Below are 57,671 nucleotides of genomic sequence, written 5' to 3' on the forward strand. Positions count from 1 at the left end.
AAATCGATGGTGGCGTTGCGCGTGGCGGCATCGACCCTGATCGCCACCCTGATCTGCGCGCCGTTATCGAGGTCCAGCACATAGGCGCCATCGCGCAAGGTGCCGATCACCCGGCGCACCGCTTCTTCCGCGTTATCCTGCACATGGCCCATATACGCTTGCACGACATCGTGGCCAAAATGGGCCACCATCTTGTGCAATTCCTCGGCGCCCTTCTGGTTGGCCGCCACCTGGGCCCGCAGGTCGGCCAGATTTTGCTGCGGATTGCGCGCCGGATAGCGGGCGCCCGCCAGCAAAGCCAGCGTTTCGCGTTCCAGTAACAGGCCCGTGCCGCCGTCGACCAGCTTGAAATTATCGATCAGGACGCCCTCTTGCTCGATATGCGTGGAATCGGGCGGCATGGAGCCTGGCGTGGTGCCGCCGATATCGGCATGGTGGCCGCGCGAACCCACGTAAAACAGGATGGACTCGCCTGCCGCATCGAACACGGGCGAGATCACCGTCACGTCGGGCAAATGCGTGCCGCCGTGATAAGGGTCGTTCAGCATGAAGACGTCGCCTGGCCGCATGTTGCCACTATTCCTCGTCATGACAGTGCGGATGCTCTCGCCCATGGAACCCAGGTGCACGGGCATATGGGGCGCGTTGGCGATCAGGTTGCCATCGGCGTCGAAGATCGCGCAGCTGAAATCGAGCCTCTCCTTGATGTTGACCGAATGGGCTGTGTTTTGCAGGCGCAGTCCCATCTGCTCGGCAATCGACATGAACAGATTATTGAAAATTTCCAGCATCACCGGGTCGGCATTCGTGCCAATCGCCCGCCGCTCGGGCAGCGCTTGCACTCTGCGCAAGATCAAGTGGCCATGCGGCGTGACCGATGCACGCCAGCCCGGTTCGATCACGGTGGTGGCGTTGGCGTCCGTGACGATGGCCGGACCGTTGATCTGGTCACCGGGCCGCAAGGTGTTAGCTGCATAAAAGCCGCTATCGCGCCACTGGCCCGCGCTATACATGGCCACTATTTCAAGCGGGGCCAGCCCGCCCGCACGGTCGGCATACGATGGCGCCGCGATGTCGGGCGCGTCCGAGGCGCCGATGGCTTCCACGGAAATCGCCTCGACGATCAGCGAGCGCGTCGGCATCAAGAAGGAAAAGCGCTTTTTATAGGCAGCCTCGAACTGAGCCTGCATGCCGGGCTGCGTATCGAACAGCACGATCAACGGTGAATCGGTGCCCTCGTAGCGCAGATGCACGCGCCGTATCAAGGAAATGCGCTCCGCTGTCACGCCCTGCTCCAGCAAGTCTGCTCTCGCCTGTGCGCCCAGAGTTTCGAAATCGCCATGCAAATCCACGCCCAGCCTGACTTCGATGGCGCGCTCGCGCATGGCGCTCTGGTCGGCCAGGCCCATGCCGTAGGCGGACATCACGCCTGCCAGCGCATGGATAAAGACGGTCTTCATGCCCAGCGCATCGGCCACCAGGCAGGCATGCTGGCCACCCGCGCCGCCAAAGCTGGTCAGGGCGTAATCGCTGACATCGTGGCCGCGCTGCACGGAAATCTGCTTGATGGCGTTGGCCATATTGCCCACCGCGATAGCGATATAGCCTTCGGCCACCTGCTCCGGCGTGGACCCCACAGTGCGCGCCAGCGCTTCGAACTGGGTGCGCACGGTAGCCACGTCCAGCGCTTCATTGGCGTCCGGCCCGAATACGCGGGGAAAGTGCGCGGGCTGCAGCTTGCCCAGCATGACGTTACAGTCGGTGACAGCCAGCGGCCCGCCGCGCCGGTAGCTGGCGGGGCCGGGATTGGCGCCCGCGCTGTCCGGCCCCACGCGATAGCGGGCGCCGTCGAAATGCAGAATGGAGCCGCCGCCGGCAGCTACCGTGTGAATGCTCATCATGGGCGCGCGCATGCGCACGCCGGCGATCTGCGTTTCGAACACGCGCTCGAACTCGCCCGCATAATGCGATACGTCCGTCGACGTGCCGCCCATGTCGAAGCCGATCACCCGGTCGAAACCGGCCAACTGGCTGGCGCGCACCATGCCGACGATGCCGCCGGCCGGGCCGGACAAGATGCTGTCCTTGCCCTGGAATGCACGCGCATCGCTCAAGCCGCCATTCGACTGCATGAACTGCAGGTGCACCCCGGGCAATTCCACCGCCAATTGATCCACATAGCGGCGCAGTATCGGTGACAGATAAGCGTCCACCACGGTCGTGTCGCCGCGCGCCACCAGCTTCATCATCGGGCTGACCTCGTGCGACACGGATACCTGCGTAAAGCCGGCCTGGCGCGCCAGTTCCGCCACCGCAGCCTCGTGCGCCGGATAGCGGTAGCCGTGCATGAACACAATCGCGATCGAACGCAAGCCGCGCGCATGCGCCTGTGCCAAAGCCGCCTGCGCGGCCGCTTCGTCGAGCAGCGTCACCACTTCGCCGTGGGCGCCCATGCGTTCATCGATCTCGATCACTTCGCCATACAGCAGCTCGGGCAGCACGATATGGCGGACAAACAGTTGCGGGCGGTTCTGGTAGGCGATGCGCAAGGCGTCGCGGAAACCGCGCGTGATGGCCAGCACGGTCGGTTCGCCCTTGCGCTCCAGCAGCGCATTGGTGGCGACCGTGGTCCCCATCTTGATCGCGCCCAGGCTTTCCACCGGCAGCGGCGCATCGGGCGCCAGCTGCATCAAATGGCGCATGCCAGCCAGCGCCGCATCGCGGTACTGGCCCGGATTTTCCGACAGCAGCTTGTGCGTGGCCAGGCTGCCGTCGGGACGGCGCGCCACGATATCGGTAAACGTACCGCCCCGGTCGATCCAGAATTGCCACTCCATCGCCCTGCCCTCCAGCTAAGTGAGATGCTTATATGTTAGATGGTTATTGTAATGGTGATTCAGCACAGGGTTTAAGCTGGACTTCAGCGGTGCGCCCTTGCCATCGACATGGATAGACCTTATGTTGAATGGATACTGACAAATGGAATACGCCATGACCTTGCCCATCTCCCCTACCGACACCACCGCCCCCTTGTACTCCATCGCCGAGATCCGCGCCGTCGAACTGTCGACCGCTGCCACCCTGCCAGAAGCCGCATTGATGCAGCGCGCGGGCCAGGCAGCGGCCACCGCCGCATTAAAACTGCTCAATGGTGCGCAAGATGACGGCGCCGGCCACAGGCGCGTGCTGGTACTGGCTGGCCCCGGCAACAATGGCGGCGACGCCTTCGAGGTGGCGGCCCACCTGGCTGGCAGCGGCATCGAAGTGCTGGTGTGGACGGCGCCCGAAGCGTTAGCCACCTCGCCTGAACGCGAACAGGCACTGGCCCGCGCCCGCAACAGCGTGGCGCGCTTCATCAGCGCCGACACCGGTATGGCCTCGGTGGCGGTCGGTGCGGCGCCGTGGAACCTGGTGATCGATGGCTTGTTCGGCATCGGTGCTTCCCGCCCCCTGAACGACGCCTGCCGCGACGTGGCGCAACTGGTCAACCAGCTCGATTGCCCCATACTGGCGCTTGACGTGCCCAGCGGCCTGGATGCAGACACGGGCGCCGTTGATGGCGTAGCCATCCGCGCCAGCCACACCATCACCTTCATCGGCGACAAGCCAGGCTTGCACACGGCCGATGGCCTTGATCATGCAGGCAGCGTGGAAGTGGCCGCGCTGGCGATCGATCCGGCGCTGCTGCCGCCAGCGAAAGCACAGTTGAATGGCCTGCATCTGTTCCGCAGGCAGTTGCAGCCGCGCCGCCAGAATACGCACAAGGGCAGCTTTGGCAGCCTGGCCGTGATCGGCGGCGCGCCGGGCATGGCGGGTGCGCCCATCCTGTCGGCACGCACTGCCCTGCACGCAGGCGCGGGAAGGGTCTACGTGGCGTTCGCCGGCACGCCGCCCGCCTACGACAGCGGCCAGCCTGAACTGATGTGCCGGCCCGCGGCAGACCTGGATTTCTCGGGTTTCAATTACTCGGCGCTGGTGGCCGGCCCCGGCCTGGGCGATAGCCTAGACGCCGTGGAATTGCTGCAGCGGGCCATCGATAGCGACAGCCCCTTGCTGCTGGACGCCGACGCGCTCAACCTGATGACGGCCGAACCGGAACTGCAATCGGCGCTGGCCACGCGTGCCGGCGCCACGATATTGACGCCGCATCCGCTGGAAGCGGCCCGTTTGCTCGACATGACGGTGGCGCAGGTGCAGGCTGACCGCCTGGCCGCCGCCCGCCAGCTGGCAGCCCAGCTGGGCGTGATCGTCGTATTGAAAGGCGCAGGTACGGTGGTGGCAAGCCAGGATGGCAAGGTGGTGATCAATACCACGGGCGGCCCGGCCCTGGCCACGGCCGGCACGGGTGATGTATTGTCCGGCCTGTGCGGCAGTCTGCTGGCGCAGGGCTGGCCCGAATGGGAAGCGGCCATCGCCGCCGTCTGGCTGCATGGCGCCGCCGCCGATGCGCTGGTGGCCGCCGGCAGCGGACCGATCGGCTTGACGGCTGGCGAATTGATACCGGCGATCCGCAAGCTGATGAATAGCTTGACGGCCTAGACCAAACGACCCGCCGCAATCGTGATCGTGCGGCCGCAGCGGGCCGCTATCGAGGTATCGTGGGTCACCAGCACCAGGGTCGAACCGCGTTCGCGGTTCAACTCAAACATCAGCTGGATCACGGCTTCGCCGGTGGCCGCATCCAGGCTGCCGGTGGGTTCATCGGCGAACAGCAGCGGTGGTTCGGTCACAAAGGCGCGCGCCAGGGCCACGCGCTGCTGCTCGCCGCCGGACAGGTATTTCGGATAGTGCTTGAGACGGCTGCCCAGGTTGACCCGGCCCAGCATGGCTTGCGCCTTTTCCTTTGCATCGGGGTCGCCGCGCAATTCCAGCGGCAGCATGACGTTTTCCAGTGCCGTCAGATGGGTCAGCAGCTGGAAGGACTGGAACACGAAACCCAGCTTTTCCTTGCGAAAGCCGGCCCGGCCATCTTCATCGAGCGCGAAGATATCGGTGCCGTCGAGGATGACCTTGCCTTCGGTGGGCGTGTCCAGGCCGGCCAGCAAACCGAGCAAGGTGGATTTGCCGGAACCGGATGCGCCGACGATGGCCAGCGTCTCGGCCGTTTGCACGGTAAAATCAACGTGATGCAGGATGGTCAGCTCACCATCGGCATCGGGTACGCGCTTGGCCAGATTACGCACTTCAATCGCGGGCTGGCCGCTTTGGCCAGTCGTGGCTGCCGGCTTGTGGGCCGCTGCCGCTTCGGGAAGAAAATTGATGGAAGTCGCTTTAGGGAATTCGGGCATGCTGATCTATCTTAAAAAAATTCGTGAACACAGTGGTGAAAAGGTCAGCCGCATGCGGCGACGCACCCTGTCCTTGCTTCCTGCGGCAGCCCTGCTGATGGCAGCAGGCATGGCGAACGCCTATTCTGCACCAAAAACGCTGCTGGTGCTCGGCGATAGCCTCTCTGCCGAATATGGTTTGGCACGCGGCACGGGCTGGGTTGCCCTGCTGGAACAGCGTTTAAAAACACAAAACAATAACACGCAGGTCGTCAACGCCAGCATCAGCGGCGAAACCACCAGCGGCGGCCGCGCGCGCCTGCCAGCCCTGCTGTCCAAGCACCACCCTGACGTGGTGCTGATCGAACTGGGCGCCAACGACGGTTTGCGCGGCTTGCCTGTGGCCGCCGCCGAAGCGAATTTGCGCGCCATGGGCGAGGCGGTAAAACAAGCCGGCGCACAGGTGGTGCTGGTCGGCATGCGCATGCCACCCAACTATGGCCGCGACTATGCGGACAAATTCTCTGCCTTGTATGCCAGGCTGGGCAAGGAATGGAAAGCGCCGCTGGTGCCCTTCATGTTCGCCGGCGTGCCCGACCAGCCGCAATTCTTCCAGGCCGACCGCATGCACCCCACTGCCATCGCCCACCCTACCATCCTCAACAATATCTGGCCGCAACTGGCGCCCTTGTTAAAGGCGCACAAGTGAAAGCTTGATTGATATAGTTTAGTGGATATGCCTTAAAACCTGCTCATCGGCAAGGGCTACAGTGACCAGTCCGGTCACGATGAAGGCTTGTCATGAGCGACACGCAAGGCAGCGATCCTGACAACCCATTCGATGCAAAAGTCGCCGTGGTGGTGGGCCAGGCAGACCTTCAATATGCCTGCCTTGCTGGGCGAAACGGGCGCTGGCACGGCGCTGACGAACGTGGCGCTGGCGATCGCCTATGCCAACCACGTAGGTGGTCCCGTACTGGTGGCGGGCACCAGTGAAGCGCAACAGGTGACGGCGCTGGTGGTCGCGCCGCCGGCCGTGATCCGTCCCATCGATCACGACAAAGCCTGGTTTCGCGCCCGTGGCGGCAATACCGTCTTCTTGCCATGGTGGGGCTTGCGCTACGATGCGCGGCCGGGATCGCAGGGTTATTCGAGATAAATTAAGTTTGTACCCAAAAAAAATAGCCGCTCGAAAGCGGCTATTTTTATGGCTAAAAGCAATCTATTACGGTGCTTCCGGTGCCTGGGCTGGGGCGGCGATCGGTTTCACGATCTTGACCTTGGCCTTGGTTTTCAGGTATTCGACGTAATCAAACATTTCCTGTTGCGACAGGATGTTGCCGATCTGGTCTTTCTCTTGCTGGCGGCGTGCCTGGTCGACTTCGGCTGGCTGTTGTACCTTGCCGATGCGGTAGATGCCGTAGCCCATGGCTGGCAGGTCCACTCCCACGTAGGCTGGCAGCTTGCTGGTGTCGGCCTTCATCACTTGCGCGATGGCGGCGCGGTTGATGCCGTCCAGCTTGCTGCGCGATACCCATTGTGCGGCGCCGAAACCGGTCGCGTCACCCGAGGTTTTCAAGGCGGCCAATTTGGTTTCGCCGTCTTTCTTCGCCAGTTTTTCCGCTTCTTCCATGGTCACGCGCTGACGGATCATGGCATCGACTTCAGCCAGTGGACGCTTCGCAGCAGCCTGGAACTCGACGATACGGCCCGATATCAGGGTATTGGGCGCAATTTCCACGGCTTCCGTATTGCGCTTGTCTTTCAGCGAATCGTTCGAGAACAATACTTTCAGAAACTTGGCGTTGTTGTACGGCGCTGCGCCCAGTACCGGCGATGGCGTCATGCCGACATTCGCAACGGTTTCCACTTTCAGTTTCAGCTTGTCAGCCACTGGCTTCAGGCTATCCGATTGGGTGTACACCAGGTCGGTGAATTGCTCGGCCAGGTCCGAGAATTTCTTCGCGGCGAACTGCTTGCGCAAATCCGCGGTAATCTGGCCTTTGACTTCGTCCAGCGTTTGCACGTGTTCCGGCTTGTCGGAAGTCACGGTCAGGATGTGGTAGCCGTAGTCCGAAGCAACAACATCGCTGATCTCGCCTTGCTTGAGCTTGGCAACTGCATCTTGCAGCGGTTTCGGCAAGCCATCCTTGACGACTACGCCCAGGTCACCACCCTGTTCGGCAGAAGCTGGATCTTGCGACTTGGCCTTGGCGATAGCAGCAAACTCGGCTGGCGTCTTGCGCACTTCAGCCAGGATGGTCTCAGCCTTGGCCTTGGCGGCTGCCTTGTCGGCGGCGCTGGCGTCTTTTTTGACAGCGATCAGGATGTGGCTGGCACGACGCTCTTCCGGGCTGGTGAAAGCCTTCTGGTTTTTCGCGTAGTAGCTGGACACATCGGCATCGCTGACATCGACCTGGTCGCTGACGGAAGCGCTGTCCAGGACGGCGTATTCGATCTTCGCGTGGGCCGGGATTTCAAACTGCTTGCCGTTCTTGTCGTAGAACGCCTTGACCATCTCGTCCGTGACCTTGACTTGCGACACGTACTGGGCGATCGGCAACAGCAGTTCCTGCACTTCACGCTCTTCCGAGGTGATGTCCGACAGGCGCTTGCTGACGGCGTTCGGCACGAAGGCGCTGCCTTGTACGGCGCCAGCCAGTTGCTGCAGGGCCAGGTCGCTGCGGCGGCGCGCATCGTACATCTGCGGCGTCATGCCTTGCGCGGCCAGCATCTGCTTGTAGCGTTCCAGGTCGAATTTACCGTCCGGCAAGGTCAAGCCTGGAATTTCCAGCACTTCCTTTTGCAGCACGGCATCGCTGATGACCAGGTGGCTGCGGCCAACTTCGGCAGCCACGGCACGTTCAGCGATCAGGTTATCGAGGATGCCCTTGCGCGCTTCCGGCGTGTCGAACATTTTCTGGTCAAACTGCTCGCCCATCATCTGGCGGTAGCGGTCGATCTGCTGGCGTTGCGCTTCTTCATATTGCTGCTGCGTGATGACCTGATCGCCGACCTTGGCGATGGTGTTCGCGCCGTCGCCGAAGCTTTGGTAGCCACTGATACCGACCAGTGCAAAGGACGGGACGATGATCAACATCAGGAGAAACTGCATCAAGCGTCGATGGGTACGAATAAATTCAAACATGGTCAGCCAATTCGGGATGAGTGGATCACTATAAAAAAAGGCGAACATGCGTTCGCCTTGATTTCTTCGGCGGAATGGACGGGACAGATGTCCACTTCCCCTTTAAATTCAACAACTTGGCGCTGGAACTAAAGCAGGATTCTGACGCCCAAGCTATTACCTCCTGATTCTACAATGCCCATAGCGCTATAGCAAGGGTAAATCAGGGTGCGCGCCCTGTCCCGAGGCGCAGCCTAGACCCCTACAACAGCGCTGGCGATGCATGCCATTGAACATGGACAAACTTAAAGGCGATTTAAAAACTTGCTGATTCTTTATTCAAAATACCGCGCAGAATATTTAAAAGGCAAACACCAAAGATAATCGGCGAGATAAAACAAAAAACCCGCCAGACTTTACAGTCTGGCGGGTTCTCATATTCTGGCGGAGCGGACGGGACTCGAACCCGCGACCCCCGACGTGACAGGCCGGTATTCTAACCAACTGAACTACCACTCCTAAAGAGCGTATTTTTTTTGGCGGAGCGGACGGGACTCGAACCCGCGACCTCCGACGTGACAGGCCGGCATTCTAACCAACTGAACTACCACTCCGTAAAAATACACTTGCTACTGCATTTGTATTCAAGGCCGCGAACTGACTGGCAATTAACAACCTTGAATTTACAGCACCCGAAGATGCTGCCAAACGTTTTCGGTGATTGTCACCTCACCGAAGTCGATTAGTTTACAGCATCCTTCAAAGCTTTACCAGCTTTAAATTTTGGAACTTTAGCAGCTTCGATGGTGATTGCTTCTTTGGTGCGTGGGTTGCGGCCAGTGCGTTCTGCACGTTCGCTTACCGAGAAGGTACCGAAACCAACCAGCGTGACGCTGTCGTTGTTTTTCAAAGTTTCCGTTACGCCGCCGATAACAGCGTCGAGTGCGCGCGCAGCGGCGGCTTTGGAAATGTCAGCTTTTTCAGCAATGTGGTCGATCAATTCAGTCTTGTTCACTAGCATCCCCAATTACAAAGGTATAAAACGTTACCGTATCCTTGCGGCACTTTTGGCACCACAGCTATCCGGCGAAAAAAATGTGCAGCCGTATTAAACAAGCCACACAGTAGGTGTGTCAAGCGCTTTGGGGGCGCAATTCACGTTTGAATATAAAACAAGCGCTCTAAAAGCGCTTGTTTTAGGAAAACAACGGTAAAACGTTAGTGTTTTACCACCTCGCCCGCAGCATCAGGCTTGGCAGCCGCCGCCGTCACCGCTTCCACGGCAGCGACTTCTGCCAGTGGTTCAGGCAAGCGCTCCAGGGCGATTTCCAGCACTTTATCGATCCAGCGCACCGGCACGATCTCGAGCTTGTTCTTGACGTTGTCCGGAATATCGGCCAGGTCTTTCACGTTTTGCTCTGGGATCAAGACCGTCTTGATACCGCCGCGATGGGCTGCCAGCAGCTTTTCTTTCAAGCCGCCGATCGGCAACACTTCGCCGCGCAAGGTGATCTCGCCCGTCATCGCCACGTCGGCGCGCACAGGAATGCCCGTGAAGACCGACACCATCGCCACCGTCATCGCTGCGCCAGCCGATGGACCATCCTTCGGTGTCGCACCTTCCGGCACGTGGATGTGGATATCGCTTTTCTCGAACACGTCCGCCTTGATGCCCAGGCGCTGGGCCCGGCTGCGCACGACGGTACGTGCCGCTTCGATCGATTCCTTCATCACGTCGCCCAGGGTGCCGGTGCGTATCACGCCACCCTTGCCCGGCATCGACACGGCCTCGATGGTCAGCAAGTCCCCGCCCACCTCGGTCCATGCCAGGCCGACCACTTGGCCCACTTGGTTTTCTTTCTCGGCGACACCGAAATCGTAGCGGCGCACACCGAGGAATTTATCCAGGTTTTTCGAGTTGACGATGACTTTCTTGTCCGATTTTTTCAGCAGCAGCATCTTGACGACCTTGCGGCAGATCTTCGACACTTCACGCTCAAGCGAACGCACACCGGCTTCCCGCGTGTAGTAGCGGATGATGTCGCGCAGCGCCGATTCGGCCACCGAAATTTCCTCTTCCTTCAGACCATTGTTCTTGATCTGTTTCGGCAGCAGATAACGTTGCGCGATGCTGGTTTTTTCGTCTTCCGTGTAACCGGACAGGCGAATTACTTCCATGCGGTCGAGCAAGGCTGGCGGAATATTGTACGAGTTCGAGGTCGCCACGAACATCACGTCCGACAAGTCGAAATCGACTTCGATGTAATGGTCGGAGAACGTGTGGTTCTGTTCCGGATCGAGCACTTCCAGCAGCGCCGACGAAGGATCGCCACGGAAATCGGCGCCCATCTTGTCGACTTCATCGAGCAGGAACAGGGGATTGCGCACGCCGACTTTCGACAGCGATTGCAAGATCTTGCCCGGCATCGAGCCGATGTAGGTACGGCGATGGCCGCGGATCTCGGCTTCGTCGCGCACGCCACCCAAGGCCATGCGCACGAACTTGCGGTTCGTGGCGCGGGCAATCGATTGGCCCAGCGAGGTTTTACCCACGCCTGGAGGACCGACGAAGCACAGGATAGGCGCCTTGAGCTTGTCGACGCGCTGTTGCACCGCGAGGTATTCCAGGATGCGTTCTTTCACCTTGTCGAGGCCGTAGTGGTCGCCTTCGAGCACTTTCTCGGCATTCGACAGATCGTTATTGACCTTGGATTTCTTTTTCCACGGCAAGTTGACCAGGGTGTCGATATAGTTGCGCACCACGGTCGCTTCGGCCGACATCGGCGACATCAGCTTGAGCTTTTTCAACTCGTTGGTGGCTTTGTCGAGCGCTTCCTTCGGCATTTTGGCCGAAGCGACTTTTTTCTCCAGCTCGTCGAGATCGGCACCATCTTCGCCCTCGCCCAGTTCTTTCTGGATTGCCTTGACCTGTTCGTTCAGGTAGTACTCGCGCTGCGATTTTTCCATCTGGCGCTTGACACGGCCACGGATGCGTTTTTCCACCTGCAGGATGTCGAGCTCGCCTTCGAGCTGGCCCAGCAGGTGCTCGAGGCGCTTGGCCACACTGAAAATTTCCAGGATGACTTGTTTTTGCTCAAGCTTCAGCGGCAAGTGGGCCGCCACCGTGTCGGCCAGGCGGCCGGCATCATCGATGCCCGACAGCGATGCCAGGATCTCGGGCGGGATTTTTTTGTTCAGTTTGACGTACTGGTCGAACTGCTGCACGATCGCGCGGCGCATCGCTTCGACTTCCGACTCGTCGCCCGGCTCGGATTCGAGCGGCGTCAGGTCGGCGATGAAATGCGTAGGTGCATCGCTGATGTGGTTGATACGGGCACGCTGGGCGCCTTCGACCAGCACCTTGACGGTGCCGTCGGGCAGCTTCAGCATTTGCAGAATATTGGCGACGCAGCCAATTTCATAGATATCCGAAGGCGATGGTTCGTCCTTCGCGGCTGCTTTTTGAGCGGCAAGCATGATGCTCTTGCCCTGCTCCATCGCAGCTTCAAGCGCCTTGATCGACTTTGGACGGCCAACGAACAGCGGTATCACCATATGCGGGAAAACGACGACATCCCGCAACGGCAATAACGGCAGTTGAGTTTGCTCAGTTAATTTGGAAGTTGTCATGGCGTACCTTATAGAAAGCGTGTTTACGATGTTGGCGCTCGCTGCCAAAACACAAGACCGGCGAGAATAAATAATTCTGTGAAAGAAACATCAAACTTGGTATCAAGCCCATGCATCAAGCTTATACATCAAGCTCATTTCACAAGAAACACACCCGCATGACTCTCAGGGTCAGACTTTGTAATAAAAAAGCCACACGCAGCGAAATGCGGCGAGTGGCTTTTCGATTGAAGCCTGCACTGATTGATTTAAATTGTACTGCCATGCTTTAAGGAATCAAAACCCTTTTTATGCATTTAGTGCGGCAAAACTCAATTTTCTCCGGAGGCCTTGGCAGTCTCTTGATAAATCAACAAAGGTTTGGCACCGCTGGTGATGGTATTTTCGTCGATAACGACTTTCACCACATTTTGTTCGCTCGGCAGTTCATACATGACGTCCAGCAAAGCGTGTTCCAGGATGGAGCGCAAACCACGCGCGCCGGTCTTGCGCGCCAGGGCTTTCTTGGCGATCGCATGCAGCGCAGCAGGACGAATCTCCAGTTCCGCGCCTTCCATGTCCAGCAGCTTCGAATACTGCTTGATCAGCGCATTCTTCGGCTCGACCAGGATCTGGATCAGCGCTTCTTCTGTCAATTCCGCCAGGGTGGCGATGACAGGCAGACGGCCGACCAGTTCCGGGATCAGGCCAAACTTGACCAGGTCTTCCGGTTCCGCATCCAGCAGCAGCTCGCTCGACGAACGCTGCGACTTGCTGCGCACGTTGGCCGAGAAGCCGATGCCGCTCTTTTCGGAACGGTTGGCGATCACCTTGGCCAGGCCATCGAAGGCGCCGCCGCAGATGAACATGATGTTGGTGGTGTCGATCTGCACGAAATCCTGGTTAGGATGCTTGCGGCCGCCTTGTGGCGGTACCGAAGCCATGGTGCCTTCGATCAGTTTCAGCAAGGCTTGCTGCACGCCTTCGCCGGAGACGTCGCGCGTGATCGACGGATTGTCGGACTTGCGCGAAATCTTGTCGATTTCATCGATGTAGACGATGCCGCGCTGGGCTTTTTCCACATCGTAGTTGCAGCTTTGCAGCAACTTCTGAATGATGTTTTCCACGTCCTCACCCACATAACCGGCTTCGGTCAGGGTAGTCGCGTCGGCGATCACGAACGGCACGTTGAGCATGCGCGCCAGGGTCTGGGCCAGCAGGGTCTTGCCCGAGCCGGTAGGACCAACCAGCAAGATGTTGCTTTTCGCCAGTTCGATATCGTCTTTTTTGCCCAGGTGCTTGAGGCGTTTGTAATGGTTGTACACGGCCACCGACAGGATGCGCTTGGCAGTCTGTTGGCCGATCACGTACTGATCCAGCAAGGCAGCAATTTCTTGCGGCGTCGGCAGATCGGATTTGGTGCCGCCGGTCACCGTCTCGATGCTCGACGTTTCATCGCGGATGATGTCGTTGCACAGGTCGATGCACTCATCGCAAATGAACACGGACGGGCCGGCGATGAGTTTTTTCACCTCGTGCTGGCTTTTGCCGCAGAACGAGCAATACAGTAATTTTTCGCCGCTAGAGGATTTTTTGTCTGACATAAGGCATTTTGGTTGGAACTGCATTAACAATATTGCAAAATCGCTGGCCGGGTTGCTATGGCACAAGCTGCTTGCATAAGCACCATGCTACCCGAAATAAAAGCGAAACGCCCGAACGTTTGAGCGCCCGGGCGTTTACTTACGTACTTAGCAATACCGGTAGGGGCACATCAAGCGCGGCTGGTCAACACTTTGTCGATCAAGCCATACTCGACAGCCTCGTCGGCGGACATGAAACGGTCGCGGTCGGTGTCCTTGGCGATCTGTTCGATCGACTGGCCCGTGCGCTCGGCCATGATGCCGTTCAAGCGGGTGCGCAAGTACAGGATTTCCCTGGCCTGGATTTCAATGTCCGAAGCCATGCCTTGCGAGCCACCGGAAGGCTGGTGAATCATGATACGCGAGTTAGGCAGCGAGAAACGCTTGCCCTTGGCGCCAGCGGCCAGCAGGAAAGCGCCCATCGAAGCGGCCATGCCCGTGCACAGGGTCGAGACGTCCGGCTTGATGAACTGCATCGTGTCGTAGATGGCCATGCCGGCCGAAACCGAACCACCTGGCGAGTTGATGTAGAGCGAGATTTCCTTTTCCGGATTTTCGCTTTCCAGGAACAGCAGCTGGGCGACCACCAGGTTGGCCATCTGGTCATTGACCGGGCCGACCATGAAAATCAAGCGTTCCTTCAGCAGGCGCGAGTAAATATCATACGAGCGCTCGCCGCGACCGCTTTGTTCCACCACCATCGGCACCAGGCCGAGCATCTCTGTGTCCAGCGCCGGATTACGGTTCATACCTGTCATTTCATTTCCTTGTGAAGCAGTTAGCGGACGCCGCCCCTACCTTGCGGCGGGGCAGCATCCGGAGACCAACTGGTTTACGCTTGTGCGTTGCTTCCCATCAATTCGTCAAAAGCAACTGCTTTCGACGTTACTTTCGACAGGCCCAACACGTAAGTGACGACGTTTTCTTCCAATACAAGGGCTTCGATCTCACCCAGGCGGCGACGGTCGCTGTAGTAGTACTTCAGCACTTCGCGTGGGTCTTCGTAGCTTTGGGCGAAATCTTCGATTTGCGCTTTGACTTGCTCAGGCGTTGCTTGCAGGTTGTTGTCGCCCACCAGTTGCGACAGGATCAGGCCCAGGCGTACGCGACGCTCGGCTTTTTCTGCAAACAGTTCTGCTGGGAAAGGCACATCCTTGACGTTCATGCCGCGTTGCGCCATGTCTTGACGGGTCATTTCAGCCAGACGCTCGGAGTCTTGAGCGATCAGGGTTTTTGGCACTTCCAGCTCAGCAACTTTGATCAGCGCGTCCATGACGGCATCCTTGTTGCGTGCTTTCACACGGCCAGCAACTTCGCGTTGCAGGTTGACTTTGATGTCTTCGCGCATTTTGGCCAGGTCGCCATCGGCAACGCCCAGGGATTTGGCGAATTCAGCATCGACTTCCGGCAGGTGCGCCCATTCCAGCTTTTGCAGGGTGATGGTGAACGATGCGGTTTTACCGGCGACGTCCTTGCCATGGTAATCCTCTGGGAATGCCAATGGGAAAGTCTTAGCTTCGCCCACTTTCAAGCCCACGGTCGCTGCTTCGAATTCTGGCAGCATGCGGCCTTCGCCCAAAACGAAAGCGTAGCCGTCAGCTTTGCCGCCTGGGAATTCAACACCGTCGATCGAACCGACGAAGTCGACGGTCACGCGGTCGCCGTTGGCAGCAACAGCTTCGCCGCCGTCGCCGTGTTCGCCAGCTTCGCCTTTGGTGTGGAAGTGCACACGCTGTTTGCGCAGGATATCGATGGTTTTGTCGATTTCAGCTTCCGACACTTCCGCTTGCACGGTTTCCAGTTCAACGGTGGTCAGGTCGCCGATAGCAACTTCCGGGTACACTTCGAAAGTAGCGTCGAATGCCAGCTGGCCTTCGGCTGCTTCTTCTTTCGGTACGATGTTAGGGAAACCGGCGACGCGCAGGTTGTTTTCGTTGGCGGCTTCATTGAATGCGCGGCCGACTTTGTCATTCAGCACTTCGGATTCGATTTGGTAACCGTATTGTGCTGCGACCATTTTCAACGGCACTTTACCCGGACGGAAGCCAGGTGCCTTAGCCGTGCGGGCTTGCACTTTCAGGCGCTTCTCAACTTCCGTGCGGACGTCCGTCAGCGGGAAGGAGATCGTGATACGACGTTCGAGTTTGCCCAGGGTTTCGACTGCAGTTGCCATGTAAAAAATCGTCCAAAAAAATAAACACTGTTGGTGCGAGAAAAGAAGACCCGACCCCTTGCGCCATCACTGGCGACAAGACATGGGTCCAGCTTCACTCGCTCGCATATTCATCTGTAACGCACTGAAGACAGGATGTTGGACCTGGTCTACCCGGCCTGGGCAAAGCGCCCGCCAGGCACCAAACAATCCACTGACTTCAATACTGCAACAGGGCTCCGAGCGTTCAGCCATGCTTTCAGGGTAAATCGCAGGGCTGAGCATCATTCGGTAAAGCGTGGCATTATAACAAAGGACTTCAGAAAAGTGGCTGGCTTTGGGCCCGCCACAGACGGCGCCAGCACTCCCGCACTGGCCTGTACTGGTCGTCACAGCCAGCTATGGTCCCGCTGTGACGCTGGCTTGCCACTTCTCGCTGCATTCTTTGTTGCGCCAGAAACAGGCTTTCCAGCCTGCTTCATCTATTAGTATATGCGATCTGTCGCCGCGTCCCAAACAAAGAAATGCTGCCACAGCGAAGTTTTCAGCGAAAAACCCTTTGATTTACCTCAATTTAGCCATTTTTTGGGCAAACCTAAGCCAGATACACCGCTCCAACCGTATTTAAAGGAGGTCCATCATGGCAAACATTCATTCCGACATCCATACCAACAACGCCAAAGCCAAGCTGCATATGGTGCTGGGGCGCTTGCTGGACGGCGTTTCCGACGACGACCTGGAGAAAATCCAGACGGAAGTCGATGAAACGGAAGCGGTCGCACCTGGCGGTGGCCACCACGACCACGACCACCCTACGGTCGAGTAAGCATTTCCGGCCCAGGCCATGGGTAATCCAGCACCACCACGCGCACCTGCCCCGGCAGGGGAATGGCTGCATGCCGCAGAAACGGCACTGATGCAGCATCGTGCGTTTGGCGATAGCCGGTATATTCGCGGCCAGTTGGCCGTGACTTACCGGCGCCGCCTGCGCAAGCTCAGTGCGGCCGCTCCGGCAGCGGGGCGGCTGGCCGACTTGCTCGACGACGCTATCCATACCGCACCGACCCGCCAGCACCAGCTGATAGGCGATATCGTGCTGCGCTGCGCCATCCAGCACGCGATGCGGCAAGTGGTCAAAGGCGATACCTACGGTTTGCCGCTGACCGAATGCGCAGCGCTGTTCGACGCGGCTAGCGCGCATTGGTCTGCCGGCTTGCCGGGCGGGCCGCTGACAGCTGATATGCCGGCGGCAACGCGTTTGCATGGCAGTATCCATACGCAGGTGTGGCACCAGGCAAAAAACCAGACTGCATTGCAGCCCTACCCTGCAGCCTTTCTGACTGTCATCGAACACAATTATGGCGCACCGCTGGCCACGCCCACGCCTGACGAAATGACCATGCTGCGGCGCGGCTGGGATTTGCTGCACACCCTGCTACCCCGCCTCGCCCACAGCGCCTTTGAACATGTACAGATATTGGCCCTGTACACGCCTGAAGGCGCCTGGCGCGGCAAGGCGTCGAGCTCCCAGTTCCGCGTGAATGGCTGCATCTTCCTGAACCGCAGCCTGATCGACCATCCCTGGTGGCTAGCCGAGCACCTGCTGCACGAAGCACTGCACCAGAAACTGTACGATTTCCGCCATGGCCACAGCCTGCTCGCGTCCGGCTACGAACGCGAAGATGCGCCCGCCGTCTGTTCGCTGTGGAATGCACCCGACGACGTGCGCTCCAACTACTGGGATGCACACCGCACCCTGGCCGCCTTCCACGTGTATGTGCAATTGACCTTGCTATGCCTGCTGGCGGAACAGCGCGAAGACGCACTGGCGCCGCGCTATGGCCCCATAGCCTCCCGCATGAGCGGCAGCCGGAGGGCGATCGACCGCGCCCGCTACCTGGGCGAACAGTTGCACGCCGTGGCATGGCCGGAACTGGGCCTGGCCGGACGGCAAATGACGGATTGGCTGGTTGATGTGCTCGATGTGCTGGACGTCCAGCCGCGCCCTGCGGGCGCCAGCCTGCATTTGCTGCTGGACCTGTACCAGCGCCAGAGCCGCAAGCTTGAGGTTTTCCTGTCCAACGGAGCGGCCAGTCCGCTGATCGCGCAACAGGCGCAGCAAGAAGCACAAGCAGCGCAAGCCGCCCTGCAGGCAGGCGGCCACGCGCAGGCGCTGGAAAACTTGCAGGCGCAACTCAAGGTCAGCGACACCAGCGACTGGCCGCAAACGCGCCACATCGTGCTGCAGGCATTGAGCAATATAGCGGAAAGTGCAGGCAATCGAGCCAGCGACATCGAGAAAGAGATGATACGGGAAATGGTGCAGCAATCGAGCCGGCAACTGGCGGCCTTAGGAGCATTAGGCTGAATAGCCCAAGGTTTTTCTATTATTCTATTATTCAGGCAATGAGTACCTGAATGGTGCGGATGGGGAGACTCGAACTCCCAAGCCGAAGCACTGGCTTCTAAGACCAGCGTGTCTACCAATTCCACCACATCCGCATATTGACAACTTGTGCTACCTGTTACTGTAACACCGCCACCAATTTTAACAACTTGAGAGCGTTCTGGCTAGGTGCACCATCGAAGTGCATCACACCCCAAGGAGGAGGCTGCCCAGGCAAAGGCGGCATTCTACTGGATTCCCCAGAGAAATGCCGTCTTTTTTTAATACATCAACGTCAAGTTCAGACCGCGGTACCATCCTTAGCCAGCGCCACCGGCTTCTTGACCCTGAACCAGGCCGCATACAAGGCCGGCAGGAACAGCAAGGTCAATGCCGTTGCGAGTATCAGGCCGCCCATGATGGCGACGGCCATCGGTCCCCAAAACACCGAACGCGAAAGCGGTATCATCGCCAGCGCCGCAGCGGCGGCTGTCAGCACGATGGGCCGGCAGCGGCGTACGGCCGAATCGATGATGGCGTCCCACGGCGCCGAGCCATCCTTGATGTCTTGCTCGATCTGGTCGATCAGGATCACCGAGTTGCGGATGATCATGCCAAACAGTGCAATGATGCCCAGATTGGCCACGAAACCCAGCGGACGATGCAGCAACAGCAAGGCAAACGTCGCACCCGCCACGCCCAGCGGCCCCGTCAAGAACACCAGCATGGCGCGCGAGAAGCTATGCAATTGCAGCATCAGCAAAGTGAAGATGATGAAGATTGCCAGCGGCAAGTTGGCTGCAATCGAGGCTTCCGCCTTGCCGCTATCGGCCTCCACGCCTTTCAGGATGATGTGGTAACCCGCCGGCAACTTGCTGCGCAAGGCATCCATCTGGGGCTTGAGCTGCGTCGAGACCGTCGCACCCTGTATGCCATCGATCACGTCAGACTGCACGGTAATCGCCCAGGCACGGCGGTCGCGCCAGACCACGCCCGGCTCCCACACAAAATGCACGCGTGCAATTTGCGAGATCGGCACCGACTTGCCCGTGGAGGTAGGGATATTCGTGTCGTACAACACGGAAATCGTGGCCCGCTCTTCCAGGGGCTGGCGCACCTGGATATCGATCAACTTGTTATCTTCACGGAATTGCCCGATCACCGTGCCCGACAAAATAGTATTGGCGGCCTGCATCACGGTTTTCGAGGTGATACCGAGTGCGCGCATCTTGTCCTGGTCCAGGTCCAGGCGCAAGACCTTCACCGATTCATTCCAGTTATCGTTGACGCCCACGGTATTCGGGTTGCCACGCATGACTTCCTTGACCTGGTCGGCTATCGCCCGCACTTGCGCCACATCGGTACCGGTCACGCGAAATTGCACGGGATACGGCACTGGCGGGCCATTCGGCAAGAGCTTGACCCTGCCCCGCACTTCCGGGAAATCGTGCTTGAAGACGTCGACGATTTTGTGGCGCAGGATTTCACGCTGGGCCAGGCTTTTCGGCAAGACCACGATTTGCGAGACGTTGGTCTGCGGGAATATCTGATCGAGCGGCAAGTAGAAACGGGGGCTACCCGTGCCCACGTAACTGGTCACGCTTTCCACGCCATCGAGCTTGCTGACAAACGCCTCGAACTTTTTCACTTGCGCCTCATTGGCGGCAAAAGTCGTGCCCTCGGGCGACCACATTTCCACCATCAGCTCGGGCCGACTGGAATCGGGGAAGAATTGCTTCTCGATAAAGTTAAAGCCATAGATACCGAGCGCAAAGATCACCAGGGTGGCCGCGATCGTCGTCTTGCGCCATTCCACGCACCAGGTGACGGCGCGGCGGAAACGGCGGAAGTTGGGCGTGTCGAACAATTCATGATCATTATTTGCATGCGGCTTGACCTTCAGCAGCACATAACCGATGTACGGCGTGAAGATCACTGCCACCAGCCAGGAAATGATCAGCGCCAGCGCATTGACGGAAAACAGTGAAAACGTGTATTCGCCAGCCGTCGACTTGGCCAGGCCGATGGGCAGGAAACCCGCCACCGTGATCAAGGTGCCCGTCAGCATCGGCATCGCGGTCGAAGTGTAGGCAAACGTGGCCGCATCGAAACGCGAAAAGCCCTCTTCCATCTTGCGCACCATCATTTCGACGGCGATGATGGCGTCATCAACCAGCAAACCCAGCGCGATGATCAGGGCGCCCAGCGAAATCTTGTGCAGATCGATATCGAGCATATGCATGCACAGGAAAGTGACGGCCAGCACCAGCGGTATCGTCAGGGCCACCACCAGGCCGGGCCGCACATCGATGCGCAGCGGTTTCGTGTGCAAGCCCAGCGCCACGAAACTGACGGCCAGCACGATCAGGATCGCTTCGATCAGGGTGTGCACGAATTCGCCCACCGAGGCGGACACGGCTTCCGGCTGGTTCGACACGCGCTGCAGTTCTATGCCGACCGGCAACTGACTCTTCATGTGTGCGACTGTTGCCTGCAAGGCCTTGCCCATCTCGATGATATTGCCGCCCTTTTCCATCGATACGCCCAGGCCGATCACTTCCTTGCCATTGAAACGCATCTTGTCCTTGGGCGGATCGGTAAATTCACGCTTGACGGTAGCGAAGTCGCCCAGGCGGAAGGTGGTGCCATTGGCGCGCAGCTCCATGTTTTCCAGGTCTTGCACTTTGACCATGGCGCCCGTCACCCGCACTTGCAGATTGTCGGTTGGCGTAACCAGCACACCGGTGGAATTGATGGTGTTTTGCGCGCTCAGCTGCTGCACGATGGCTTCGAACGGAATACCCAGCTGGGCAAACTTCTTGTGTGAAAAGACGATATTGATCTTTTCATCCTGTACGCCGAACAGCGCCACCTTCGACACTTGCGCCACGGACAGCAGCTCTTGCCGCACCCGGTCCGCATAATCCTTCATTTCCGCGTAGGTAAAGCCATCGCCCGACAAGGCGAAGATGGAACCGTAGGTATCGCCAAATTCGTCATTGAAGAACGGTCCGATCACGCCAGACGGCAAAGTACCCTGGATATCGCCGATTTTCTTGCGCACCTGGTACCAGGCGGCGGCGGTTTCCTTCGGCGGCGCCGATTCGCGCAACTGCAGCAGGATCAGGGTTTCACCGGGCTTGGAATAGCTGGTGATGTCATTGATGTACGGCGTTTCCTGCAGCTTCTGTTCCAGCTTGTCGGTCACCTGATCGGCCATCTGCAGCGCCGTGGCGCCCGGCCAATACGCTTGCAAGACCATCGCGCGGAAGGTAAATGGCGGATCTTCATCCTGGCCCAGGTTGGCATAGCTGAGCATGCCGCCTATCAGCAGCACGGCCATCAGGTAGCGCGTCAGCGGTATATGTTCGAGTGCCCAGCGTGACAGATTGAAACCGCCCTTCATTTGGCCGCTCCAGCGCTAGCTGCGGAGCCAGCCATGGGGGCTAATCCGGTACCGAGGATGCTGACTTTCTGGCCAGGTTTCAACAGATTGGCGCCGGCCGTCACCACGGTCTGGCCTGCCTTCACACCCGCGGTCAGCAATAAATCATTGCCTGCCACGCCGCCCACCGTCACGGCTACGCGCTGCACGGCGCCATTTTCCACGACCCAGACGGAACTTTGCGACTTTTCATTGAACAAAGCCGTCAGCGGCACCCGGATTTGCGGCGTCGCCGTTTGCGAAACGAACTGCACCACGGCCGTCATGCCCAGGCGCGCTTGCGGCACATCCGGTATCGTCACCTTGGCTTGATAAGTGCGCGTGGCGGGATCGGCCACCGGTGAAATTTCACGGATCTTGCCTGCCAGCGCCTGCGTAGGGTCGGCCCACAGGCGCACCACCACATCTTTGACGCCGCGCATGGTTTCAACCTTGTCTTCAGGCAAACCGATGGCGACTTCCTTGTCGCCGCTTCTGGCCACTTGCACCACCGGCGTGCCGGCCGCCACCACCTGCCCCGCTTCTGCATCGATGCGCGTCACCACGCCATCGACATCGGCCAGCAGGCTGGCATAGCCGGACTGGTTGGCCTGGCCGCGATAGGCAGCCTGGGCCGCATCCACATTCGACTGGGCCGCCTTGTACGTGGCATCCTTGCTGTCAAGCACGGTCTGGCTGACGAAATTTTTCTCGCGCAAGTCTTGATAGCGCTTCAGTTCGGCACGCGCCAGGTCGCGGTTGGTTTCCGCACTGGCCAGCGCAGCCTTGGCTTGCGCCTGCGACAATTGCAAGTCTTGCGGGTCCAGCTGCATCAACACTTGTCCACGCTTGACCACCGTGCCCACATCGACCTTGCGCGCCACGATCTTGCCGCCCACGCGAAAACCCAGTTGCGAGACCACGCGGGGCACCACCTCGCCTGCGAACTCGGCGTTGACATCGACATTGCTGCTGGATAAGACGATTGCCCGCACGGGGCGTACCTCATCAGCTTTCGGGGCAGGCTTGGAACAGGCGGACAGGGTGACGGCCAAGGCAAGCGCCAATGCGCCGCCGGCTATGGGGCGCAGGGCAAAAAATACGGGCGCGCCAGTCTCAGGGCGCAGGGTTTTCAGGGCAAACAAGGTAATTTCCTTTACTATGCGGGCTGTAGATTTTTTATGTCAGGAAACTTTTTGCTTGCCGGATGGGTAGCGCCAAACTTTTCCTTACTAATTATCTTAAATTTGTGACAATATCCGTCTGCGCATTCCGGCTGGCAGTGCTACACTGCCTCGCCTTAATGACTCGTCGGTTATTAATTATAATCGTGCGGAAAAGTTTTTAGTGACTTTCGCGTCATTAATCTCGCCCTTTGTTGCTGAGTTACAAGAATCACAAGACCAAACAAGTGTGTTCATGCCTGTAGACCATTACGAAAATTTCCCTGTCGCTTCTTTCCTCTTGCCGCGTCGCCTGGTGCCTGCCGTTGAAGCCATCTATGCCTTCGCCCGCAGCGCGGACGACCTGGCCGATGAAGGCGACGCCACGCCGGCCGAACGGCTGGCCGCCCTGCAAGCCTATGTCAGGGAGCTGGGCCGCATACAAATGCAGGAGCCCAGCGACGACCCCATGTTCAGCCGCCTGGCCAAGGTCATCGCGAAATTCGACTTGCCGATGCAGCCCTTCCATGACTTGCTGTCAGCCTTCCAGCAAGATGTGGAAACCACGCGCTACGCGACCCACGACGACGTGCTGGACTATTGCGCCCGCTCCGCCAACCCGGTCGGCTTGCTGATGCTGCATCTGTACAAGGCAGTGGATGAAGAGAATGTACGCGATTCGAATGCCATATGCTCAGCTTTGCAACTAATTAATTTCTTGCAAGATGTCGCCATCGACCAGCAGAAAGAGCGCATCTACTTGCCGATGGAAGATTTCACGCGCTTTGCCGTTTCGCCAGCGGCGTTCGAACGTGCCGAATCGCATGGCAAATGGAGCGCGCTGATGCGCTTTGAAGTGGCGCGCGCGCGTGAGTTGATGCTCAGTGGCGCGCCGCTGGCCCTGCGCTTGCGCGGCCGCATCGGCTGGGAACTGCGGCTGGTGGTGCAAGGCGGTTTGCGCATTCTCGAGTCCATCGAAGCCGTCAATTACGACGTCTTCCGGCGCCGTCCCAAGCTCACCAAACGCGACTGGCTGACCATTTTCTGGCGCGCCATGCGCATGTCGAAAAAGCGCTTGCTGCCGGTTGCACAAGTAAAACCGCGTTTTCCCCCTACGCCCACAGTGTAAGACGCTAGAATAGCGGCTTCGATCTGTCACCCTTGCTTTTTGCCCATGTCTCCTGACGAATACTGCCAACAAAAAGCCGCCCAGAGCGGCTCCAGCTTTTACTACAGCTTCCTGTTCCTGCCGGCGGAACGCCGCAAGGCGATCACAGCCCTGTACGCGTTTTGCCGCGAGGTGGACGATACGGTCGATGAGTGCACGGACGAAGCCGTGGCACGCACCAAGCTGGTCTGGTGGCGCAAGGAAGTCAAGGCCATGTACGAGGGCAACGCCACGCACCCTGTGATGCGCGCGCTGCAACCGCACCTGGACGTGTACAAGCTGGAAGAAAAACATATGCAAGCCATCATCGATGGCATGGAAATGGATTTGAACCAGACCCGCTACCTCGATTACCAGGCCATGAGCCGCTATTGCTGGCATGTTGCCAGCGTGGTCGGCATCTTGTCGGCCAGCATCTTCGGCGCGACCCGCCCGGAAACCTTGCAATATGCAGAGAAACTGGGACATGCGTTTCAGCTGACCAACATCATCCGCGACGTGGGCGAAGATGCGCGCAAGGGGCGCATCTATTTGCCGATCAGCGAATTGCAGCAGTTCAATGTGACGGCAGCCGACCTGCTGAACGCCCGCCACAGCGAAAACTTTGAAAACCTGATGCGCTTCCAGGTCGCGCGCGCGCAAAAGGCATATGACGAAGCGTTTGCCTTGCTGCCCAAGGAAGACCGCCGCGCCCAGCGGCCGGGCCTGATCATGGCCGCCATCTACCGTACCTTGCTTGAAGAAGTCGAGCGCGATGGCTACCACGTGCTCAAGCAGCGCATTTCCCTGACCCCGATCCGCAAACTGTGGCTGGCCTGGAAGACTTGGGTACGTGGCTAAATTCGTGGCCAAGTCCGTGCCTGCGCAACGATATGCCGTGATCGGCGGCGGCTGGGCCGGTTGCGCGTGCGCCATGGAATTGGTCCACGCAGGCCATACCGTCACGCTCTTCGAGGCAGCCCGCACCCTCGGTGGACGCGCGCGCAAAGTCGAACGCGAAGGCACTGTACTCGATAACGGCCAGCATATCTTGCTGGGCGCCTACACGGAAACCTTGCGCCTGCTCAAGCTGGCGGGGCAGGATCCGCGCGCGCTGATCCTCGATTTACCGCTGCAGATGCGCTATCCGCCTGACTCTGGCGGCATGGATTTCATCGCTCCACGCTGGCCTGCGCCGCTGCACCTGGCCTGGGCCTTGCTGCGTGCCAAGGGATTGCAGCGGGCCGACAAGCTCTCGCTGATGCGTTTTTCCAGCGCCATGCGCTGGATGGGCTGGCAACTCTACAACGATTGTTCGGTCAGCGAATTGCTGGAGCGCTTCGACCAGACCGAGCGTTTGATCAAGCTCATGTGGCGCCCGCTATGCCTGGCGGCATTGAATACGCCGCCCGAACGCGCTTCGGCCAGGGTCTTCATCAATGTGCTGCGCGACAGCCTGGGCGCCAGCAAACGCAGCGCCTCGGACATGCTGCTGCCGAAAACTGATTTATCGTCGCTGTTCCCCGACGCCGCCGCCCGTTATGTCACGCAGTATGGCGGCGCGGTGCAAATGGGTGTCAAGGTCGATGCACTCACACCGCTGCCGGACGGCCGCTGGCAAGTCGACGGCGCCGACATCTATGATGTCGTGGTCATCGCCACCTCATCGGCACAGGCGGCTACCCTGCTGCAAGGCTTGCAAGATGAGCGCACCAGCGAGCTGATCACGCAATTGCAAGCCTTCACGCCGGAAGCGATCAGCACCTGCTATCTGCAATACGAGGCCAGCGTGCGCCTGGACTTGCCGTTTTACGCGCTGGCCGATGCACCGGAGGCGGCACACTGGGGCCAGTTCGTGTTCGACCGGGGCCAGCTTGATACCAGCCAGCAAGGCTTGCTGGCGGTCGTTATCAGCGCGTCCAGCCAGGCGGCAGAGCAAGGCCATGCCGCGCTGGCGCAAGCCATCGCCAGCCAACTGGCGCAAGTGCTGGGCCAACCCGCCCTGGCCCAGCCGCTATGGACCCAGGTCATCACTGAGAAACGCGCTACCTTCGCCTGCACGCCCGACTTGCAGCGCCCCAGCAACGCCAGCGGCATCGATGGCTTGCTGATCGCCGGCGACTATACGGCCAGTGACTATCCGGCCACCATCGAAGCGGCCGTACGCAGTGGCGTGCAGGCAGCCGCACAGCTCAATCAGCAAAAGTAGACTTGACGGTGCATCCTGCCCTGGCGCCGCTGACCCCATCAAAATTGCAGTCTGTCGCACTATGCTGGTGCATGCGGGGCCGTTTGCGTACAGTCTGAGCATAGGTTAAACCCAGGCTTCGAAGACACAGGATAAGCTGAAACCAAGCTGACTATAAGCTGAACATATGAATAATTATCTCGACACCCTGCGGCAGGCGCTGGCTGGATTACCGCCCGACCTGATCGCCAAGACGATGGCGTATTACGAACAGACCTTCAACGAAGGCCTGGCCGCTGGCCGCAGCCAGCAGGAAATCGCCGATGAACTGGGCGACCCGAAAAAGATCGCCATGACCTTGCGCGCCAATACCCAGCGCCGGGCTTTCGAGCAAAAGAAAACCCCCGTCAATCTGCTACGCCTGCTGGTGTCCTTGATCGGGCTGGCCATCTTCAATCTGTTCATGGTGGTGCCCGCCGCCGTCTACGCAGCCTTGCTGGCCACCTTGTACGCGCTGGGACTGAGCTTTTACCTGGCGGGCATCGCCATTACCGCCAGCGGCTTATCGGGCGCCAACGAACTGGTGCTCGACGGCCCCTTGCGCCATATCATCATCCAGGACGATGGCGATGCGCCGCGCGAAACGCGCATCGTCATCGGCGATACGGGCATCCGCGTCTACAAGTCGCCGGACAGCAACGAGCAGTCCAATGGCGACGATAGCGGCGACCCTCAATCTTCCTCGCGTGTCATGGAAAAAGCGGAAGTGCTGGCCGGCGGAGGCATCCGCATCTCGACGGACATGGACCGCGATGCGCGCACCACGCAAACCGTGATCGGCATGGCCATCGTCGTGGGCGGCATCATCCTGTTCCTGCTCAGCCTGGTAGTGACGCGCTATACCCTGATCGGCATCCGGCGCTATATCGCGATGAATATTTCCCTGCTCAAAGGTCACTGAGGACACAGCCATGAAACAATTATTCAAAGTGGGCCTCTCCATGTTCCTGCTGGCCCTGGTCCTGATCGCCATGTCCTATGCAGCCCTGCGCGCCAAGGGCATCAGCAGCCCCAGCAGTGCAGCCGGCCGTGCCGTGCGCAGCGACACGCGCCCCATCCCCGCCAATATCACCAGCATCGACCTGGCCGGCCCGATCGACCTGACCTTGCGCCGCGGCGCCACGCCATCGCTGAAAGTCAGCGGCGAACAGCGTTTGCTGGCCAATGTGGACACCAGCGTCGACGGCAACACCTTGCATATCGGCCCCAAAGGCATGCTGTTCCACCATCGCCAGCCGCTGCAGGTGGAAATCGTGCTGCCCACCCTGACCCAGCTGGAAGTACACGGCAATGGCAATAGCAAGATCACGGGATTTTCGGGCGACAGTTTCAGACTGGAACTGGCCGGCTCGGGCGACATCAGCTTCACCGGGCGCTACAAGCAAATTGAAGCGACCGTCAACGGCAGCGGCAATCTCGACATCAATGGCGGCAATAGCGACAGCGTGACCCTGGAAATGGTCGGATCGGGCCGCATCGTCGCCAGCGGCAATACCAAACTCCTGCGCGCCGACCTCAGTGGCTCAGGCGATATCGATGCTGAACACCTGCCTGCCGACAAGGCCAACGTCAGCCTGCAAGGCTCGGGCCAAAGCACCGTCTTCATCCGCGACGACGCCATCCTGAATCTGCGCGGCAGCGGCGATATCCACGTGCATGGCAACCCCCGCCAGCGCGAGTCGCAACATTCGGGCTCGGGCGAGATCGTCTGGCATTGATGGTTTCTTAAGTATTAGCAGCCAGCCACGCCACAGCCTGCTCCCCCGCCGCCTTGCCACCGGCCAGGCAGGCGGTCAGCAGGTAGCCGCCGGTGGGCGCTTCCCAGTCCAGCATTTCGCCGGCCACAAAAACACCGGGCATGGCAGACAGCATGCTGCCGTCCAGGCCTTCGAAGGCAACGCCACCGGCGCTGCTGATCGCTTCATCGATGGGACGCGGGCGCCTTAGCGTCACGGGCAGCAGCTTGATGGCGCGCGCCAGTTTGGTTTCGTCGGCAAAGTCGGCCGCGCTCAGGCATTCGCGCAGCAAGCCTGATTTCACGCCCTTGATGCCGAGCCGGCTTTGCAGATGGCTGGACATGGAACGCGCGCCGCGCGGGCGCGTTACTTCATCGAAGACGCGCTCGCTGCTGAAATCGGGCGCCAGGTCCAGCCAGATGGTGCTGCTGCCTTCCTCTGTGATCTGGTCGCGCAGGGCTGCCGACAACGCATAAACCAGGCTGCCTTCGACGCCGCCTTCAGTGACCACGAACTGGCCCTGGCGGCGGATGAGCAAGCCGTCCGCATCGCGCGCCGTGATGGCGACGGTGGTCAAGGGTTCGCCCGCATAACGGATGCTGAAAAACGTGCTCCAGTCCACATCGAAGCCGCAATTGGCCGGCACCAGGGGCGCCACTTCCACGCCCTGCGCTTGCAGCAGCGGCACCCAGGCGCCATCGGAACCCAGACGCGCCCAGCTGCCGCCACCGAGCGCCAGGATCACAGCGTCAAACGCCAGTTGCCGTTCGCCGTCCGGCGTGGCAAACAACAATTCTCCATCGCGCCAGCCCGTCCAGCGGTGGCGCATATGAAACTGCACACCCGCTTCGCGCAAGCGGTGCAGCCAGGCGCGCAGCAAGGGCGCGGCCTTCATATCGGTCGGGAAAACGCGGTTCGAGGAACCGACGAAGGTGTCCACGCCCAGGCCATGCACCCAGTCGCGCACTTGCTGCGGGCCGAACTGGTCCAGTGCGGGGCGTAAGCGATGCGACTGTTTGCCATAGCGCGTGACGAACTCCTGATACCCTTCCGCATGCGTGATATTCATGCCGCCACGGCCGGCGAGCAGGAATTTGCGGCCGACCGAGGGCATGGCGTCGAACAATTCCACACGCGCGCCGAGGGCAGCAGCCGTTTGCGCGGCCATCAGGCCGGCAGGGCCGCCGCCGATAATGGCGATATGGGGAGTAACAGGGATGGGAGTAGACATGGGAGTACTGGCGCAACAGGATGGGAAACCCCGGCATTTTAGTCGAGATAGGGCTCGCCGATATTGTCAACGCCACAAATTAGTGCATACTGCGCTTTATATCTGGCAATAATCGCCGCAATAATCAATTAACAGGCAGCAGTTTCAAATACCGTCAGGAGAACGATATGGGTGCAGGATACTGGATTTCCCGCTATTTGTTGGCCAGCGGCATTTTATTCATCATTTTGGCGGTGGTCGAATACAGCAAGGGCACGACCACCCAGACCGACATTTTGAGCGCGCTGGCCTGGTCGCTGGTGGCCTCGGCCATCTTTATCGGTTCCAAATACTGGCGCTACCGCAAAGCCGTGGCCTGCGCCATGTGCAGCGGCGACGCGCCCAAGGCCAAATCGCGCTAAAGCCTGGTCAGCCGCCTGTCACGGGCGGGAAAAACGCCACTTCATCGCCATCAAAGACCGGCGTATCCGCGTCGCACATGATTTGCTGATGCGCCATGCGCAGCGCGCGGCCCGGTGCCAGCGCGCCGGCCCAGTTGCCACCCCGCGCGATCAGCAAGGTCCGCACCTCGCCCACGGTGCGCACCGGCTCGCTCAACTCCAGCACTTCCTGCGCCGTGCCGACCAGCTCACGCACGCTGGCAAAAAAACGCAGATGGATTTTCATCGTCTTCCTTATCTCTTGCTTATTGCCTTACTTAATACAGCAGCTCATTAAACGGAATAAAGCGCAGCATGTCGCCGCGCGCGATCGACAAGCCTGGCGTGCAATCGATCAAGCCATCGCCCCACACGGTGGATGTCAGCACGCCCGAACTCTGGTTGCCAAACAGTTCCAGCGCGCCGTCGCCGTTGATCCTGGCGCGTAAAAACTCATTGCGCCGGTCCGCTTTCAGCCGTTCGAAATTGGCGGCCAAACGATAACTGCGCGGCGCCACGCTGCCGGCCACGCCTTGCAGGCGCAAGATGAAGGGCCGCACAAACAGCAAAAAGGTGACAAAACTGGAGACAGGGTTGCCCGGCAAGCCAACAAAGAAGGCCTCGCCCACTTCACCGAAAGCCAGCGGCTTACCCGGCTTGACGGCGATCTGCCACATGTTCAGGCGCCCTTCCGCTTCCACGGCCGGCTTGATATGGTCTTCCTCGCCGACGGACACGCCGCCCGACGTGATGATCAAATCATTACCCTGGGCGGCCTGGCGCAGCACGGCGCGCGTCGCCTCCAGGCTGTCGGGCACGATGCCCAGGTCGGTGATCTCGCAACCGAGATTTTCCAGCAAGCCGCGCAAGGTAAAGCGGTTGGAATTGTAGACGGCGCCCGGCGCCAGAGGCTGGCCCGGCATGGCCAGCTCGTCGCCCGTGAAAAACACGGCCACGCGCAGCTTGCGCAGCACCGGTAACTGGGCCAGGCCGACCGAAGCGGCCAGGCCCATTTCCTGGCTGCGCAGACGCGTGCCCGGCGCCAGGATAGTCCCACCGGCGCGGATATCTTCGCCCTGGCGGCGTATCCACTCGCCCGCCACCGGCACGTGATTGACCGTCACCACGCCATCGACGAGGGTGCACTGCTCCTGCATCACCACCGCATCGGCGCCGTCAGGAATCAAGGCGCCCGTAAAAATGCGCGCCGCCGTGCCCGGCAGCAAAGGGCCACCCACGTGACCGGCGGCGATGCGCTGCGATACGGGCAAGCTGGCCGCGCCGCTGGTGCAATCGCTGGCCCGCACGGCATAACCATCCATCTGCGTGTTGTCGCGCTCGGGCACGTTCAGGGTCGACGTCTGCGCCGTGGCCAGCACGCGGCCGTTGGCCTGCAAGGTGTCGACATGTTCCACCGCCGTTACCGGACGCACCGCGTCCAGCATAAAGGCCAGCGCTTCGGCCACGGACAGCATGGGTTTGCGTTCTGCGGGAGCGCTCATCATAAGCCCGTATTTGCGCTGACATAGGCTTTGATTTTTTCCACATCGGTACCCATTACCACAAACTTTTGCGGCAAGTCTTCGATGTTTTCAAAGCCGGCAGGACGTTCCGCATCCACGCCCAATGCATCAAGGATGGTTTCATTGAACTTGGCGGCCAGCGCCGTTTCCAGCACGATCATCGGCACATTGGCTTCCAGGTGCTCGCGCGCCACCTTGATGCCGTCGGCCGTGTGCGTATCGATGGTGATGTCGTAGTCGTCGGCCACGTCGCGGATGGTGTCCAGGCGGTCCTGGTGCGTCGACTTGCCCGATTTGAAGCCATATTTGGCGACCAGTTTGAATTCGTCGCCATCGCTGCCCGGTTTGCCAGACAAGTCAAAGCCGCCATGCGTTTCCACTTTCTGGAACAGCGCTTTGACGCGCTGGCTGTCGCGGCCCACCAGGTCGTAGATGAAGCGCTCGAAGTTCGACGCTTTAGAGATATCCATCGACGGGCTGCTGGTGTGATAGGTTTCGCTGGACTTGCGCACGCGGTACACGCCCGTGCGGAAAAACTCGTCGAGCACGTCGTTTTCATTGGTGGCGGCAACCAGTTTGGAGATCGGTAGTCCCATCATGCGGGCGATATGGCCGGCGCAGATATTGCCGAAGTTACCCGATGGGACCGTGAACGACACTTTCTGTTCATTGCTGGTGGTCGCCGCCAGATAGCCGCGGAAGTAATACACCACCTGCGCCACGACGCGCGCCCAGTTGATGGAATTGACGGTGCCGATCTTTTGCTGCGCCTTGAACGGCAAATCGTTGGACACGGCCTTGACCATGTCCTGGCAATCGTCGAACACGCCTTCGACGGCGATATTGAAGATGTTGGGGTCTTGCAGGCTGAACATCTGCGCCGTCTGGAACGCGCTCATCTTCTTGTGCGGCGACAGCATGAACACGCGGATGCCTTTTTTACCACGCATGGCGTATTCGGCCGCGCTGCCCGTATCGCCCGAGGTGGCGCCAAAGATATTGAGTTCAGCCTTGTGCTTGGCCAGCGTGTATTCAAACAGATTGCCCAGCAACTGCATCGCCATGTCCTTGAAGGCCAGGGTCGGGCCATTCGACAGCGCCTGCAGGATCAGGGTGGTCTGGCCACCCTTGACGACGTTTTGCTCCAGCACGCGCAGCGGCGTGATATCGGCCGCGCTGTCGCCGGCGCGCGCATTTTTGTAGACAGCCTTGGTATAGGTCTTTGCCGTCAGCGCCTTTAAGTCCGCCGCCGGGATATCGGTGGCGAACTTCTTGAGAATCTCGTAGGCCAGGTCGGCATACGACAATTTGCGCCAGGCATCGAGCTCGGCGCCGCTGACTTGCGGGTAGTGTTCAGGGAGGTACAGTCCGCCATCGGGGGCCAGGCCGCCCAAAAGGATGTCGGAAAATTGTTGCGGATTCGATGGCGCTGTTTCAGCGCGGGTAGACACATATTGCATAAAATTGTGGGGTCCAGGTGAGCTGAGGGCGGTTATCATGAATGCAAACGAGCCAATATTATAGTGCGGTCGCACGCGCAAGGCGAATTTGCCCGCAGCGCCAGTATGCCATGGCACACCGCCCAGCCAACAACGATGAATGGACCGCCCATGTCGCTCAGTAAAAAACCGTACCTGCAAAGCGCCGCCCTGCGCCCGGACGCCGTGATCGACCTGGAACACTATCCGTTCACGATACCGGCCATCCGCGATTTTGTGCAAATGGATTTCCACCCTGACGTGACTTTTTTTGTGGGAGAAAACGGCAGCGGCAAGTCGACCATGCTCGAAGCGCTGGCGGTGGCGCTGGGCTTTGGCAAGGATGGCGGCACGCGCAACGTGCGCATCACCGAACAATCAGACCGCGAATCGGGCTTGCACGCCCATCTGCGCCTGAGCAAAAGCTATAAAAAACCCGACGACAGCTACTTCCTGCGCGCCGAAAGTTTTTTCAATGTGGCCACCTATATGGATACCATGCCCGCTTACCTGGGCAGCTACGGCGGCAAATCGCTGCACGCGCAGTCGCACGGCGAAGCCTTTATGGCCACCTTGCTCAATAAACTGCAGGGAAAAGGCTTGTACCTGCTGGACGAACCGGAAGCAGCCCTGTCACCGAGCCGTCAGATGGCCGCCCTATCGGTAATCCACCAGTTGGTGCAGGACGACTCGCAACTGATCATCGCCACTCACTCACCGATACTGCTAGCCTACCCAAACGCCAAGATCCTGATGTTCACCGGTGGCGGCATTCACGAAGTGGCGTATGAAGACACGGAACACTACGCCGTGACGAAGGATTTCCTGAACAACTACCCGAGGAGGCTGGAGCAGTTATTTGAAGAGGATTAATTTTATTAAAAATATCGCACTTATTTTGGTTTTCCCGTAGTCCACGGAACGCCACGAAGGCGCGAGAAACCGTAGCGAGCAAGCCCAATATCGTGTTGAGTAGCGCAGCCGTACTGAGGTACGGCGAGCAACGCCGACGCGAGAGTGGGCTGCGCAGTAGGTTTATCGCGTCGCCATCAGCAAGCGGCGTGGTTCACGGTGATAACGTGGACTGCCAGCCCACCCAGCGACGTTTCCTTGTACTTATCCTGCATGTCCGCGCCCGTCTGGCGCATGGTTTCGATCACTTCGTCCAGGCTGACGAAATGCGTGCCGTCGCCGTTCAACGCCAGCGACGCGGCGGTGATGGCTTTCACGGCGCCCATGCCGTTGCGCTCGATACAGGGAATTTGTACCAGGCCGCCAATCGGGTCGCAGGTCATGCCCAGGTGGTGCTCGATGCCGATTTCAGCCGCATTTTCTATCTGTTCATTCGTGCCGCCCAGCGCTGCCACCAAACCAGCAGCAGCCATCGCGCAAGCGACGCCGACTTCGCCCTGGCAACCCACTTCGGCGCCCGAGATCGAGGCATTGCGCTTGCATAGCATGCCGATGGCGGCGGCGGTCAGCATGAAACGGCGCACGCCGCCGACCGGATCGCTGGGGCGGCAATCCTGGGCGTAGTAGCGCAGCACGGCCGGGATAATGCCGGCGGCGCCGTTGGTGGGCGCCGTCACCACGCGGCCGCCGGCTGCGTTTTCCTCATTGACGGCCATCGCATACAGGCTGACCAGGTGCACGGCGTCGTGCGGCAAATCGTTGGCGCGGTTGTCCGACGCTTTCGCATCCTGCGCCTGGCGCCACAGCTTGGCCGCGCGCCGCTTGACGTTCAAGCCGCCAGGCAGATTACCCGTCGTTTCCAGGCCATGTGCGATACAGTCGCGCATCACGTGCCAGATGCGGTCCAGGCCTTCATTCAACTCATCATCGCTGCGCTTGACGTTTTCATTCGCGCGCAGCATTTCCGGAATCGACAAGCCGCTCACACGGCCGTGTTCCAGCAACTGCTCCATCGTGTCAAACGGGAAAACCACGCGGGCGGCAGCCGCCGATTCGACGGCAGCTTCGGCTTGCGCTTCACCCGCTTCGCGGATAAAACCGCCGCCGATCGAGTAATAGACTTTATCAATACGGCTGCCATCGCGCAGCTTCAGGGTAAAGCGCATGCCATTCGGATGCTCGGGCAGCGATTCACTCTTGAACCATACCAGGCCGGTGGCAGCCGTGAAGGGCACGGCATGCACGCCCAGCAGCGCGATTGAGCCTGCCGTCTCGATGGCGGCCAGCTTGCTGTCCACTTCATCGGGCGGCACGCCTTGCGGCGTTTCGCCCATCAAGCCCAGGATCACGGCCTTGTCGGTCGCGTGGCCCACGCCCGTCAGCGCCAGCGAGCCATACAGGGCCGCTTCCACGCCCACCACGTCATCCAATGGACCGTATTCGACCAGGAAACGCCGCGCCGCCACCATCGGCCCCACGGTATGGGAACTCGACGGCCCGATGCCAATCTTGAAAAGGTCAAATACGCTCATGTCCATCAGGAAGTCTCTTTATATTGGTATGTTTTAGATATTACGATTGCTTGTTCGTGCTTCAGGCGGCTTGCACCGACTGGCCCGCGTCCACATTGGCCAGCATGTCGGTAACCATTTGCTCGACGCCGATCTGCGCCTTCCAGCCCCAGTCTGCGTGGGCACGGCTGTCGTCCAGGCTTTGCGGCCAGCTGTTGGCGATGGCCTGGCGGCTGTCCGGCTTGTAGCTGATCTTGAAGTCAGGGACCATGTGCACGATGGCCTTGGCCAGTTGCTCGGGGTTGAACGAGACGCCAGCCACGTTGTACGACGAGCGGATCTTGATCTGCGAGGCAGGAGCGTCCATCAGTTCGATGGTGGCGCGGATCGCGTCTGGCATGTAGATCATCGGCAGGGTCGTGGTCGCATCCAGGAAGCAGTCATAGCGTTCGCCGCGCAGGGCTGCGTGGAAAATCGCGATGGCGTAGTCAGTGGTGCCGCCGCCTGGAGGCGATTTGTAGCTGATGATGCCTGGGTAGCGGATGCTGCGCACGTCCACGCCATACTTGTTGAAGTAGTATTCGCACAGGCGCTCGCCAGCCAGTTTGCTGATGCCGTACATCGAGGTCGGGTCCATCACCGTCATTTGCGGCGTGTTTTCCTGTGGTGTGTTCGGGCCGAAGGCGGCGATCGACGAAGGCCAGAAGATGCGCAATGGCTTGCCTGCTTCACCGCGCTCGCGCGCCAGTTCCAGGATATTGAGCAAGCCATCCATGTTCAGGCTCCAGGCCTTCAATGGCGCTGCTTCACCGGTGGCCGACAGCATCGCCGCCAGTTGGTACACCTGGGTGATGTTTTCGTCGGCGACGATCTTCGCCAGGCCGTTCTTGTCCAGCACGTTCAACTGCGCGTAGCGCTTGGCCTGGTACAGATTATTCGTGCCGATGTCGCTGGCGATGACATTGTCCGCGCCATGCTGCAGCGCCAGCGCGCCGACCAGCTCACTACCGATTTGGCCGTTTGCGCCTATAACTAAAATGCGTTCCATGTTCTTCTTGTCCTGATTACTTTTATTGATTAATCGTTGTTTCTGTCTTCAGCAGGCCCAGTTCCTTGCCAGCCTGTTCAAACGCGGCCAGCACCTTGACCAGCTGTTCGCGGGTGTGGGCAGCCGACAGCTGCACGCGCACGCGGGCCTGGCCCATCGGCACGACCGGGTAGAAGAAACCGGTGACCAGCACGCCCAGCTCATACAGGCGGGCGGCGAACTTTTGCGCTACCGGCGCGTCAAACAGCATCACCGGCACCACCGGGTGTGTGCCCGGCTTGATGGTGAAGCCGATGCGCTCGATTTCGCTGCGGAAGAAGGCCGTGTTTTCATGCAGGCGGTCGCGCAGTTCGGTCGACTTGGCCAGGCGTTCCAGCACCGACAGCGAAGCGCCGGCGATCGATGGCGCCAGGGTGTTCGAGAACAGATAAGGACGCGATTTCTGGCGCAGGGTGTCGATGACTTCCTTGCGGGCGGAGGTAAAGCCGCCCATCGCGCCGCCCAGGGCCTTGCCCAGGGTGCCCGTGATGATGTCGATACGGCCGATCACATTGTGGTGTTCGTGCGTGCCGCGGCCCGTTGCGCCCATGAAGCCGGAAGCGTGGCATTCATCGATCATTACCAGCGCGCCGTATTGGTCGGCCAGGTCGCAGATCTTGTCGAGTTGGGCGATGGTGCCATCCATCGAGAACACGCCGTCCGTGACGATGACTTTATGGCGCTTGCCGGCAGCGATGGCCGCTTGCAGCTGCACTTCCAGGTCGGCCATGTCATTGTGGGCGTAGCGATAGCGGCCAGCCTTGCACAGGCGGATGCCGTCGATGATCGATGCGTGGTTCAGCGCGTCGGAAATGATGGCGTCGTTTTCATCGAACAGCGGCTCGAACACGCCGCCGTTGGCGTCAAAGGCAGCTGCGTACAAGATCGTGTCTTCCGTACCGAGAAAAGCGGAGATGGCTTGTTCCAGTTCCTTGTGCACGGTTTGCGTGCCGCAGATGAAACGCACGGATGACAAACCATAACCGTATTTTTCAGTGGCGGCAATCGACGCCTGCTGCGTTTGCACGTCGCCGGACAGGCCCAGGTAGTTATTGGCACACATATTGATCAGGGTGCGGCCATCGTCGCACACCACTTCAGCGCCCTGGCGCGAGGCGATCACGCGCTCAGGCTTGTACAAGCCTTGCTGGCGCAATTGATCGAGGTTCTGTTGCAGACCGCTGAAAAAGGTGTTCTTCGCTTGCTCGCTCATGTTGATCCTTTGATCTCTTTGATTTCAATATGCCGCTGCCGGCACGCTTGTATGCTGAATGGCTTTAATTAAATGAATAACAAGCCGAAAAATAGACAAAATGCAAAGTCCGCCGCTTGACCGGCCCTCGCTGTATGCTGTACCGTGAAGCGCTGTTCGAAGTCTACACGTTTCCGTGATTTTCTTCTGAATCCACTATTTCGAACTAAAATTCAATATAGTGGATATTACCCAAGCCTATTGAACTTTGCAAGCCAACTACCGATGAAAAACAGTGTTTCGACCAATTCTCCGCCCGAAGTGGGCGCCACCCTGCAAAGACTGCGCCTGGCGCGCGGCCTGACACTGGAGGATTTGTCACGCATCGCCGGCGTATCGAAGTCCATGCTGTCGCAAATCGAGCGCGAAAAAGCCAATCCCACCATCGCCATCACCTGGCGCCTGGCCAACGCACTGGGCGTGCAGATCGGCGAATTGCTGTCTAGCGCAGAAAAAGCCGTGGAAACCATCCGCGTCACGGACGCCCACGAAACCCCCACCCTGCCCGGCGACCATGCCGGCTACGTGCTGCGCATCCTGGGCCCGATGGAATTGGCCGGTAAATATGAATGGTATGAAGTGACCCTGGCGCCCGGCGGCGAACTGGCGTCCCAGCCGCACGACCCGGGCACCACCGAACACTTGACCGTTATCCACGGCAACCTGGAACTCGAAGTGGGCGCGGCGAAGAAGAAGGTCAAGAACGGCGGCACGGCGCGCTATCCGGCAGATTTGCCGCATACGATACGCAATTTAGGCAAGACAGAGGGCAAGGCGTTGCTGGTCGTGATACACCGCTGATTGCGTTTGGGGTCAGTCCCTGCAGTGCGCAATAAGCCTTTGCCCTCATGCTAAGATTCCGGAATAGACAAGATTTCCAGGCCTGGATGTCTTAGCAGAGCGTTGCAGCACATCCCGGCTCTTCCCCTTGCATTGCGGCCCCGCGCACGGCATCCAGGCTTTAACGCTTTTACGGAGCCACGCACGATGACCATTTCCGACAGCACCACCACCTTCGCCAATAAAAAAGTCGTCCAGTACGACCCAGACCTGCCCTACGATCCTTCAGCGGACATCGTCTACCGCTTGTCGCTGGAATACGATGACGAAGGCAAGATGGGCGACTTGATCGCCAGCTTCCTCGGCAAGGCCGATAAGACTGCACTGTCAGCGCTGATCATCGGCATGTGGGGCGATCCGTACGAATCGGGCGCCGACGAAGTGATGGCGGCGCTGATCGCCCGCGCCGCCGAACTGCCCAAGCTGCGCGCCCTGTTCATCGGCGATATGACGTACGAAGAATGTGAAATCTCGTGGATCGTCCAGGGCAGCTACAAGCCCTTGCTGGACGCTTTCCCACTACTGGAAGAATTGCGCATCCGCGGCGGCAATAAGCTGGTGATCGAACCGTTCGCCCACCAGCACCTGCGCAAGCTGACCATCGAATCGGGCGGCCTCGATGAAAAGATCGCACAGGCGCTGGCGCAATCGAGCATGCCGCAGCTGGAACACCTGGAACTGTGGCTGGGCACCAACGATTACGGTTTCTCGGGCGACGTGCAACTGTATCAAAAGCTGCTGGCGCAACTGGCCGTACCTAGCTTGCGCTATCTGGGCCTGCGCAATGCGGAAATCGCCGACGACCTGACCGTCTGGCTGGCGGAAGAACCGCTGGTGGCGCAGCTGGCCATCCTCGATCTGTCGCTGGGCACGCCGACCGACCTGGCCGCCGTGGCTGTGCTGAACCACACGCAGCTGGGCAAGCTGAAACGCCTGGACCTGTCGCACCATTACATCTCCAAGGAAAACCAGGCCAAGCTGAAGGCGCTGCCATTCGAAGTGGTGCTCGATGACGAACAGGAAGAAGACCAGGACGGCGACGACATTTACCGCTACGTGGCTGTCGGCGAGTAAGCGTCCCTTGTCTGACCATCTGACCCTGCTGGCCACCGATGGCAGCAAGCGCGTGCGCCTGATGCAAGCGGCGCGCGCGCAATTGCGCCTGCCGCCCGCGCAGGTGCTGGAATGGCGCGACTGGCTACGGCAACCATCGCTGCTCGATGCCGCGCTGGCCCAGCCAGGCATGTTCAAGATCGAGCCACCCGGCGACGACACTGCCGCCCACCTGCACTTGCTGCACGATGGCTGCCGTTTGCTGGGCCGGCCACCGGTACGCGACCCCGAACACGGCGAACTGCTGCTCATGGATACCTGGTTTGCCGGGTTTGCGGCCGCCATGGAAGGACTTGCCAGCCAGTTGAACACCTTGCCGCAAACGCGGCTTGTTAATGCACCCGCCGAGATCGTGGCCATGACCGACAAGCTGGCCTGTCAGCAGCATCTGGCGGCGCACGGCGTACCGGTACCAACGCTGCTGGGGCCCGTGCATGGCTACGAGCATTTGCAAACACTCTTGTCCGAGCATCAGCTTGACCGCGTCTACCTGAAACCACGCTACGGCTCTTCCGCTTCGGGCGTCGTGGCCTATCGCCGGAACAGGGCTGGCCGCCAGCAAGCCACCAGCTCGGCCAGCCTGCAGCGCGTGGATGGCGAACCACGCTTGTTTAACCTCAAGCGCATCTCGCGCTATGAATCCGAGAGCGAAATCGCCACCCTGGTCGATATACTGGCAAAGCAGCAGCTGTACGCGGAAACCTGGCTGGCCAAGCCGCGCATGGGCGACAGCCATTACGACCTGCGGGTGGTCACCATCGGCGGCCAGCCTGCGCACCGGGTGGCCCGCATTGGCGCGCAGATGATGACCAATCTGCACCTGGATAACCAGCGCGGCGACGCGACCAGCTTGCTGGGTCCTGCCGACATGGCGGCGCTGGAAACCACCGCCACCCTGGCCGCCAGCGCTTTCCCGCATAGCACGCTGGCGGGCTATGACCTGGTGGTGCGCCATGGCCAGGCCCATGTGCTGGAAGCGAACGCCTTCGGCGACCTGCTGCCCGGCCTGATGTGGCAGGGCCAGGATACTTATACCGCGCAACTGCGCCACCATCATGAACAATAAGACCGAGACCATCCCCGATATGCACGCCATCGTGGGCAGCCACGATATCGTCTTTATTACCTTGGACACCTTGCGCTACGACGTGGCGCAAGCGCTATACGAGGTTGGTGAATTGCCCGTATTGGGCCGTTTTCTGCCGCCCGGTGGCTGGGAACGGCGCCACTCGCCCGCCACCTTTACCTATGCCGCGCACCAGGCATTCTTTGCCGGATTTTTGCCCACGCCAGCCGCGCCAGGACGCCATCCACGCCTGTTTGCCAGCGCCTTTGCAGGCAGCGAAACCACTTCTCCGCATACCTGGACGTTTGCAGAAGCCGATCTTCCTGCGGCGCTGGCCGCGCGCGGCTACCGCACCATCTGCATCGGTGGCGTGGGTTTTTTTAACAAGCAAACGGCGCTGGGCACGGTGCTACCCAATCTTTTCCAGGAAAGCCACTGGAGTGCAGGCATGGGCGTGGCCAGCCGCCATTCGACGCAACAACAGGTGAAACTGGCCATCGCGCGCCTGCAGGCCAGTGAGCAGCGTACTTTTTTATTTATCAACGTGGCCGCCCTGCACACGCCCAACCGCGCCTATCTGCCCGGCTGCAAGGCCGACAACCCGGAAAGCCATGCGGCAGCGCTGCGCTATGTGGATGGCGCGCTGGCGCCCCTGTTTGATGCCTGCGCGGCGCGCGCGCCCACCTTCGCCATTGTTTGCTCGGACCATGGCAGCGCCTATGGCGAAGATGGTTACCGCGGCCACCGCGTGGCCCACGACAGCGTGTGGAGCGTGCCCTATGCGCACTTCATGATAAAACACACACAGAAAGCCGTACCCCTACCGTGAACCCATCCGAACAAACCCTGGCGCAGCGCATGCGCCACACGCCCTACCAGGCGTATTCCTATTCGTATCCGCACAAGGCCGCTTACCGCAGCCTGGTCCAGGCTGCGCCGCTGGCGCCGCTGTGGGCGCAGCAAGACCGCTCCGCCCTGTTCGCCTATATCCACATACCGTTTTGCGAAATGCGCTGCGGCTTTTGTAATCTGTTCGCCATGGCACGCCCCAGTGCCGGCATGGTCGAACGCTATGTGCAGCAAGTGCTGCTACAGATGCGAGCCTTGAATGGCGCCCTCGGTGAAAGGCGCTTTGCGCGCTTCGCGCTCGGTGGCGGCACGCCCACTTATCTGTCGGCGGCGCAGCTCGACGCCTTGCTGTGCGGCGCGCGCGATATCCTGGGCATCGATCTGCAGCAAACCCCAGCCGGCATCGAAGCCTCGCCGGAAACCATCACAGCCGAACGCCTGGCTGTCTGCCGCGCGCACGGCATAGACCGGGTCAGCCTGGGCATACAAAGCTTTGCGGCGGGCGAGATGCGCGCACTGGCGCGGCCACAGCAAAACGCCACCGTCCATCACGCAATCGGCCTGATACGGGAAGCAGGTTTCCCCACCTTGAACCTGGACCTGATCTACGGTATCGCCGGGCAAACGGTGGATAGCCTGCTAGCTTCCATCGATAGCGCGCTGGCGTTCAAGCCCGAAGAGCTCTACCTGTACCCGCTGTACGTGCGCGAGCAAACGGGCCTGGGCAAGGTGGCACGCCGCCAGGGTGCGGCCACCCTCAACCCCATCATGCTGGCGCGCGATGGCGATAGCCGATTGGCCTTGTACGCTGCGGCACGCGACCATTTGCGCACGCGCGGTTACGAGCAAGTCTCGATGCGCATGTTCCGCGCACCGCATGCGCCGGAACAGAACGGCCCATCGTACTGCTGCCAGAACGATGGCATGGTGGGCCTGGGTGCAGGCGCCCGCTCCTACACGACGGGCTTGCATTATTCGAGCCAGTACGCGGTGGAGCGTACGCAAACCATCGGCATCATCGAACAATATCTGACGCTGGACGAAGCGCAGTTTGCGCAGGCTGAACACGGCTATGTGCTGGACGAAGCCGAGCAGCAGCGCCGCTATGTGATCCAGTCGCTGCTGACGGAACCGGGACTGGACCGCGACGCCTACACGGCACGCTTTGGCACCTACTGCGAAGCAGACTTGCCGCAACTGGCCGAACTGCATGCATTGGAACTGGTGGAAGAAGATGGCCGCTTGCTGCGCCTGAACCAGCAAGGTTATGCCTATGCCGACACCATCGGCCCGTGGCTGGCCTCCGATACCGTGCGGGCGCTGATGGCAGAAGGCGGCCAGGCGTGCTGACGGAGCAAGCGGGCGTCTTGTCCCTGCTATACCGCGGCACCCTGGCCAGCTGCAATTACGCCTGCAGCTACTGCCCGTTCGCCAAGAAGCAGGATAGCCGGGCCGCGCTGGCACGCGATGCGCGTGAAGTGGCCCGTTTTACCGATTGGGTAGCCACGCAGCAGCGCCCCATCAGCGTGCTGTTTACGCCCTGGGGCGAAGCGTTGGTGCGGCGCCATTATCGCACCGCCATGCACACCCTGGCCGCCCTGCCCCATGTGCGGCAAGTGGCACTGCAAACGAATCTGTCAGGCCCCCTGAACTGGCTGGAAAATTTACCCGGCCTGGAAAAAATCGGCCTGTGGTGCACCTATCACCCTGACCAGACCACCCTGGCCCGCTTTCTGGAACGCTGTGCGCGTCTCGATAGCATGGGTGTCCGTTACTCCGTCGGCGTGGTCGCCATGCATGAACACTACGACGCTATCCGCGCCTTGCGCACAGCCCTGCCGGCACAAACTTATCTGTGGCTGAATGCCTATGACCGGCGCGGTCCCGGTTATTACCGTGTCGAAGACCTGGTTTGGCTGGACGCCATCGACCCATGGTTTGCCCTGAACCGCCACCCCGTACCCTCGCGCGGCAAGCCTTGCCTGGCCGGTGAATTATCGCTATCGGTCGATGGCGACGGCGAACTGGCGCGCTGCCATTTTGTGCCCGAACGCCTGGGTAATCTGTACACGGACGACCTGGCCGACATGCTGCAGGAACGCAGCTGCCCCCGCTTCAAGTGCGACTGCTATATCGGCTACGCGCAGCGCAAGGACTTGCCCTTCCAGCGCGAGTTTGGCGCTGGCGTGCTGGCCCGCATCGCGCCAACGCAATAAAAAAAGCGCGGGCCAGTTGCGCCCGCGCTTTTCACTTTTTACTACTCAGCTTTTTCCTGATTACTGCCCTGCCACCTTGGCCGGCTCCGTCATGTGCAGCGAGCGGCTGAGGAAGCCCCAGCGGTCGGCCACTTCTTCGATTTGCTTGGTGGTCGGCTTGCCGGCGCCATGGCCTGCCTTGCTGTCGATGCGGATCAGCACCGGCGCAGGGCCGCCTTGCGCCGCTTGCAGCGCGGCAGCGAACTTGAAGCTGTGGGCAGGCACGACGCGGTCGTCATGGTCGGCCGTGGTGATCATGGTGGCGGGATAGCAGCCGCCTGCCTTCAGGTTGTGCAGCGGCGAATATTTCACCAGGGCCTTGAATTGCTCGGCGTCATCCGACGAACCATAGTCAGGCACCCAGCCCCAGCCCACGGTAAACTTGTGGAAGCGCAGCATGTCAAGCACGCCCACTTGCGGGATGGCGGCAGCGAAAAGCTCAGGACGCTGGGCCAGCACGGCGCCCACCAGCAGGCCGCCATTGCTGCCGCCGCCGATCGCCAGTTTCGATGGCGAGGTCACCTTGTTCGCTTCCAGCCATTCGGCCGCGCCGATGAAGTCATCGAACACGTTTTGCTTGTTCAGCTTGGTACCAGCCTGGTGCCAGGCTTCGCCGTATTCGCCGCCGCCCCGCAGGTTGGCCATCACGTAGACGCCGCCCATTTCCACCCAGGCCAGGTTGGCCACGGAGAAAGTTGGCGTCAGCGAAATATTGAAGCCGCCGTAACCGTACAGATAGGTCGGGTTATTGCCGTCGAGCTTCATGCCTTTTTTCGAGACGATGAACATCGGCACCTTGGTGCCGTCGCGGCTGGTGAAGAATTGCTGGCGCACATCAAACGCGGCCGGATCAAAATCGACCTTGGGCTGGCGGTAGATGGTGCTCTTGCCGGTTTTCATGTCGTAGCGATAAATCGTCGCCGGGGTGGTGAAGCTGGTAAACGAGTAGAACGTTTCCGTATCGCCCCGCTTGCCCGCAAAACCGCCGGCCGAACCGATGCCCGGCAAGGCCACTTCACGCACCAGCTTGCCGTTCAGGTCGGTGATCTTGACTTGCGTCTGCGCATCTTTCAGGTAGTCGAGTACCAGCTGGTTGTTCAGGATATTGGCCGACACCAGGGTTTCCTCGCTTTGCGGCACGACTTCTTTCCAGTCGGCCGGTGCAGGTTTGCGCGTATCGATGGCGATCACGCGCGATTTCGGCGCCTTGTTGTCGGTAGCAAAATAGAACACGGGGCCGATATTGTCGATGAAGGAATACGATGCATCAAACTCTTCCAGCAAGCCGACGACCTTGGCATTCTTTTGGCGCAAGTCCTTGTAGAAAATGCGGTTCTTGCGTTCCGTGCCTTGCGTGGCAGTGATAATCAGATAATTGCCATCATCGCTGACCTTGCTGCCGCCAAATGCCCATTCTTTTTGATCTGGACGGTCGAATACCAGCACATCGTCGCTTTGCGGCGTGCCGATCTTGTGGAAGTACAGTTTCTGGAAGTAATTGATATCGGCCAGCTTTGTCGCTTCTTTCGGCGCGTCATAGCGGCTGTAAAAGAAACCGCTATTGTCCTTGCTCCACGACGCGCCCGAGAACTTGGCCCACTGGATATGGTCCGTCAAGTCCTTGCCCGACTCGATGTCGCGCACTTTCCACTCATTCCAGTCGGAACCGGAAGCGGCCGTGGCGTAGGCCAGATACTTGCCGTTGGGGCTGATCGAAGTGCCGGCCAGCGCTACCGTGCCATCGGTCGACAGGGTATTCGGGTCGAGCAGCACGCGCGGTTCGTCCGTCAGTTTTTTCACCGTGTACAGCACGGCCTGGTTTTGCAAGCCGTCGTTGCGGCTGTAGAAATAGCGGCCACCCTGTTTCGTTGGCGTAGTGAAACGCTCATAATTCCACAGCTTGGTCAGGCGCTGCTTGATCGCTTCGCGCTCCGGGATGGTACCCAGATAGGCTTGCGTCACCTTGTTTTGCGCCACGACCCAGTCGTGCGTTTCCGCACTGTTGGCGTCTTCCAGCCAGCGGTACGGGTCGGCGATGGTGGTGCCGAAATAGCTGTCTTGCTGATCGACCTTTTTGCTGACAGGATAAGTCACGGCAGCGCCGTCACCGGCTGGGCAGGTTTGCGCAAAAGCATTGCCACCGAAAGCGGCCAGCAAGCTGAATATGAGGGTTGCACTACGTAATTGCATGGGTTGTTTGTCTCATTGTTGGATATCGAAGAAAGCAGGCCGCGCAAGGAATGTCCCCCTGCAGCGTGCTGCCCATGATGACTTTCGCCAAGATAAATCATAGCGCGTATCACAACTTTTAATGCACAGTTATCAGCGGAAATTGCCATCTTTTATTTTGCCAAATTACAAGAACCATCATGGAAAAAATGGTTTTTCGTGAAAAATGGAAAACCGGGCATGCCCTCAACAATTGTCAGAAATTACCGTATTTCATCAAGCTGTCATAAAAGATCTTTACCATGGGCAACATGATCATGGCCCTCATGCGGCCATGCCGATTGCCGCACGTCCAGACTTTCCTTATGCACACTCTTCCCCTCACCCCCGCCTTGCCTGCGCAGGACGTGCCACCACCATCGAACGTGGCCTACCTGAAGCCGGCCGCCGTGCCGACGGGGCTGGAAGCTGCGGCGGAAGAGTTGCATGACATTATCAACGGCCGCAAGCTGAACGCCCTGTTCCAGCCCATCATCCATATGCATAGCGGCGACATTATCGGTTATGAAGGCTTGATACGGGGGCCATCCGACAGCCCATTGCATGCGCCGATGAATCTGTTCAAGGTGGCGCGCGCCAGTGGCCTGACCCTGGAAGTGGAACACCTGTGCCGGCAAGTGGTGCTGGAATGCTTTGCCGAACTGGGACTGCCAGGCAAACTGTTTCTCAATGTCAGCCCGGAATGCCTGCTACTGCGCAATGCGCGCCATGGCGAAACGCTGGAATACATCGAACAGATCGGCATCAATCCGGACCGCGTGATCATCGAACTGACGGAAAACCAGCCCACCTACGACTACGACCTGATGCGCGAAGCGGTGCTGCACTACCGCAATATGGGTTTCCAGATCGCCATCGATGACCTGGGCGAAGGTTTTTCCAGCCTTCGGCTGTGGTCGGAACTGCGGCCCGAATATGTGAAGATCGATATGCATTTCATCCAGGGTATCAACAATGACCCGGTGAAACTGCAATTCGTGCGCTCGATCCAGGAAATCGCGGAAAAATCAGGCACGCTGGTGATCGCGGAAGGCATCGAAACACAAACGGAGTTGCTGGTGTTGCGCGACCTGGGCGTGGCCTTTGGCCAGGGCTACCATCTGGGCCGGCCGAACATGGCGCCGGCGCGCGCCCTGCCGGCCGAAGTGGTGCAGGCACTGGGACGCAATGGCGTAGCCGTGTATCCCCAGCGCAGCAGCCTGGAAAAAAATGGCGCCAGCATCCGCAAGCTGCTGCACCGGGTGGCGGCCGTGTCGCCAGAGAAAAACAATAACGAGGTCTACGATATCTTCCTGAAGGAGCCCAAGCTGATGATCATTCCCGTGGTCGACCAGGGTCTGCCCTTGGGATTGATCAGTCGCTTCGAAATGATCGACCATTTTGCCCGCCCCTATCAGCGCGAACTGTACGGCAAGAAATCCTGCAGCCTGTTCATGGACGCCAAGCCATTGATTGCCGACCATGAAACCAGCTTGCAGGAACTGAGCTACACCATGGTGCAGTCGGACGCCCATCATTTGTTCAACGGCTTCATCATTACCGAAAACGGCAAGTACCTGGGCATGGGCACGGGCCACGACCTGATGCGCGAAATCACGCAAATGCAGATCAATGCGGCGCGCTACGCCAATCCCCTCACGCAATTGCCGGGCAATGTGCCCATCAATGAACATATCGACCGATTGCTGCACAGCGGTAGCCGCTTCTGGGTCTGCTATTGCGACCTCGACCACTTCAAGCCGTTCAATGATGTGTACGGCTACCGCAAGGGCGACGACGTGATCCAGCTGACGGGAGAAATTCTCAGCAGCCATTGCGACCCGAACCGCGACTTCATCGGCCATATCGGCGGCGACGATTTCATGATCCTGTTCCAGAGCGAAGATTGGGAAGCCCGCTGCCAGGCCATGCTGGAGCGTTTTTCCACCGCCGTGCTCGACTTTTACAGCAGCAGCGACTGCGAGCGCGGCGGCTACATCAGCGAAGACCGGCAGGGGAAAAAAGTATTTTATTCGCTGATCAGCCTATCGCTGGGCGTGATCAAGGTCGAGGCGCACCAGTACTACACGCACCACCAGATCGCCACCCAGGCGGCCGAAGCGAAGAAGCAGGCCAAGAAAATCCACGGCAACAGCCTGTTCCTGGACCGGCGGCAAGGTGCGCCAGCGCAGCGCACGGAAGCACCTTAAGCTATCCAGCACGCGGTGGCAGCGGCGGCGGACGCGCCTGCCGCCATTGCCGCGTCAACGCCTGCGCCTCGCCCAGGTCGGACGAGGAGAGCTCGCTGGCAAGCCCAACGATCGCCGAACTTGCCGCAGCGTCGCCGTTCTGCGCAGCCAGCGCCGTCCACATATACGAACGTACGGGACTTTTCGGCACGCCACGTCCGCTGTTGTACATGCCGCCCAGATTGTACTGGGCCAGCGCATGGCCTTGCTCTGCCGCCTGTTCATACCAGTGCACGGCCAGGCCATCGTCCTGCGGCACACCGTGGCCATTTGCGTACATCACGCCCAGGTTGTTTTGCGCGCTGGCGTCACCCTGTTCGGCGGCCGTACGGTACCAGCGCACGGCGCAGGCCGGGTCGCGCGGTATGCCATGGCCGTTGGCATACATCACCCCGAGGTTGAACTGGGCATTGGCCGCGCCCTGGGCCGCCGCCCTGGCGTACCAGTCCAGTGCCTCGTGCAGGTCGCGCCCGGTCCCACGCCCGCCCGCAAACATGCCACCGAGATTGTATTGGGCCAGGCAATGGCCTTGCAGCGCGGCGCGGCGATACCAGACCAGGGCGCGTGCCTCGTCCTTGTCCACGCCCTGCCCGCGCGCCAGCATGACGCCCAGGTTGTATTGGGCATCGGCATCATCCTGCTCGGCGGCCCGCAACAGCCAGGCATAGGCGCGCAACTGATCAGCCGCCACGCCGCGGCCTTCCGCATAAGCTACGCCCAATTGCCGCTGCGCCACAGCCATGCCCTGGGCCGCTGCCTGGCGGAACCATGCCACGGCCTGCGCATCGCTTTGCGCCACGCCCTGGCCCCGCTTGTAGACGAGGCCCAGGTTCAGCTGGGCCTGCATATCGCCCTGCAAGGCGGCCTTGCGGAACCAGGCCAGTGCCAGCGCATCGTTCTTTTTGGCTCCAAGGCCTTGCGCATAGGCTTCGCCCAATAACGACTGCGCGCTGGCCACGCCCTGTTCGGAGGCACGGTAAAACCAGGCCAGGGCCAGTTCATCACTCTGCAGCACGCCACGTCCCTTGCGGTACATCTGGCCCAGGTTCTGCTGCGCCGACGCATCGCCTTGCGCCGCCGCGCGGCGGAACCACAGCACGGCATCTTCATCGCTCTGGGCTACGCCGCGGCCGTGGTAATACAGTGCACCAAGATGGTTTTGCGCGAAAGCCAGGCCCTGCAATGCAGCCAGGCGCAACCAGACGAAGGCACGCGCGTCGTCATGCGCGATGCCCTCGCCTTTCTTGTACATCAGCCCCAGATTGAACTGGGCGTAGGGATTGCCTTGCTCGGCAGCTGTGCGAAACCAGATATAGGCCTGATGGCTATCCCTGGCGGTCTGGTGCTTGTCCATATACGCCCCTGTCCACATGACACATTGCGCTGGCCGGCAGCACGCGTCAAGCGGCGGCCTGTGGCGGCGGCAGTGTGTGTTGCTTGAATTGTAAATTCGATGCGGGAGAGAGGGTTGAGCGAACTCAATGGAGATAATAAAATATTATCGTTTTGATGAGTCCGCCTGAAGCGTGGATCAGCTCGATAGCCTGCGCTTTTGCAGATACTGTGGCACCTTGGCGGCAGCCAATTTATTCAGGGAAACGAGCAAGTCCGCATCGACATCGGCCAGGCCATAATTGCTGCGCAAATGGCGGCCGATATGGATCAGCACTTGCGCCGCCACTTCAGCGTCTGACTCGGCCCTGTGGGCTGCGCTTTTGAAGCTGATGCCCAGCTGGCTGGACAGCAGGCCCAGCTTGTAACTGGACAATCCGGGAAACACACGGCGCGACAGTTTCAGCGAACACACGAGCGACTGGTGTGCGGGCGCCAGTTGCAAGCGGGCGCTTTCGGCGACCAGGAACTTTTCATCAAAGCTGGCGTTATGCGCCGACAAGGCGTCACTGCCGATAAAGTCCAGCAACTGCGGCACCACTTCATCGACTGGCGGCGCGTTGTCGACCATGGCCTGCGTGATGCCCGTCAAGCCCGTGATGAACGACGGTATGCGCGCCTGGCAATTGACCAGGGTGACATAGCGGTCGGTGATGCGGCCGCCCTCGATGCGCAGCGCCGCCACTTCCGTGATGCGGTCGCCCATGTCGGGCGACAGGCCGGTCGTTTCAAAGTCGAGCATCACGATCGGTTTTTCAAACACATTCATAGGCGGGCTTTCCATGGGTACAGCGAAGGAAGCTGATTATCAGCCAAACTTGCGCACGGCGTCCAGTGCCAGTCCCGCGCCGATACTGCCAAATAGGTCGCCTTCCACCTTGCGCGCGGCCGGCACCAGGGCGGCGATCTTTTCACGCAGCAGGCGCACGCCGCTGGAACCACCGGTAAAGAACACGGTGTCGACCGCATCGGGCGTCACGCCCGCGTCGCTCAAAAGGCGCAGCACGGTGTCTTCCACCGAGGTGCACAGGTGGCCGATGGCCTCGTCGAACTGGCTACGTTTCAATAGCAGGCTTTGCGCCGGCGACAGGCGGTCCAGTTCCAGTTGCACTTCGGCTGCGTCGGACAGGGCGATCTTGCCCTCTTCCACCTTCATCGCCAGCCAGTGACCGGCGCGCTCATCGATCAGCTTTTGCAAGCGCCCCATCTTGTCTTGCTCGCGCGCATCACGACACACATCGGCCAGCTGCACCCAGATTTTCTTGGTGTACGCCAGGTTGATCGTGTGCCAGGTCGCCAGGTTGAAATAATAGCTGGATGGCACTTCGCTATTGTTATGCAGACGGCTGCCGTAACCGAGCAAGGGCATCACGGACGACAGGCTCAGGTATTTATCGAAGTCGGTACCACCGATATGCACGCCGCCGGTCGCCAGGATATCGTCGCGGCGCTCGGCCTTTTTGGCCCGCTCGGGCGACAGGCGCACCAGCGAAAAGTCCGAGGTACCGCCGCCGATGTCGGCGATCAGCACCAGCTCTTCGCGCTCGATTTGCGATTCATAATCGAAGGCGGCGGCGATCGGCTCGAACTGGAAGGCGATGTCCTTGAAACCGACGGAACGGGCCACTTCGGCCAGAGTGTCTTGCGCCAGCTGGTCGGCCTGGGCATTGTCGTCAATAAAGAAAACGGGACGGCCAAACACGGCCGAGGTGAACTCGCGGCCAGCCGACTGCTCGGCGCGGCGCTTGACTTCACCGATGAATTGCGACATCAGCAAACGGAATGGCAAGGCGCGGCCGCCCACTTCCGTCTGGCCATCGATCAGGCTAGTGCCCAGCAAGCTTTTCAGCGAGCGCATCAAGCGGCCTTCGTAGCCGGCCAGGTAGCCGGCCAGCGCAGCGCGGCCATAGCTGACTTCTTCATCTTCCGCATTGAAGAAAACGACCGATGGCAGGGTCGTCTTGCCGTCTTCCAGGCTGAGCATGGTGCTCTGTCCCGGACGTGCCCAGCCTACCGTGGAGTTTGATGTGCCGAAATCGACGCCGCAAGCATTGGCCATGTCGACCCTTCCGTGAATTAAAGGGGCGTTATGCTACCAGAACATGCCTCATTACACCAGAAAAACCGCTGCTACGCCTCACAGACGCATAGCTTGCTCTGCATCAATTAGTCGAACTGGGCAAAAGCTACTCTTGGGAAATTGATGCTCAGCAATTTCACCGCCCTCCGGAGACTCCCCGTGAAATGTCGCTATTCCCCCGTTCGCCTGTCCCCGATGGCCATTGTTCTGATACTGTACGGTGCAAGCCTGACCGGTTGCGGCGGCGGTGCGGCCGATGCCCAGCCCGCCGTGGGCTGTACCCTGCAGGCTACGGCAGGCTGCGGTGGCAGCCTGCCCGATCCCATCAAGCCTACTACCCCGCCCACCACCCCGCCGGTCACGCCCCCAGTCACTCCGCCCGATCCGGCCAGCCTGGCTGCTGGCGTACAACTGCTTTTTTCCAGCACGGAACTGCCATCGGCCGGCCTGCCCGGCAGTGAAGTGACCGTCACGGCGCTGGTCAGGGATGGCGCCAACCTCGCCTTGCCGGGTGCCAAGATCGCCCTCAGTGCCGATTCCGGCATCCTCAGCAGTGTCGATGCCGTCACCGATAAAAATGGCCAGGCGCGCGCCCTGCTGGGAACTGGCGGCGGCAACAGCAACCGCACCATCAAGCTCACGGCCACCGTCGGCACACAAAGCGGCAGCGGCACGGTGGCGGTCACTGGCAGTACCATCGACATCGTGGGTCCGTCGACATTCATGCGCGGCCAGAATGCCGACCTGATCCTGTCCGTGCGCGATTCGGCGCGCAAACCGGTGGCCGGCGCGGCCATCACTTACAGCACGGGTAGCGGCAACAGCGTGCGTGTCAGGGATGGCGGCACAGCAGTCAGCAATGCCCAGGGGCAGCTGGTGTTGCACCTGACGGCTGGCGCGCTGGGCAAGGATGCCGTCTCGGCCAGCGCGCTCGGCGCGAGCGCCTCGCAAGCCTACACCGTCGCCGGCAGCGATTTGCGCCTGACGCCAGCGGTTGCGCAAGATGACTATGGCACGGATATCTTGCAGGAAGTACCTGTCCTGGCCTGCCAGGCCATCGATGTCCGCTATGCGCGGGCGGACACGGGCGAGCCGCAATCGGGCAGCGCCAGCCTGCACGCTTCACGCGGCACCCTGTTTGCGGACAGCGCCTGTTCGGCCATCATCGCGCCCAGCCTGGTGTTTAGCAATGGCAATCTGCCGCGCAGCTATCTCCAGTCGGCCAACGCAGGGGTCGCTACCATCACTGCCGCCGTGGCCGGTGGCCCGGTGGCCCAGACCCGGCTGGAGTTTGTTGCCAGCGCCGGTCCGGCCAGCAAGCTCAGCGTTCAAGCCGAGCCTGCCGTGCTCGGGTCGAACGATGGCAGCGGCAAGGAACAGATGAGCACCATCAGCGCCGTGGTGCGCGATGGGGCAGCCAATAACCTGGTCAAGAACGCGCCCGTGCTGTTTAGCATCTTGAGCGATCCCAGCGGTGGCTACCTGCGGCAAACAGCGCGTGTCCTGACGAGCTCGGACGGCCTGGCGCACGCTGTCTATGTAGCGGGTCCGGCCGACAGCGGCCGCGACGGCGTGCTGATACAGGCGCGTATCGAAGGCGCCACGCAGGCGGCCGCCAGCGCACAAGTCCGCCTGACGGTTGCCCACAAAGCGCTGTCGATCAAGTTCGGCACCGGCAATACCGTACGTGAATATTCAGCCAGCTTGCTGCAAAAGGACTTCGCCGTGCTCGTTTCCGACAGCGCCGGCAACGCGGTGCCTGGCGTGGCCATCACGGCGACCGCCTGGCCGGTGCGCTATGACAAGGGCTATTACGTCTGGGAGGCCGACAAGGCAGACTTCCCCGACACGGGCGTGTGGCGCCTGGCCCTGCCACGCTATAGTTGCGCCAATGAAGATGTGTTGCGCAACGGCATTTATGATCCCGCTTATGATCTCAATGGCAATGGCGTGCTTGATCCCGGCATACCGCTCGCCGTCAGCTCCAGCGGTGTCAGCGATGCGCAGGGCCTGGCCAGCATCACCGTCAGCTATCCGCGCAACTACGGCTCCTGGGTGCAACTGGCCCTGACTGTGCGCGGCACGGTGACGGGCACGGAGTCCAGCACCACGATGGAACTGGCACTCCCCACCCTGGCCAAGGATTTCAGCGCGCGCCGCACGCCGCCACCGGGTCAGACCAGCCCCTACGGCATGGGGCCCTGCAACACGCCGGATTGAAGGCAAGCGCTGGCTTGCCAATAAATCACACCATTTGCAACACGGGCAATACAAAGAAGAGAACACTCTTGCTATAGGGCAATCTTTTACGCTATGCTCATCCTGCCTGCCCGGCCCCGAATGACTTGTACCAATGAGGCGGGCCTGCAGGACTACTCTGAGACAGGTGGCGAACTAAAACCATGCGAAAAAAGACGACCGTAGCCCGAATTTCCAATTCCAGTACAGCAAACATCATCGATGCGGCAGCCAGCACAGGCAGTGCCCAGGCCGGCGCCGAGCGCCGCGTCACCTCCTATGACGTGGCGCTGCTGGCCGGCGTGTCGCAATCGGCCGTCTCGCGCTGTTTCAAGCCTGGCGCCAGCGTCTCGCCCGCCACCCACGCCAAGGTCATGCAGGCAGCCATCGCCCTGGACTACATACCGAACGCGGCCGCGCGCAGCCTGATCACGCGCCGCTCGAACCTGGTGGCTGTCATCATTTCCAACCTGGCCAATCTGTACTACCCGCAAATCTTGTCCGAGCTGAGCCAGCAAATCGCGCGCCAGGGCAAGCGCCTGCTGCTGTTCACCCTGGAACGGGAAGCCGATATCGGCAAGGCGCTGTGCGATGTGTGGCAATATCAGGTCGATGGCGCCATCGTGGCCGCCTGGCTGTCCGACGAACAGATGGCCGAATTCGCACGGCGCGACGTACCGCTGGTGCTGTTCAACCGCAACCCGCGCGATAATGCCGTGCCCGCCGTGCTGTGCGACCAGGCAGAAGCGGCGCGGCTGCTGGTATCGCGCCTGGCCGAGGCCGGCCACCGCCAGTTTGCCATCATCGATGGCCCCGGCGATTCGGCCGTGGCGCAGGAACGCAAGTCCGGCGTACTGGACCGTCTGCTGGAACTACGCCTGCCCGCACCCATCGTCGTCAGCGGCAACTACAATTACGCCAGTGGCGGTCATGGCTTGCGCAAGGTCATCGACCGCCTGGGCCGGGTGCCGGACGCCGTGATCTGCGGCAACGACATCATGGCCATCGGCTGCCTGGACACGGCGCGCCACGAACTGGGCATCCAGGTGCCGCTGCAAATGTCGGTGGCGGGCTTCGACGCCCTGGAAGCATCAGGCTGGCTCAGCTATGACATCACCACCTTGCGCCAGCCCGTGCAAAAGATGGCGATCGAAGCCGTCGCCATGCTGAACGAACGCATGGAACGACGCGGCGGGTCAGCCGAACGGCGCCGCTACTGCTCGTATCTGGTGGAAGGTAGTACGGCGCGGCTGAGCGCCGAACCTGTGTATATTGCCCAGCGTTTCGGCATGATGGCTGCGGCTTGAAAAAGCGCCCGTGGCGTTGTTGCTTAGCCTGGCCGCACTAAAGTGCTGTCTGCGGCGTCGCGACTAGCCACAGACGCTTTTTCTGACGCCGCAGGATGGACCATATCAGCCGAAAAACTTGCCCTTCAGCGCATTCAAGCCCTGGCTCAGCAAGTCGCCGCCTTCCGGCACCTGGCCATTGGGCGTCAGTTTGTCGATCAATTGTGGCAGCAGCGCCGCCAGGCCACCTGAAGCGGCTTCAGGCGTCACGCCGGCTTTTTCGGCGATCTGCGTGACGGTATCGCTGCCCAGCGCATCCTTGATTTGCTGGCCGGATACGGGCGCGTTTTCACCGTGGCCTATCCAGCTGGCCACCTGGTCACCGAGTCCACTCTCCTGGAACTTTTGCAGCAAGCCTTGCACTCCGCCATGCTGGTTGATCAATTCCGTCACGCTGGCCAGCAAACCCGACTGGCCTTCAGCGGCGCCCTCGCCCTCCGTGCCCTTGTTACCCAAGGCACCCAGTGCCTGTCCTGCAAGTTGATCCAGCAAACCCATACTCGCCTCCTGAACACGGTCAAATAAATGCCGGCTATTGCGCGGCATCCGCACGCGGCCAGGGAAAGTCCCCGCCACGCAGCCATCGTACTACGAATGCGGAAATGGCTGAGTCACGATTTGCGCATAACTTTATGCTGCGTGCTTTGATCCGCTACCCAAGCGTAAATGGAGAAAAATCAAAAACATGTAAGATTAAATCTCTTATCTATTGGACTACTGATTGACTACTTACTAAGGAGTGTCAGCATATGAATATCAATAAAGCGGTAGACAAGGCCTACGAGAAAAAGACTTTCAAGGAAATTGCCGACGCCCCCGTCGATGCGCTGCAGGGCGTCAGCGCCAAGGATGCGGAACTGCTGAAGCAGGCGTTCAATGTGAAGACCGTGCGTGATCTGGCTAATCTGAAATACTCGAAATGGGCGCGCGCCATCGTCACCCTGGCCGATACCGAAGAGTAATCCTCGCCATATCAGGACCGGCCGCTGGCCGGCTGGTCCTATATTGATCTACACATCGTGACCTCACCTCTGACACTGCCCGGTATCTGCTGGCCCCTGCACGCCACCACGGGAAACATTGCCGTGACCACAACGACAATCAACGGCCATTTCCGCGCCGGTGCAGGACGCGATGGTTTGGTGCCGTGCGATTTACTACCAGCGGGAAAGTTTCGCAATGGCGCAGCGCGCCACTGGTGCCGCACGCACCAATGCTATTGGGGCACCAAGGCGGACTTGGCGGAGCTGGAAAGCTCAGCACACATGCGCTGCAAGCTGCACGCCAGCCCCATGGGCTACGTGCTGTATCCGGAAGTATTCGATATCAGCCAGTATCACGCCATCACGCTGGCTTCCGCGGACGATGGCTTGCTGCGCCTGCGGGCAAAAGCCAACGATGGCGGCGCCCTGCTGGCCCGCGACGTGAGCGCGCTGGCCATCGATACCCGCAGCGTGCCTGGTCTGTTTCAGCCATCCATCGTGCAAATCAATATCACGCCGCCAGCAGCGCAAACCTACGCGGCGGCGCTGAGCAGCGGCGTTGCACTGGGCTGTATCGATTGTTCCCGCTGCGCCCATCCGCACCTGGACCTGGGCGACTTTGCGCTGCATCCACACCGGCGACACCTGTGCGGCCATTGCGGCTACGATGCCGTACATGGCGCCAGCGCCTGCGTGTCGACACCCTTGCAGCGCCTGCGCGACTATGCCTTGCGCAAGCCGGAGCATATCAAGCAGTGGTTTTAAAGCAGGAGCCATCATGCCGCACGACGATCAGCAAGCGAATACCGAAACGGAGCACGGCGACCTGTCCGACCTGCTCAGCGAGCTGCGCATCTTGCTGCCCGGCGCGCAGATGCTGACGGCATTTTTGATTATCCTGCCCTTCAATGGCGGCTTCGCCAAAATAGACCAGGCGGAAAAGATCGTGTTCCTGGCCACCTTTATCTTTTCCATGAGCAGCCTGGTACTGCTCAGCGCGCCAGCCATCGGCCACCGCATCATGCGCCCCTTGACGAACCGTGTACGTTTCAAGCGGGTAGCCGACCGCCTCATGATGGCCGGCGCCCTGTGCCTGGCGTTGGCCTTTATGCTCGGCACAAACCTGGTCATGTCGGAAGTCTTCGGCCACCTGGCAGGCCTGATCGCCTGCGCGCTGATGGCCGTGCTGATTGCTGGCGTCTGGTGGGCGCTGCCCTGCTATTTAAGCCGCGTCCGCAAGCTTTGACGGCTGCGCCTGTGCCAGCAGCGTTTCCCGGAAAATCCCCACCAGCGGACGCAGATTCACCTTGTGCCAGGCGGCCCACAGCGGCGTGCGGTAGCTGAACCACGCCAGTTCGCGCACCAGCACGCCGGCCGGCGCGTGATGGCGCAAGCTATGCTGGATCATGGCCATGCCCAGCCCTGCCGCCACCAGGCCCAGCGCCGTCAGCGGCTCTGTTGCTTCCAGGCGGATATCGGGCGTAAAGCCGGCGCGGGCGCAGGCAGCAACAAAATTGTCGTGCTTCAAGGCGCTTTCCTTGTGCTGCACAGCAATCCACTCCTGGCCGGCCAGGTCTTCCGGCGTCAATTCCGCCTTGGAAGCCAGCGGATGCATTTCGGGCAAGGCCAGCAGCATGGGATCGCTGAGCACTTGCGCGCAGTCCAGGTCAGGGTCGCCGGGCAGCGGCGGCTCGCACAGCAGTGCGATATCGAGGCTGCGCTGGCGCAAACCTTCCA

Annotated in this window: 47 protein-coding genes and 3 tRNA genes (2 of these 50 running past the window's edge); 24 read left to right on the forward strand and 26 right to left on the reverse strand. The window is 60.2% G+C overall.

What is annotated here, in order from left to right; translation table 11 throughout:
* On the reverse strand, nt 1-2,837 hold the 5' portion of the coding sequence (locus tag HDE75_RS00455; RefSeq protein ID WP_183678971.1) for a hydantoinase B/oxoprolinase family protein. It extends 742 nt beyond the left edge of the window; the window shows 2,837 of its 3,579 coding nt (coding positions 1-2,837); its start codon is at nt 2,835-2,837; its stop codon lies off the left edge, out of view.
* A gap of 154 nt (nt 2,838-2,991) precedes the next feature.
* Here HDE75_RS00455 and HDE75_RS00460 point away from each other — a divergent pair, with 154 nt between their 5' ends.
* Nucleotides 2,992-4,539 (forward strand): NAD(P)H-hydrate dehydratase, encoded by a 1,548-nt coding sequence (locus tag HDE75_RS00460; RefSeq protein ID WP_183678973.1) that lies wholly within the window; start codon nt 2,992-2,994, stop codon nt 4,537-4,539.
* Here HDE75_RS00460 and HDE75_RS00465 read toward each other — a convergent pair.
* The gene (locus HDE75_RS00465) at nt 4,536-5,288 is read right to left on the reverse strand and encodes an ABC transporter ATP-binding protein (RefSeq protein ID WP_260174198.1); all 753 of its coding nucleotides are present in this window, start codon (nt 5,286-5,288) and stop codon (nt 4,536-4,538) included. The genes HDE75_RS00460 and HDE75_RS00465 overlap by 4 nt on opposite strands.
* Here HDE75_RS00465 and HDE75_RS00470 point away from each other — a divergent pair.
* Nucleotides 5,287-5,976 carry an arylesterase gene (locus HDE75_RS00470; RefSeq protein WP_183678975.1) on the forward strand — a complete coding sequence of 230 codons (690 nt, stop codon included), beginning with the start codon at nt 5,287-5,289 and terminating at the stop codon, nt 5,974-5,976. The genes HDE75_RS00465 and HDE75_RS00470 overlap by 2 nt on opposite strands.
* A 132-nt stretch (nt 5,977-6,108) precedes the next feature.
* Nucleotides 6,109-6,426, forward strand: a complete 318-nt coding sequence (locus HDE75_RS00475) for a hypothetical protein (RefSeq protein WP_183678977.1) — start codon at nt 6,109-6,111, stop codon at nt 6,424-6,426.
* A 66-nt stretch (nt 6,427-6,492) separates the two neighbouring features.
* Here the strand turns inward: HDE75_RS00475 and HDE75_RS00480 are convergent, their stop codons facing one another.
* The 8 genes from HDE75_RS00480 to tig all read right to left on the reverse strand — a co-directional run bounded on the left by HDE75_RS00480 (nt 6,493) and on the right by tig (nt 15,819).
* Nucleotides 6,493-8,415: a SurA N-terminal domain-containing protein gene (locus HDE75_RS00480; RefSeq protein ID WP_183678978.1), complete on the reverse strand. Its 1,923-nt coding sequence runs from the start codon at nt 8,413-8,415 to the stop codon at nt 6,493-6,495.
* 421 nt (nt 8,416-8,836) lie between these two features.
* A tRNA-Asp gene (locus HDE75_RS00485) sits at nt 8,837-8,913 on the reverse strand.
* 18 nt (nt 8,914-8,931) lie between these two features.
* Nucleotides 8,932-9,008, reverse strand: a tRNA-Asp gene (locus HDE75_RS00490).
* Between the two features lie 128 nt (nt 9,009-9,136).
* A complete protein-coding gene (locus HDE75_RS00495) occupies nt 9,137-9,409 on the reverse strand; it encodes an HU family DNA-binding protein (RefSeq protein WP_010398442.1) in 273 nt (90 codons plus the stop codon).
* Nucleotides 9,410-9,612: 203 nt separating this feature from the next.
* A complete protein-coding gene (lon, locus tag HDE75_RS00500; protein WP_183678980.1) occupies nt 9,613-12,024 on the reverse strand; it encodes an endopeptidase La in 2,412 nt (803 codons plus the stop codon).
* Nucleotides 12,025-12,335: 311 nt separating this feature from the next.
* Nucleotides 12,336-13,607 carry an ATP-dependent Clp protease ATP-binding subunit ClpX gene (gene clpX / locus HDE75_RS00505; RefSeq protein ID WP_183678982.1) on the reverse strand — a complete coding sequence of 424 codons (1,272 nt, stop codon included), beginning with the start codon at nt 13,605-13,607 and terminating at the stop codon, nt 12,336-12,338.
* A gap of 170 nt (nt 13,608-13,777) precedes the next feature.
* Complete coding sequence (gene clpP, locus HDE75_RS00510; protein WP_373629889.1) at nt 13,778-14,395, reverse strand: ATP-dependent Clp endopeptidase proteolytic subunit ClpP; 618 nt, start codon at nt 14,393-14,395, stop codon at nt 13,778-13,780.
* An 83-nt stretch (nt 14,396-14,478) separates the two neighbouring features.
* Complete coding sequence (gene tig, locus HDE75_RS00515) at nt 14,479-15,819, reverse strand: trigger factor (protein ID WP_183678984.1); 1,341 nt, start codon at nt 15,817-15,819, stop codon at nt 14,479-14,481.
* Between the two features lie 619 nt (nt 15,820-16,438).
* Between tig and HDE75_RS00520 the strand changes: the two genes are divergently transcribed.
* Nucleotides 16,439-16,624 (forward strand): hypothetical protein, encoded by a 186-nt coding sequence (locus HDE75_RS00520; RefSeq protein WP_183678986.1) that lies wholly within the window; start codon nt 16,439-16,441, stop codon nt 16,622-16,624.
* Between the two features lie 18 nt (nt 16,625-16,642).
* Nucleotides 16,643-18,166: a hypothetical protein gene (locus HDE75_RS00525; protein WP_183678988.1), complete on the forward strand. Its 1,524-nt coding sequence runs from the start codon at nt 16,643-16,645 to the stop codon at nt 18,164-18,166.
* Nucleotides 18,167-18,217: 51 nt separating this feature from the next.
* On the opposite strand, the gene HDE75_RS00530 is transcribed toward HDE75_RS00525, so the two are convergent.
* The 3 genes from HDE75_RS00530 to HDE75_RS00540 all read right to left on the reverse strand — a co-directional run bounded on the left by HDE75_RS00530 (nt 18,218) and on the right by HDE75_RS00540 (nt 22,753).
* Nucleotides 18,218-18,300: transfer RNA gene (locus tag HDE75_RS00530), tRNA-Leu, on the reverse strand.
* A gap of 185 nt (nt 18,301-18,485) precedes the next feature.
* Entirely contained in the window at nt 18,486-21,590 is a 3,105-nt protein-coding gene (locus HDE75_RS00535; protein WP_183678990.1) for an efflux RND transporter permease subunit, read from the reverse strand.
* Nucleotides 21,587-22,753, reverse strand: a complete 1,167-nt coding sequence (locus tag HDE75_RS00540) for an efflux RND transporter periplasmic adaptor subunit (protein ID WP_183678992.1) — start codon at nt 22,751-22,753, stop codon at nt 21,587-21,589. Before HDE75_RS00540 ends, HDE75_RS00535 begins: the two co-directional genes overlap by 4 nt.
* Nucleotides 22,754-23,027: 274 nt before the next feature.
* Here HDE75_RS00540 and hpnC point away from each other — a divergent pair, with 274 nt between their 5' ends.
* The 5 genes from hpnC (at nt 23,028) to HDE75_RS00565 (ending at nt 27,884) form a co-directional block, all read left to right on the forward strand.
* Nucleotides 23,028-23,900 (forward strand): squalene synthase HpnC, encoded by an 873-nt coding sequence (hpnC, locus tag HDE75_RS00545; RefSeq protein WP_183678994.1) that lies wholly within the window; start codon nt 23,028-23,030, stop codon nt 23,898-23,900.
* 45 nt (nt 23,901-23,945) lie between these two features.
* Nucleotides 23,946-24,779, forward strand: coding sequence for a presqualene diphosphate synthase HpnD (gene hpnD / locus HDE75_RS00550; RefSeq protein ID WP_183678996.1), 834 nt, complete (start codon nt 23,946-23,948; stop codon nt 24,777-24,779).
* Complete coding sequence (hpnE, locus tag HDE75_RS00555; RefSeq protein ID WP_311735136.1) at nt 24,772-26,127, forward strand: hydroxysqualene dehydroxylase HpnE; 1,356 nt, start codon at nt 24,772-24,774, stop codon at nt 26,125-26,127. Before hpnD ends, hpnE begins: the two co-directional genes overlap by 8 nt.
* Before the next feature lie 166 nt (nt 26,128-26,293).
* Entirely contained in the window at nt 26,294-27,067 is a 774-nt protein-coding gene (locus HDE75_RS00560) for a DUF1700 domain-containing protein (protein WP_183678998.1), read from the forward strand.
* A 10-nt stretch (nt 27,068-27,077) separates the two neighbouring features.
* Nucleotides 27,078-27,884 carry a head GIN domain-containing protein gene (locus HDE75_RS00565; RefSeq protein WP_183679000.1) on the forward strand — a complete coding sequence of 269 codons (807 nt, stop codon included), beginning with the start codon at nt 27,078-27,080 and terminating at the stop codon, nt 27,882-27,884.
* A gap of 7 nt (nt 27,885-27,891) precedes the next feature.
* On the opposite strand, the gene HDE75_RS00570 is transcribed toward HDE75_RS00565, so the two are convergent.
* Complete coding sequence (locus tag HDE75_RS00570; RefSeq protein WP_183679002.1) at nt 27,892-29,133, reverse strand: TIGR03862 family flavoprotein; 1,242 nt, start codon at nt 29,131-29,133, stop codon at nt 27,892-27,894.
* Nucleotides 29,134-29,300: 167 nt separating this feature from the next.
* Between HDE75_RS00570 and HDE75_RS00575 the strand changes: the two genes are divergently transcribed.
* Nucleotides 29,301-29,534 (forward strand): hypothetical protein, encoded by a 234-nt coding sequence (locus HDE75_RS00575; RefSeq protein WP_183679004.1) that lies wholly within the window; start codon nt 29,301-29,303, stop codon nt 29,532-29,534.
* Between the two features lie 7 nt (nt 29,535-29,541).
* Here the strand turns inward: HDE75_RS00575 and moaD are convergent, their stop codons facing one another.
* From moaD to thrC, 3 genes are read right to left on the reverse strand one after another with little or no spacing between them, the layout of a single operon-like run.
* Entirely contained in the window at nt 29,542-29,799 is a 258-nt protein-coding gene (gene moaD, locus HDE75_RS00580; protein WP_183679006.1) for a molybdopterin converting factor subunit 1, read from the reverse strand.
* A 31-nt stretch (nt 29,800-29,830) separates the two neighbouring features.
* Complete coding sequence (locus HDE75_RS00585) at nt 29,831-31,054, reverse strand: molybdopterin molybdotransferase MoeA (RefSeq protein WP_260174199.1); 1,224 nt, start codon at nt 31,052-31,054, stop codon at nt 29,831-29,833.
* Nucleotides 31,054-32,535: a threonine synthase gene (gene thrC / locus HDE75_RS00590; RefSeq protein ID WP_183679008.1), complete on the reverse strand. Its 1,482-nt coding sequence runs from the start codon at nt 32,533-32,535 to the stop codon at nt 31,054-31,056. The genes HDE75_RS00585 and thrC overlap by 1 nt, the downstream gene beginning before the upstream one ends.
* Before the next feature lie 150 nt (nt 32,536-32,685).
* Between thrC and HDE75_RS00595 the strand changes: the two genes are divergently transcribed.
* A complete protein-coding gene (locus HDE75_RS00595; protein WP_183679010.1) occupies nt 32,686-33,426 on the forward strand; it encodes an AAA family ATPase in 741 nt (246 codons plus the stop codon).
* 176 nt (nt 33,427-33,602) lie between these two features.
* Here HDE75_RS00595 and HDE75_RS00600 read toward each other — a convergent pair whose 3' ends face one another.
* From HDE75_RS00600 to kbl, 3 genes are read right to left on the reverse strand one after another with little or no spacing between them, the layout of a single operon-like run.
* Nucleotides 33,603-35,003 (reverse strand): L-serine ammonia-lyase, encoded by a 1,401-nt coding sequence (locus HDE75_RS00600; RefSeq protein WP_183679012.1) that lies wholly within the window; start codon nt 35,001-35,003, stop codon nt 33,603-33,605.
* A 55-nt stretch (nt 35,004-35,058) separates the two neighbouring features.
* The gene (locus HDE75_RS00605) at nt 35,059-36,024 is read right to left on the reverse strand and encodes an NAD-dependent epimerase/dehydratase family protein (RefSeq protein WP_183679014.1); all 966 of its coding nucleotides are present in this window, start codon (nt 36,022-36,024) and stop codon (nt 35,059-35,061) included.
* A 22-nt stretch (nt 36,025-36,046) separates the two neighbouring features.
* Nucleotides 36,047-37,276 (reverse strand): glycine C-acetyltransferase, encoded by a 1,230-nt coding sequence (kbl, locus tag HDE75_RS00610; protein WP_183679016.1) that lies wholly within the window; start codon nt 37,274-37,276, stop codon nt 36,047-36,049.
* 264 nt (nt 37,277-37,540) lie between these two features.
* On the opposite strand from kbl, the gene HDE75_RS00615 reads away from it, so the two are divergent.
* The 6 genes from HDE75_RS00615 to HDE75_RS00640 all read left to right on the forward strand — a co-directional run bounded on the left by HDE75_RS00615 (nt 37,541) and on the right by HDE75_RS00640 (nt 43,399).
* Nucleotides 37,541-38,116: a helix-turn-helix domain-containing protein gene (locus tag HDE75_RS00615; protein ID WP_183679018.1), complete on the forward strand. Its 576-nt coding sequence runs from the start codon at nt 37,541-37,543 to the stop codon at nt 38,114-38,116.
* A gap of 186 nt (nt 38,117-38,302) precedes the next feature.
* On the forward strand, nt 38,303-39,229 hold the full coding sequence (locus tag HDE75_RS00620) for an STM4015 family protein (protein WP_183679020.1): 927 nt from the start codon (nt 38,303-38,305) through the stop codon (nt 39,227-39,229).
* A gap of 7 nt (nt 39,230-39,236) precedes the next feature.
* On the forward strand, nt 39,237-40,334 hold the full coding sequence (locus HDE75_RS00625; RefSeq protein ID WP_183679021.1) for an STM4014 family protein: 1,098 nt from the start codon (nt 39,237-39,239) through the stop codon (nt 40,332-40,334).
* A complete protein-coding gene (locus tag HDE75_RS00630; protein ID WP_221291724.1) occupies nt 40,324-41,163 on the forward strand; it encodes an STM4013/SEN3800 family hydrolase in 840 nt (279 codons plus the stop codon). The genes HDE75_RS00625 and HDE75_RS00630 overlap by 11 nt, the downstream gene beginning before the upstream one ends.
* Nucleotides 41,160-42,533, forward strand: a complete 1,374-nt coding sequence (locus tag HDE75_RS00635; protein ID WP_311735137.1) for an STM4012 family radical SAM protein — start codon at nt 41,160-41,162, stop codon at nt 42,531-42,533. Before HDE75_RS00630 ends, HDE75_RS00635 begins: the two co-directional genes overlap by 4 nt.
* Nucleotides 42,527-43,399, forward strand: a complete 873-nt coding sequence (locus HDE75_RS00640; protein WP_183679023.1) for an STM4011 family radical SAM protein — start codon at nt 42,527-42,529, stop codon at nt 43,397-43,399. The genes HDE75_RS00635 and HDE75_RS00640 overlap by 7 nt, the downstream gene beginning before the upstream one ends.
* A 60-nt stretch (nt 43,400-43,459) precedes the next feature.
* Here the strand turns inward: HDE75_RS00640 and HDE75_RS00645 are convergent, their stop codons facing one another.
* Nucleotides 43,460-45,628 (reverse strand): prolyl oligopeptidase family serine peptidase, encoded by a 2,169-nt coding sequence (locus HDE75_RS00645; RefSeq protein ID WP_183679025.1) that lies wholly within the window; start codon nt 45,626-45,628, stop codon nt 43,460-43,462.
* A 344-nt stretch (nt 45,629-45,972) separates the two neighbouring features.
* Here HDE75_RS00645 and HDE75_RS00650 point away from each other — a divergent pair, with 344 nt between their 5' ends.
* Nucleotides 45,973-47,856, forward strand: coding sequence for a GGDEF domain-containing protein (locus tag HDE75_RS00650; protein ID WP_260174200.1), 1,884 nt, complete (start codon nt 45,973-45,975; stop codon nt 47,854-47,856).
* Between the two features lies 1 nt (nt 47,857).
* Here the strand turns inward: HDE75_RS00650 and HDE75_RS26905 are convergent, their stop codons facing one another.
* The 3 genes from HDE75_RS26905 to HDE75_RS00665 all read right to left on the reverse strand — a co-directional run bounded on the left by HDE75_RS26905 (nt 47,858) and on the right by HDE75_RS00665 (nt 51,346).
* Nucleotides 47,858-49,249: a tetratricopeptide repeat protein gene (locus HDE75_RS26905; RefSeq protein ID WP_183679027.1), complete on the reverse strand. Its 1,392-nt coding sequence runs from the start codon at nt 49,247-49,249 to the stop codon at nt 47,858-47,860.
* A gap of 177 nt (nt 49,250-49,426) precedes the next feature.
* Nucleotides 49,427-50,056: a 3'-5' exonuclease gene (locus tag HDE75_RS00660; RefSeq protein WP_183679029.1), complete on the reverse strand. Its 630-nt coding sequence runs from the start codon at nt 50,054-50,056 to the stop codon at nt 49,427-49,429.
* Between the two features lie 39 nt (nt 50,057-50,095).
* On the reverse strand, nt 50,096-51,346 hold the full coding sequence (locus tag HDE75_RS00665) for an Hsp70 family protein (protein ID WP_183679031.1): 1,251 nt from the start codon (nt 51,344-51,346) through the stop codon (nt 50,096-50,098).
* A gap of 216 nt (nt 51,347-51,562) precedes the next feature.
* Here HDE75_RS00665 and HDE75_RS00670 point away from each other — a divergent pair, with 216 nt between their 5' ends.
* The gene (locus HDE75_RS00670) at nt 51,563-53,587 is read left to right on the forward strand and encodes an Ig-like domain-containing protein (RefSeq protein WP_183679033.1); all 2,025 of its coding nucleotides are present in this window, start codon (nt 51,563-51,565) and stop codon (nt 53,585-53,587) included.
* A 182-nt stretch (nt 53,588-53,769) separates the two neighbouring features.
* The gene (locus HDE75_RS00675; protein ID WP_183679035.1) at nt 53,770-54,912 is read left to right on the forward strand and encodes a LacI family DNA-binding transcriptional regulator; all 1,143 of its coding nucleotides are present in this window, start codon (nt 53,770-53,772) and stop codon (nt 54,910-54,912) included.
* Between the two features lie 105 nt (nt 54,913-55,017).
* Here HDE75_RS00675 and HDE75_RS00680 read toward each other — a convergent pair whose 3' ends face one another.
* Nucleotides 55,018-55,449 (reverse strand): YidB family protein, encoded by a 432-nt coding sequence (locus HDE75_RS00680; protein WP_183679036.1) that lies wholly within the window; start codon nt 55,447-55,449, stop codon nt 55,018-55,020.
* A gap of 251 nt (nt 55,450-55,700) precedes the next feature.
* Here HDE75_RS00680 and HDE75_RS00685 point away from each other — a divergent pair, with 251 nt between their 5' ends.
* From HDE75_RS00685 to HDE75_RS00695, 3 genes are all read left to right on the forward strand, one after another.
* Nucleotides 55,701-55,913, forward strand: a complete 213-nt coding sequence (locus tag HDE75_RS00685; RefSeq protein WP_183679037.1) for a hypothetical protein — start codon at nt 55,701-55,703, stop codon at nt 55,911-55,913.
* Between the two features lie 123 nt (nt 55,914-56,036).
* Nucleotides 56,037-56,699 carry a hypothetical protein gene (locus HDE75_RS00690; protein WP_183679039.1) on the forward strand — a complete coding sequence of 221 codons (663 nt, stop codon included), beginning with the start codon at nt 56,037-56,039 and terminating at the stop codon, nt 56,697-56,699.
* A 13-nt stretch (nt 56,700-56,712) separates the two neighbouring features.
* The gene (locus HDE75_RS00695; protein ID WP_183679040.1) at nt 56,713-57,180 is read left to right on the forward strand and encodes a DUF6328 family protein; all 468 of its coding nucleotides are present in this window, start codon (nt 56,713-56,715) and stop codon (nt 57,178-57,180) included.
* On the opposite strand, the gene HDE75_RS00700 is transcribed toward HDE75_RS00695, so the two are convergent.
* Nucleotides 57,157-57,671: the 3' portion of a LysR family transcriptional regulator gene (locus HDE75_RS00700; protein WP_183679042.1), read on the reverse strand. 403 nt of this gene lie beyond the right edge of the window; 515 of the gene's 918 nt are visible here — the last part of the coding sequence; its start codon lies off the right edge, out of view — the gene reads right to left on this strand; its stop codon occupies nt 57,157-57,159. The two genes, HDE75_RS00695 and HDE75_RS00700, sit on opposite strands and share 24 nt — an antisense overlap.

This window comes from Janthinobacterium silvisoli, assembly GCF_014200725.1.
Taxonomy (GTDB): domain Bacteria; phylum Pseudomonadota; class Gammaproteobacteria; order Burkholderiales; family Burkholderiaceae_D; genus Janthinobacterium.

Coding starts and splice junctions, on each gene's coding strand:
- HDE75_RS00460 (WP_183678973.1), top strand. CDS start 2,992: ATGACCTTGCCCATCTCCCCTACCGACACCACCGCCCCCTTGTACTCC.
- HDE75_RS00470 (WP_183678975.1), top strand. CDS start 5,287: ATGCTGATCTATCTTAAAAAAATTCGTGAACACAGTGGTGAAAAGGTC.
- HDE75_RS00465 (WP_260174198.1), bottom strand. CDS start 5,288: ATGCCCGAATTCCCTAAAGCGACTTCCATCAATTTTCTTCCCGAAGCG.
- HDE75_RS00475 (WP_183678977.1), top strand. CDS start 6,109: ATGCAAAAGTCGCCGTGGTGGTGGGCCAGGCAGACCTTCAATATGCCT.
- HDE75_RS00480 (WP_183678978.1), bottom strand. CDS start 8,415: ATGTTTGAATTTATTCGTACCCATCGACGCTTGATGCAGTTTCTCCTG.
- lon (WP_183678980.1), bottom strand. CDS start 12,024: ATGACAACTTCCAAATTAACTGAGCAAACTCAACTGCCGTTATTGCCG.
- clpX (WP_183678982.1), bottom strand. CDS start 13,607: ATGTCAGACAAAAAATCCTCTAGCGGCGAAAAATTACTGTATTGCTCG.
- clpP (WP_373629889.1), bottom strand. CDS start 14,395: ATGAACCGTAATCCGGCGCTGGACACAGAGATGCTCGGCCTGGTGCCG.
- tig (WP_183678984.1), bottom strand. CDS start 15,819: ATGGCAACTGCAGTCGAAACCCTGGGCAAACTCGAACGTCGTATCACG.
- HDE75_RS00520 (WP_183678986.1), top strand. CDS start 16,439: ATGGCAAACATTCATTCCGACATCCATACCAACAACGCCAAAGCCAAG.
- HDE75_RS00525 (WP_183678988.1), top strand. CDS start 16,643: ATGGGTAATCCAGCACCACCACGCGCACCTGCCCCGGCAGGGGAATGG.
- HDE75_RS00535 (WP_183678990.1), bottom strand. CDS start 21,590: ATGAAGGGCGGTTTCAATCTGTCACGCTGGGCACTCGAACATATACCG.
- hpnC (WP_183678994.1), top strand. CDS start 23,028: ATGCCTGTAGACCATTACGAAAATTTCCCTGTCGCTTCTTTCCTCTTG.
- hpnD (WP_183678996.1), top strand. CDS start 23,946: ATGTCTCCTGACGAATACTGCCAACAAAAAGCCGCCCAGAGCGGCTCC.
- HDE75_RS00560 (WP_183678998.1), top strand. CDS start 26,294: ATGAATAATTATCTCGACACCCTGCGGCAGGCGCTGGCTGGATTACCG.
- HDE75_RS00565 (WP_183679000.1), top strand. CDS start 27,078: ATGAAACAATTATTCAAAGTGGGCCTCTCCATGTTCCTGCTGGCCCTG.
- HDE75_RS00570 (WP_183679002.1), bottom strand. CDS start 29,133: ATGTCTACTCCCATCCCTGTTACTCCCCATATCGCCATTATCGGCGGC.
- HDE75_RS00575 (WP_183679004.1), top strand. CDS start 29,301: ATGGGTGCAGGATACTGGATTTCCCGCTATTTGTTGGCCAGCGGCATT.
- moaD (WP_183679006.1), bottom strand. CDS start 29,799: ATGAAAATCCATCTGCGTTTTTTTGCCAGCGTGCGTGAGCTGGTCGGC.
- HDE75_RS00585 (WP_260174199.1), bottom strand. CDS start 31,054: ATGAGCGCTCCCGCAGAACGCAAACCCATGCTGTCCGTGGCCGAAGCG.
- thrC (WP_183679008.1), bottom strand. CDS start 32,535: ATGCAATATGTGTCTACCCGCGCTGAAACAGCGCCATCGAATCCGCAA.
- HDE75_RS00595 (WP_183679010.1), top strand. CDS start 32,686: ATGTCGCTCAGTAAAAAACCGTACCTGCAAAGCGCCGCCCTGCGCCCG.
- HDE75_RS00600 (WP_183679012.1), bottom strand. CDS start 35,003: ATGGACATGAGCGTATTTGACCTTTTCAAGATTGGCATCGGGCCGTCG.
- HDE75_RS00605 (WP_183679014.1), bottom strand. CDS start 36,024: ATGGAACGCATTTTAGTTATAGGCGCAAACGGCCAAATCGGTAGTGAG.
- kbl (WP_183679016.1), bottom strand. CDS start 37,276: ATGAGCGAGCAAGCGAAGAACACCTTTTTCAGCGGTCTGCAACAGAAC.
- HDE75_RS00615 (WP_183679018.1), top strand. CDS start 37,541: ATGAAAAACAGTGTTTCGACCAATTCTCCGCCCGAAGTGGGCGCCACC.
- HDE75_RS00620 (WP_183679020.1), top strand. CDS start 38,303: ATGACCATTTCCGACAGCACCACCACCTTCGCCAATAAAAAAGTCGTC.
- HDE75_RS00630 (WP_221291724.1), top strand. CDS start 40,324: ATGAACAATAAGACCGAGACCATCCCCGATATGCACGCCATCGTGGGC.
- HDE75_RS00645 (WP_183679025.1), bottom strand. CDS start 45,628: ATGCAATTACGTAGTGCAACCCTCATATTCAGCTTGCTGGCCGCTTTC.
- HDE75_RS00650 (WP_260174200.1), top strand. CDS start 45,973: ATGCACACTCTTCCCCTCACCCCCGCCTTGCCTGCGCAGGACGTGCCA.
- HDE75_RS26905 (WP_183679027.1), bottom strand. CDS start 49,249: ATGGACAAGCACCAGACCGCCAGGGATAGCCATCAGGCCTATATCTGG.
- HDE75_RS00660 (WP_183679029.1), bottom strand. CDS start 50,056: ATGAATGTGTTTGAAAAACCGATCGTGATGCTCGACTTTGAAACGACC.
- HDE75_RS00665 (WP_183679031.1), bottom strand. CDS start 51,346: ATGGCCAATGCTTGCGGCGTCGATTTCGGCACATCAAACTCCACGGTA.
- HDE75_RS00670 (WP_183679033.1), top strand. CDS start 51,563: ATGGCCATTGTTCTGATACTGTACGGTGCAAGCCTGACCGGTTGCGGC.
- HDE75_RS00675 (WP_183679035.1), top strand. CDS start 53,770: ATGCGAAAAAAGACGACCGTAGCCCGAATTTCCAATTCCAGTACAGCA.
- HDE75_RS00680 (WP_183679036.1), bottom strand. CDS start 55,449: ATGGGTTTGCTGGATCAACTTGCAGGACAGGCACTGGGTGCCTTGGGT.
- HDE75_RS00685 (WP_183679037.1), top strand. CDS start 55,701: ATGAATATCAATAAAGCGGTAGACAAGGCCTACGAGAAAAAGACTTTC.
- HDE75_RS00695 (WP_183679040.1), top strand. CDS start 56,713: ATGCCGCACGACGATCAGCAAGCGAATACCGAAACGGAGCACGGCGAC.